This window comes from [Scytonema hofmanni] UTEX 2349 (assembly GCF_000582685.1).
GTDB classification, from domain to species: Bacteria; Cyanobacteriota; Cyanobacteriia; order Cyanobacteriales; family Nostocaceae; genus Hassallia; species Hassallia hofmanni.
In genome coordinates, this window is the sequence record NZ_KK073769.1 from 429023 (window position 1) to 486693 (window position 57671).

Below are 57671 nucleotides of genomic sequence, written 5' to 3' on the forward strand. Positions count from 1 at the left end.
ACTCTATGGCTACTTATCAATAAGAGCAAACAGTCTTTTTTGTTAAATCCATAGACTAAATTTATCGATATGCCGATTTAAAACGAGGAACTGCTTCATACATTCAGTAACGATTGGAAACACCAAAGGTTACGCAGTATACCCATCCCTAAAAAAGATGGTTCTACCATAATGTTAAAAATACTTACTATGGCAGACAGAGCGTGGCAATGCCTCTATCGGGAGCCGTGTGGCACTTTCATGGCACGCACGGTTCTAACACAGAGGTGCGCGAGATAATACTTGCCATCGACTCTAACAGAGCTATCTACAGATTTCCGCTAAATTTACCGTATAATACTTGAAGCGTGTTCAAAATCACTATTATACAACCCTGTACATATTCAAAATGACGCTGGAACAGTTGCGAATTTTTTTAGCCGTGGCGGAAATGCTGCATTTTAGTCGTGCAGCAGAAGCACTTTATATTACTCAACCAGCAGTAAGTGCTGCTATTCAAACTTTAGAGACAGAATATGGTCTGAGGTTATTTCATCGCATTGGTCGTCATATTGAAATCACAGATGCTGGTAAATTATTACAAGGTGAGGCGCAAAAAATTCTTGACCATGTACAGTTAACAGAACGTGGGTTGAAGGAATTAAATAATCTGCAACGGGGAGAGTTGAAGATAGGTGCAAGTCTCACAGTTGGTAACTATTGGCTACCCGAAAAAATTAGCCAGTTTAAGCAGTTATATCCAGGCATTTTTATAAATTGTCAGTTGGGAAATGCGGAAGAAATTTCTGAAGGAACTGCTGTAGGTATGTATGATTTGGGTTTGGTGACAGGAGATATTAAACCATCATTACAGCACTCTTTAGAGCAAGACGAAGTAGGAAGCGATCGCCTGCAAATTGTTGTGGGTAAATCTCACCCTTGGTATCAAAGTACTGAGATTTATTTAGATGAATTATTGACCACAAGTTGGGTGATGCGTGAATCTGGTTCTGGTGCACAACAGATGTTTGAGCAAGCCTTACAAAGTTGGGGAATTGAACCTAGCAACCTGGATGTTGTACTTAACCTCAACACTAGTGAAATGGTGAAAGCAGTTGTAGAAAGTGGTGTTGGTGCAGCTGCACTTCCTTCCTCAATGGTGAAAAAAGAATTACAACTAGGAACATTACAGGCTGTGCAAATTACCAACCCGCAAAAACAATCTAAAAAAGAATTAGAAATTCTCCAGCCAATTTGGAAACTAAAACACCGTCAACGTTTTCATACACGAGTCATGATAGCTTTTGAAAATATGCTTATGCAAGAGAATGTACAAGCGGCTTAGGCACTTACAATTCAGAAGGCAGAAGGCAGGAGGCAGAAGGCAGAAGGGAACCCACCCTTAAAAGGGTGAGATTGAAACAAGGACGTTTTATACCGGAAGTGCAAGCAGTCTCGGTATAATTATTTATTTTTACTGAGCTTTAAACTCAGAACTAAAGTTTTTATTATACTTTCTTACCTTCTGCCGTCTGCCATCTGCCCTCTGCCTTTTCTTGTAAAGGGGAAAGGAAAAAAGGGGTGCGTTCGTGTTGAAGTTATTTAAAAAAGCTTTAAACTTTTTAGATGATTCTTTCCCCCTGTAGGGGTTTGAAGCTACCGAAATTGTAGTCCGGTCTATATAGCTCCGGGGTTACAATCCACGAACAATTCTTCCCCCCTTCCCCTTTCCCCCTCTTCATGAAACATTAATGAGTAGACAGGGTGTCGGGTAAGTGGGTACTACGTTTAACTGCCCTCGTGACCGACATCAGTGTTATCACTTGAGTGCTGCCATTTCCAGTGGCGAATTTCGGGCATATCTTCGCCATGCTCGTTGATGTAAAGCTTGTGTTCAATCAACTTGTCGTGCATCATTTGCTTCACATAAGCGGCTGCATACCCTAGTTGTGGCACTCTGTCAATGACATCATCGACCAAACTAAAGCGGTCTAATTGGTTAAGGACGACCATATCAAATGGTGTGGTAGTCGTTCCCTCCTCTTTATAACCGCGAACATGAATGTTATGGTGGTTAGTGCGCCGATAAGTGAGGCGATGAATTAACCAGGGATAGGCATGAAAGGCAAAAATTACAGGTTTGTCAGTTGTAAAGAGACTGTCGAAGTCTTTATCACTCAACCCGTGCGGATGCTCGCTTTGTGGTTGTAGTGTCATCAAGTCTACCACGTTAACCACGCGCACCTTTAAGTCGGGGAAGTTCTGGCGGAGAATATCTACTGCCGCTAAAGTTTCCAGCGTCGGGACATCTCCCGCACAAGCCATCACTACATCTGGTTCAAAGCCTTTGTCATTGCTTGCCCATTCCCAAATGCCGATGCCTTTGGTGCAATGCTTAATTGCAGTTTCCATATCAAGATACTGCAACGCGGGTTGTTTGCCGACAACGATGACGTTGACATAGTTGCGGCTTCGTAAACAGTGGTCTGTGACAGACAGCAGGGTGTTAGCATCGGGTGGTAAATAAACCCGAATCACTTCAGATTTTTTGTTGACTACATGATCGATAAAACCTGGGTCTTGGTGAGAAAAACCGTTGTGGTCTTGTCGCCAAACGTGAGAAGTTAGTAGGTAGTTGAGAGAAGCGATCTTTCGGCGCCAAGGAATATGACGAGTAGTTTTCAACCATTTGGCATGTTGGTTGAACATCGAGTCAATTATGTGGATAAATGCTTCATAGCAAGAAAAGAAGCCGTGACGACCGGTGAGGAGGTATCCTTCTAACCAACCTTGACAAGTATGTTCGCTGAGGATTTCCATCACTCGTCCATCGGAGGACAGCTTTTCGTCTTCTGGGAGTATTTCGGCATCCCAAGCTCTTGTTGTAACTTCAAATACAGTACCCAATCGATTCGATTCAGTTTCGTCTGGTCCAACGATGCGAAAGTTGCGCTGTTCAGCATTGAGTTTTATCACATCCCGCAGTAATTGACCCATTACCTTGGTAGCTTCGGCAATAACTGCCCCCGGTTTGTCAACTTCAACGGCGTAATTTTTAAAGTCAGGCATTTTGAGGTCGCGTAGCAAAACACCACCGTTAGCGTGGGGGTTGTCTCCCATGCGACGCTGACCTTTGGGGGCGAGTTCGGCTAATTCGGGAATTAGTGTACCATTACTATCGAAGAGTTCTTCTGGTTTGTAACTTTGCATCCACTCTTCGAGGAGTTTGAGGTGCGCTGGTTTGGATGCGATTTCTCCAAAAGGAACTTGATGCGATCGCCAAAAATCTTCTGTCTTTTTGCCGTCAACCTCTTTTGGTCCAGTCCAACCTTTAGGAGTTCTCAGGATAATCATCGGAAAAGGCGATCGCTCCGTATTGCCATTACTCCGAGCATTTTCTTGAATCTCTTTGATTTCCCGAATTACAGTATCCAGCGTTGCTGCCATCAATTGATGTACAATTTCTGGGTCGGAACCTTCGACAAAGTAAGGCTTATAGCCGTAACCCACAAATAAACTTTCTAACTCCTCATGGCTGATTCGTGCCAACACTGTTGGGTTAGCAATTTTGTAACCGTTCAGGTGTAAAATCGGCAATACAGCACCATCATGCACTGGATTGAGAAACTTGTTCGAGTGCCAACTAGCTGCTAAAGGTCCGGTTTCTGCTTCACCATCACCAACAACGCAAGCAACAATCAAGTCAGGATTATCAAAAGCTGCACCGTAAGCGTGAGATAAAGCATAGCCCAGTTCACCACCTTCATGAATCGATCCCGGAGTTTCTGGTGCAACGTGACTGGGAATACCACCAGGAAAAGAAAACTGTTTGAAGAGTTTCTTCATCCCTTCCGCATCTGGGGAAATATTCGGATAATATTCGCTGTAAGTTCCTTCGAGATAAGTGTTAGCGACCAACCCAGGACCCCCGTGACCCGGACCTGCAATATATATGGCGTTCAGGTCATTCTTTTTTATCACCCGGTTGAGGTGAGCGTAAATAAAGTTAAGACCCGGAGTTGTCCCCCAATGACCGAGAAGTCTGGGTTTGACGTGTTCTTGCTTCAGCGGTTCTTTGAGTAGTGGATTGTCTAGTAAATAGATTTGTCCAACTGAAAGATAGTTAGCTGCACGCCAATAAGCGTTTATTTTATGCAGTTCTTCATCTGTTAAAGGCTTTGATTGGGTCGGGGTTGCTAATATCATGCCGAACTCCATTAAATAAGGGTTTTGACGAACTTACAAGTATGCAACTTTAGTTGACTTGAAAATAATGATCATCTTACTTATGACCAGTCTTTTTGATATTTGCAAAAATTGCAGTTATAGCCTTACTGCTAGTTGTTATTTGGTTGAATCTCAAAGAAATATCCAGAAATCAAGGTTATGACCTTTAAGATAGGTTATCAAACAAGAGAACAAATTGGCTATTATTTAATAATAATTTTATTTCATTGCTAAAAGTTAAATATTGTTGAATCTACACATAAAAATTACTTATTTATAGTCTAAGTATATCTTTTAGGAGAGGTTATTTTTCCTGAAAGCACACAATCAGCTAAATAGACATTACCGTACATCAGAGTATCTTTTATTGCCAAGTTTAAGATTCATCGTTTAAGCCTATTCTTGATGCAGCTTTAGTCGAGTTCGACATGATTTGATTAACTTCATGAGATTCTAAATTCTTATCCCGTGCCAAAAACTCATCAAGTAACTGAAAGAAACTCTCATTCAGCAAAAATTAATCTTACATAAAGTTAGATGTATTACTATTCATAAAGCAAACTCTAAACTTCACAACCACAATGACCTATTTAGAAGCAGCAGCGCAATTCTACAGCGAAGTAGCGCAAACACCCCAAGTTGGACTTTGTTGTGTCCAAAGTTCATCCTTGCAGTTGCCAGGATTGCATATTCCCTTGGAAATGCAGGAAATGAACTATGGTTGCGGTACCACCGTTCACGTTGCTGAACTCGCAAACCAACCTACAGTATTGTATGTTGGCGTTGGTGGTGGTTTAGAAGCTTTACAATTTGCTTATTTTTCTCGTCGTCAGAGTGCTGTCATTGCAGTCGATCCGGTTGCAGCGATGCGTGAAGCTGCTAGACGCAATTTAGAAATTGCCGCAAAAGAAAATTCTTGGTTTGATACCAGCTTTGTAGAAATTCGCGAAGGCGATGCTTTCAATTTACCAGTTGATGATGCTTCTGTCGATGTAGTGGCGCAAAATTGCCTTTTTAATATCTTTGAACCAGAAGATTTAACTCGTGCTTTAAAAGAAGCATATCGAGTATTAAAACCAGGTGGACGATTGCAAATGAGTGACCCCATCGCTACTTCTCCAATTCCGCTTCATTTACAACAAGACGAACGATTACGAGCGATGTGTTTATCAGGCGCACTCACTTATGAAGAGTATACTCAGCGTATCATCCAAGCTGGTTTTGGTCAAGTTGAAATTCGCGCTCGTCGTCCTTATCGTCTTCTAGATTCTCAAACTTACAAGTTGCCAGATAATTTACTTTTAGAAAGTCTCGATTCTGTTTCTTTTAAAGTTATCATTCCCGAAGATGGTGCTTGTATTTTTACAGGTAAAACAGCAATTTACGCGGGTACAAAAGAGATTTTTGACGACTCAGCCGGACATATTCTGCAACGTGGAGTTCCGGCAGCAGTGTGCGATAAAACAGCCGCAAAACTTGGCGGATTAATGCCGAAAGAGATAATCATTACTGACTCTACATGGTACTATGACGGCGGCGGTTGTTGTTAAAGTATGTGTCAAAAAATGGCTTAATTTTCGCCATGTTAATATATTAGCCAATGCAAACCAAATCAACTACAACACCTTTCAAACAGAAACTAAATTATCCCTTGAAAAAAAAGGGGATTAGTGTATTACAAATTAACTTGGGTAAGCGCTGCAATCTCGCTTGTACGCACTGTCATGTCGAAGCTGGACCAAAACGTACAGAAGAACTTACCCCGGAAATTTGCGAACAGTTAGTAGAGTTAATTCATCAATTTCCGGAAATTAAAATTGTTGACTTGACAGGTGGCGCCCCAGAGATGAATTATGGATTTAAGCCACTGGTAGAAGCTGCAAAAGCAACGGGTAAACAGGTAATTGTCCGGTCGAATTTGACAATTGTTTTTGAAGATGGTTTTGGTGATTTACCAGAATATTTTGCGAAACATCAAGTGAGAGTTGTTGCTTCTCTACCTTGCTATTTAGCAGATAATGTTGATAAAATGCGGGGTCTTGGTGTTTTTGATGATTCAATTCGTGCTGTGCAGTGGCTGAACAAAGTTGGTTATGGAAAAGAACCAAATTTAATTTTGGATTTGGTGTATAATCCGCAATTACCTACAAACGAAAGTTTTTCTCTAACTCCCGAACAAAGCAAGCTGGAAAAGGATTATAAAATGTTCTTGCAAGAACATTTTGAAATTGTGTTTAACAACCTATTCACAATCACAAACATCCCAGTAGGTCGAACTAAAATACATTTAGAACGTAAGAAGCTTTACGCACCCTATTTGCAGTTTTTAGAGTCGCATTTTAATGGTAGTACAATTGAAAATTTGATGTGTCGTGATGAACTTTCAATTGACTATTTAGGTAATGTCTATGATTGTGACTTTAACCAAATGATGAATCTACCTGCGAAAACTCGCAATGACGAAACCTTGACAGTTGCTAAGTTGCTAAAAGCTGGGAGTTTAGACTTAATTGATGAGGTACAAACTGCTGCTTATTGCTATGGTTGTACCGCTGGATGTGGTTCCAGTTGTGGTGGTGCTTTGTTATGAGAGCAACTTCGTTACAAAAACTGTAACAGGCGCATTGCTTTTGGTCAGATAAGTTTAATATGAGATGAGTTAAGTTCCTCACACCACACCGAAGCTGCGAAAGTCAATATTTCGCAGCTTTTTCTTTCATATTGTACAGTGACAGATTATTTGTCATCGGGAACAGATTAATGTCGTCATACCGAATTAAGTGGAGTTGTGCCATTACCGTTAGTTGACGTATTGGCGATCGCAGCTTGAGTAGGTTGAGTGGCAAGAACCGCTACAACTGGAGCAACTTTTGAACTAGATTTTTTATTTCTTTTTCCATTAGAGCCGCCAGCCTTGGAATACTCTATACTGTTTCTGCCGTAGACAGTTGCAACTCCACTTAGCATTCGTTCAGACATTTCGGAGAGAGCTTTATCCATCTGGATTATTGTTTTACGCGATTCTTCAAGATTGGACACAAGCGTGTTATGAGCTTCTAACGTCGCACGAGTAGTGTTGATAAGGTGGTTGTAGGCTTCAATAGTTAATCCATGTCCTAAATCCAGATTTTCACCAACGGATTTAAACAAAGCGAGACGAAGTTGGGCTTTGTCAACAGCAGCAGAACTACGAGTTCTTAAAGACATGAGATATCCTTTTTTTTAATAATTCCTTTTTCAACATAATGGAGTATGCTTTTGCCTGAGATGGGTAGTTTTATGGATTTATTTAATTAAAATTCAACGAAATAATTACGAGTTTATCTGTATTTTTACTCATTTTTCATATCGATTTGTTGTTTGAGAATAAGTGCAATCAACAAATGCGAACGCCAAATCAGCAAATGCGAACGCCAAATCAACAAATGCGAACGCTATATCAACAAATGCGAACGCTATATCAGCAAATGCGATCGCTAAATCAACAAATGCGATCGCTATATCAATAAATGCGATCGCTATATCAATAAATGCGATCGCTATATCAATAAATGCGATCGCTATATCAATAAATGCGATCGCCAAATCAACAAATGCGAACGCCAAATCAACAAATGCGAACGCCAAATCAACAAATGCGAACGCCAAATCAACAAATGCGAACGCCAAATCGATAAATGCGTTTGATCGCTCCTCTTCTCACCTGAAACTGCCACTTGCACCCCTACAAAAGCTTTACCAATTGCCAATCCCTTCAGGGGAAAATTCTTTTTACATAAGAATAAGCAAGTATTTTTTCATCCACGCTTACTAAAGGAACATCATAGATTCTCGCTGTTGAAACGATAATTCTATCGGCTGGATCTTTATGAAAATTTCCTGGAAGCGAGTAGCAATCAATGGCAATTTGGGGAGTGATTGACAGAAGAACTACCCCCTCTTGTGCCAAAGCAATATTAAACCATTCTTCAACGGGACAGGGAAGAATTAGCTTATTTTGGGTAACAAGTCTGCTAATCTCTAACAAACTTATCGAGCAAACACCTAAACCATGAGGTCTTTCACTATTTATGGACTCATTTCATTGTGCCTATCTGTCAGTCTAGAATCATTGTGATTCCACCAAACCCAAATATGAGTATCAAGAATGATCACAAATCATTCACCTCAAAATTCTGATTTATTTCCCAATCATCAGGAGAAATAACGGGTTCATTCGGGTCCGCCAAATAAGCATAAGGTTGCATTTCTCTAAGAGGATTAACGGCAAATTTGGCTTGATGTTCAGAAGAATAGCTAATTGTAGAAAACTTTTCAGCGATACTTTCTCTCAAGATAGAAGAAGCTAGTTCTTCGACGGAAATTTGTTGTAAAGTTGCTGCTTTAATTAGAGATTCTTGAATTTCTTGAGTGATGTAAATGTTGGTGCCAATCATTTTTTACTCTTGCTACTTTTTTATATGATACCAAACATCCTCAGCAAACATTTGAGCTATTCATCAACGTTTGAGAGAATCTTAAAAGCTTCAGTAGCTAGTTTTTTGTTGAATGTAGATGTAGGGGGATGCGATCTTTGTCGGGAATGCATCACTTGTGATGAAATTCTATACTTTTCTGGAATCTGGGGCGTTGGTGTTGAATTTATCTCATGATAAAGTTGCGTATCACGCTCTTACCCATGAATGAACAGCGTCAGCAAGCCTATCTCAACCTCATTCGCAGCCTGTTAGATTCCCCCAGTGGAGAAGAAGCCGGAATTTTAGCAGCAAACCAAGAATTACTTGATGCTGGCTTTGTGCAGAAGGTAGAAGAAGTAGCACAGATGTATTCCCAACGCGGGGATGAGAATACAGCGAATTGGTTGCAATATTTAGCAAGTTATCTTCAAAAAGCGTTGAATTTAGATAATGAAGTAGATTTGCAATCTCTCAGTGAGGAGGAGATACAAGAAGTATACCGCCAATTCTTAATGGAAGTACTACAAGCAACCCCATTAGACAGTAAGGGTAATTCCCAGGAAGTTTACTGCTTGCTGGCAAAGAATAAAGACAAACTCGACGGAGTGCTAGCAGAAATATTGCGCGGTTGGGGGACAAATAGACTGGGGAAAGCGAAAGCAGATGAGGCGCAATACTTAGCAGTAGTCATTGGCAATTTCAGTAATCTAATTCAGCAATTCCCCTTGGGTAGCAAAGCCAACAATATGGAAATTGCTATTACTGGCTATGAAGTCACGTTGAAAGTCTTCACCAGAGAAGCTTTGCCTCTAGATTGGGCAATGACGCAAAATAATCTTGCTGCTGCCTACATCGATAGAATTAAAGGAGACAGGGCAGATAACATCGAGCAGGCGATCGCTACTTCTACTGCGGCTTTAACTGTCTTCACCAGAGAAGCTTTGCGTAAAGAATGGGCAGAAACGCAACATAATCTCGCTACTGCCTACAATAATAGAATTAAAGGAGACAGCGCAGATAACATCGAAAAAGCGATTGCTGCTTATACCGCAGCTTTAACTGTCAGAACCCAACAAGCTTTGCCTAAAGAATGGGCAGAAACGCAACATAATCTTGGAGTTGCCTACAGCGATAGAATTAAAGGAGACAGGGCAGATAACATCGAAAATGCCATCGCTGCTAATACCTCGGCTTTAACTGTCAGAACCCAACAAGATTTGCCTAAAGAATGGGCAAATACGCAAAATAATCTTGCTACTGCCTACAATAATAGAATTAAAGGAGACAGCGCAGATAACATCGAAAATGCGATCGCTGCTTATACTGCGGCTTTAACTGTCAGAACCAAGGAAGCTTTGCCTAAAGAATGGGCAGCAACGCAAAATAATCTCGGACTTGCCTACATCGATAGAATTAAAGGAGACAAGGCAGATAACATCGAAAAAGCGATCGCTACTTCTACTGCGGCTTTAACTGTCTTCACCAGAGAAGCTTTGCCCCAACAATGGGCACAAACGCAACATAATCTTGCTACTGCCTACAATAATAGAATTAAAGGAGACAGCGCAGATAACATCGAAAATGCGATCGCTGCTTATACTGCGGCTTTAACTGTCAGAACCCAACAAGCTTTGCCTAAAGAATGGGCTGCAACGCAAAATAATCTTGGAGTTGCCTACAAGGATAGAATCAAAGGAGACAGGGCAGATAACATCGAAAATGCGATTTATGCTTATGAGGCGGCTTTAACTGTCTACACCAGAGAAGCTTTGCCTCTAGATTGGGCAGATACGCAAAATAATCTCGGACTTGCCTACAGGGGTAGAATCAAAGGACACAGGGCAGATAACATCGAAAATGCGATTGCTGCTTATGAGGCGGCTTTAACCGTCAAAACCAAAGAAGCTTTGCCTCAACAATGGGCAGGAACGCAACATAATCTGGCAAATGCCTACAGGGAGAGAATTAAAGGAGACGGGGCAGATAATATTGAACAGGCGATCGCTGCTTCTACTGCGGCTTTAACTGTCAGAACCAGAGAAGCTTTGCCTAAAGAATGGGCAGATACGCAAAATAATCTGGCAGTTGCCTACTGGGAGAGAATTAAAGGAGACAGGGCAGATAACATCGAAAATGCGATCGCAGTTTATAATGCTGCTTTAACTGTCTACACCAGAGAAGCTTTGCCTCTAGATTGGGCAATGACGCAAAATAATCTCGGACTTGCCTACATCGATAGAATTAAAGGAGACAAGGCAGATAACATCGAGCAGGCGATCGCTGCTTTTACTGCTGCTTTAACTGTCTACACCAAAGAAACTTTGCCTGAAGACCATGCAGAAACTTTGTTTTCATTGGGAAGAAGTTACCAAGATGCAAATCAGTTTTATTTAGCATACAGTAAATTTAAATCTGCCATTGTCACTATAGAATCTTTGCGAGAAGAAATCGTTTCTGGAGAGGAAAGCAAACGCAAACAAGCGGAACAATTTAACAAAGTTTATAGCCGTATGGTAGAAGTTTGCTTGCAATTAAATAAGATTACCGAAGCAATTGAATATGTTGAACGTAGTAAAACCCGCAGTTTAGTTGAACAAATCCTTGAACGTGACTCTAAAACCATCTTCCCTCCAGAAGTAGTCACTCAACTAGAAACATACAGGGATGAAATAGCCGTAGGACAATATCAAATCCAAAATGGCAAAGCTGAAAATCCCAAAGTCCTTGCACAACATCTCCAACAGTTGCGAAACCAGCGTAATGAATTACAAAACCAATACTTACCCGTTGGTTATGGTTTCAAACTTGATTCCTTCCAACCTACTTTGGATGACCGTACAGCCATTATCGAGTGGTATCTTATCAAAGATAAAATTCTGGCGTTTATTGTCACAAAAAGAGAAGAATTAAGTGTTTGGCAATCCAAACCAGAAGACTGGGAAGCTTTGTTTGATTGGTTAAATCAATATTTGCATAATTACTCCGGTCAAAAAGACCAATGGCAAAATAACTTAGGGGAAGAACTCAAGAAATTAGCTTCGATTCTGCACATTGATGAAATATTAACCCTGATACCAAAGTACTGCGATAAACTCATCCTAATTCCCCATCGATTCCTGCATTTATTTCCCCTTCATGCAATTCCAATAAATCAAAATTCTGAAAATTCGTCTTGTCTTCTGGATTTATTTGCTGGTGGTGTTAGCTATGCACCCAGTTGTCAACTACTGCAACAGGTACAACAGCGCAAACGTCCTGATTTTCAATCTCTATTTGCAATTCAAAACCCTACAGAAGACCTGAATTACACCGATTTAGAAGTACAAGTTATTCAACGCTACTTTAATACTTCCAATGTCCTGAAAAAAACAGCAGCGACACTCACAGCAATTAATAATACTGACTTAAATACTTACCATTGCGCCCACTTTAGCTGTCACGGATATTTTAACTTAACAAATCCCGGTAAATCAGCTCTAATTTTGGCGAATGCACCCGTAGCTGACACAGTTCCACAACCAAATACAGAACGTTATCTTAATTTACGGGCAGGTGAAACCCACGATTTAGAAAAATGCCTTACCTTAGATAAAATCTTCAGTCTCAAATTAGAAAAATGTCGCCTCGTTACCCTTTCCGCTTGCGAAACTGGATTGATTGATTTTAAAAATGCCAGTGATGAATATATTGGTTTACCTAGCGGTTTTCTGTTAGCTGGTAGTCAAGCTGTAGTTAGTAGTTTGTGGACTGTTAGCGATTTATCTACAGCATTTTTGATGATGAAATTTTATGAAAACCTGCAAACAATAAATAGTGTCTCCATAGCACTCAATCAAGCACAGCAGTGGTTACGAAATTTAACAACAGAGGAATTTGAAGCACTATTAGTTAAATATCAGCCACAAATTGAAGAAATTTTTGCTCAAATTTCAGAAGATTGGCGTCCAGTAGCAAAAGCGAAGTTAAAAAAAGCCTGCAAGCGCAAACCCTACCCTTTTGCAGCACCATTTTACTGGGCAGGATTTACAGCTACAGGGCTTTAGGATTCAGGTTTGGCAGTTTCACAAAATTGCTTCTTCCCAATTTTGGCAACATAAATTAACACTGGAGTTGCCAAAGCTGCGGGAATATTACCACTTGCTGCTAGGGTGGCGATCGCAGTTGTCAATACTCCCGTCATCAACTCGTCAAATTCTTCCTGACAGATGATTTGGCTGAGTTTTTGGGCTAATTTCTCTAAATAATTTGAATCTCCCCCTCCCCTCAAGCTAACTTCTGCTTCGGTTGTCTCAACAGCAATTAACTGTGCTGCTGCTTCCAGATTTCCTTTACACTCTTCTATGGCATCCAAAGCTGCTAAAGCTTCTGGACTATCCGCCAACTGGCTGCGAAAGTGACTAATTTCTTCTGGTGTAACGGTAATCATTTAATAGTTTTAACCAGTAAATAAATATATGAAGCATTAAATAATTATACATTTAATGCCTAATCTAGAGATATGGCGATCGCCCTTACACGACATCAACAGTAAGAATAATTCTGCTGTGCGATCGCAGCAATTGTTTGGGCAATCAGAAAAATTAATCAAGAGACTTGGTGTATTTCACCCTTTTTTCTCGTAGTTTACAAACCCTTCTGATACTTTGCCATTTCCGTAAACAGCATCCTACATCTATGACAATACCCATCCTCCCACAGTGCAGGCTTTTTGAAAGGTGCTTCACAATTTGGACACTTCGCTGAAACTTGGAACGAATTACATCATCAATATTATTGTATTGACCCAATCGCGATCGCCTGTAATGCACCGAAGCCGCTGGCTCTAAATACAAAGCGTGTCAGACTTATTATATGCATCATGATATCGAATTGTTATAAGGTGCTTTAGTTTTAATTTTAGTGGCAGCATCTGGGTAAGATATTACTTGCGACAGTATTATAAGACCAGGTTTACCCAGCAAGTGAAGCTATTCGTTTACCACACTCCGGAATTGACTCCAGGGGATAAAGCGCCAGACTGCGCGATCGCCGTTGATGTTTTGCGAGCAACTAGCACAATGGCGACTGTCTTAGCGGCTGGAGGTGAGGCTATTCAAGTCTTCAGCGATTTAGAAAAACTTATGCAAGTGAGCGAATCTTGGCTCCCCGAAAAACGGCTACGAGCTGGAGAACGCGGTGGGGGCAAAGTTCCTGGTTTTGATCTGGGTAACTCCCCTCTCGACTGTACACCAGAATTAGTCCAAGGGCGACGCTTGTTTATTAGTACCACAAATGGTACTCGTGCTCTACAAAGAGTAGAAGATGCTGCAACTGTCATCGCCGCAGCTTTTATTAATCGGGCAGCGGTGGTGCGATATCTGATAGAAAAACAACCAGAAACAGTGTGGATTGTTGGTTCAGGTTGGGAAGGCAGTTTTTCTTTAGAGGATACAGCTTGTGCAGGGGCGATCGCGCACAGTGTTGTACAACAAACCAACTTACCTCTAGAGGAATTAGCTGGTAATGATGAAGTAGTTAGTGCGATCGCTCTTTATTCTCAATGGCAAGATAACTTATTAGGACTTTTCCACGCTTGCAGTCACGGTCAGCGATTGTTACGTCTTGATTGTCACGAAGACCTAAAATATTGCTCGCAAACCGATATTTTAGATGTTTTGCCCATGCAACGAGAACCAGGAGTTTTGAAAAGTTGAACAAGGGACTGGGGACTGGGGACTGGGGACTGGGAAGAATTGAGACGCTCTTGCAACAAAACAAGCGAGTGGTCTCAATCTCACTTCCCTTATTTCCCTAATCCCCAGTCCCTAATCCCTAGTCCCTCCTTCATCCTTCAGGTGACGCACGTAACCAGCCTGTTAAGTTTTCTTGCTGGATTGGCGAAGGATTAGCAACAGGTTTTACTTGATACCGCGTGGGACGTGGTGAAGCTAGGGTGACAGAATAAGTACGCAGTTCGTCTTGGTGGAAAACTGTAACTTCGATGGTGTCGTTGGGTTGATAATCTTTTAAGCGTTCGCTTAACCCAGTTGCTATCACCTTCATTTTATCAATTGCCAACAACTCATCACCTGCATCAATTCCCGCTATTTGTGCAGGTGAACTCGCTTCGACAAACTTAATTATCTCTCTTCCATTTTCAGCACTTGCTTTCACACCGAAATAAGGTTCTTCTTCGTTTTCTGCAACTAACTCCAAGCCAAAAGGTTGCAAATACTCGTTGAAAGGCAAATCTTCAGTATCATCAATGTAGCGCTTAAAGAAATCAGTTAAATCCATTTCTGCTACAGACTCAATTACTGACTGCAACTGTTGGGGAGTAAAGCCGATTTCATTGTAGCCAAATTGCTGCCACATTTTCAGCATGACATCATCAAAAGAGCGTTGATTGCCATACTTTGAACGGATCAGCAAATCTAGCAACAGAGATACCATTTCCCCTTTTAAATAGTAGGAAATTTGAGAATTGCCGCTATTGGCATCCTGACGATAAAGTTTAATCCAAGCATCAAAACTCGACTCGGAAAGCGGCTGCACTTTGCGCCCAGGTGTCTTTTCATACCGACTAATTTCTTTGCTCAAGCTAGTTAAAAATGTTTGAGCATCGTAAATGCCTGCTCGCAAAGGAATCAGCAAATCATAATAACTTGTCGTTCCTTCAGAAAACCATAAAGACGGTGTATAATTTTCCTGGTCATAATCAAAAACTTCCAGTGCTTTGGGACGAATGCGCTTGACATTCCACAAGTGAAAGAACTCGTGTGCTACCAATTGCATAAAGCGATCGTACTTATCTTGAGCGCGAAATCCAAAGCGCTGGTAAATTAACGAGCAACAGTTTTTATGCTCCAAACCACCGTAAGCTTGAGAAAATAAATGTAGTATAAATAGATATTTTTCATAAGGCAAACCGCCAAACATCTGCGCTTCCACTTGGATAATTTTCGCGATATCAGAAATTATCCGTTTTGCTTGCAAATTACCTTGTCCCCAAATTGCCAATTCATGGGGTTTTCCTAATACCTCAAAGTGATGTAATTGATGGCAACCAATTTCAAAGGGATTGTCTACAAGCGTGTCAAAATCCGCAGCTAAAAAAGTATTGGCTTGTTGATGTGGTGGTAATGCCGTAGCAATCTGCCATTCTGGGCGTGGTGGTATGATAGAAACGCGAATTGGTTGCTTTTCCCAACCTGGGATTCTAAAAAATAGAGCCGCACCGTTAAAATAGCCGTGAGTTGGATCTAAATGATTTGTCCGCACTGATAGTTCATTTGCAAAAATGCGGTAACTCACGGTCAATTTGGAAACACCAATTGTCTCTACTTGCCAGTGATTTTTACTGATTTTCCCCCAAGGCAAAGGTTCCCCGTCCGAAAAAGCGGCAAAATCCTGTAACTGTTTGGCGTATTCCCGCACCAAGTAAGAACCTGGAGTCCACACAGGTAGTTTCAAATCCAAAATCGGTAACGGGTAATTTGCTAAATGCAAAGTCACCTCAAACAAATGCGTTTCTGGTTGAGGCATTGCCACCTGATAATGAATTGTTGGCATGGCTTCTTGGATGCCAGTGTTGGTGAGAGGTGCTGTTGCTTCTGTCATCTGTAATTAAAGTTAAGAGGTAGGAGCGAGGAATTTAGAGTTAAATTTAACTTATAACTCATAATTGATAACTAATTGGAAGCATCAAGAGATAGAATAATCAAAATATTTTCTGCTGCTATTGTATAATTATTTACAAATGCCAGCAATGAGCTATTTGCGATTTCCTTAATAATGACTTTTCAGACGAAAACAACTTATAGCCAAACCTAATTCGACAATGCAAATAGCAATACCCTGTCTATTCATACGCGGTGGCACTTCACGGGGTCCCTATTTCCTCAAGACGGATTTGCCAGCAGACGAGGTAACACGGGACAAAGTACTTCTGGCAGTGATGGGTTCACCTGATGAACGCCAGATTGACGGGATTGGGGGTGCAACAACCCTCACTAGCAAAATCGCTGTCTTGTCTGCATCCAACCATCCTTGGGCAGATGTAGATTTTCTCTTCGCTCAAGTAAGCGTTGCTCAAGCTAAAGTCGATTTGCAACCGTCCTGTGGTAATATGCTTGCAGGCGTTGGTCCTGCAGCCATCGAGATGGGTCTGATAGCGGCTGTGGACGGCAAGACGGTGGTTAAAATTCACGCTGTTAATACAGGCGCACTGATTGAGGCTGTAGTCCACACCCCTGGCGGTCGGGTTACTTATGATGGCGACACAGCGATTGATGGTGTACCTGGGACAGCAGCGCCGATTTTGCTGAACTTCATGGAAATTGTAGGCTCTAAAACTGGCAAGCTATTCCCAACGGGTCATCGGCGCGAGGAGATTGAGGGAATTGATGTTACCTGCATTGATGTCGCCATTCCTATAGCGATCGCACGCGCTGATGCTTTGGGGAAAACTGGCTATGAAACAAAGGTAGAACTTGACGCTGACACAGCGTTCTTCGAGCGGATCGAAAGAATTCGCCGCATTGCTGGCGAACGCATGGGACTGGGCAACGTCGCGGGCAGTGTTATCCCGAAATTCGCTATCATTGCACCACCGCGCTACGGGGGCAACGTCACCTCTCGCTATTTTGTGCCGGATTCTTGCCATAGCGCCTATGCAGTGACAGGTGCAATCTGCGTTGGCTGTTGTAGCCTCATAAAAGGTTCTGTCGCAGATGGTGTGGCGACTGTGACAGGTTCTCTAGAGGAAACCGTTGTGATTGAGCATCCTTCAGGGAAGATTTCGGTTTCTCTAGTCACTAAAACGAATGATTCCTCCATAATTGTCGAACGCGCTGGCGTAGTCCGAACGGCGCGTCTGCTATTTTCCGGCTACGTCCACGTCCCAGCTAGCCTGTGGAATTAAATTAATGCAAAGCATCCGGTCTGGGGTAGTTAACTTTGGTAGCTTTAGATAAATCCAACGGATAAATTATGTCAAATGAAAATAAATACAAGGAACTCAAACGAGAGTTAGGTTGGTTTGGTGCAGGCATAATGGGGCTGGCGTCAGTAATCGGAGTAGGCATTTTTGTCAGCATTGGCATTGCTGCTGGGATATCTGGTTTTGCCGTGATTGGGGCTTTAGTTGTGGCTGGACTGTTGGGAGCTTGCAATAGCCTTAACCTTGCCCAACTTGCGGTTAGCCATCCTGTTAGTGGTGGAGTATATGAATACGGCTATAAATACTTGACACCTTGGCTTGGTTTTTCTGGAGGCTGGGTGTATTTTTTCAGCAAAATTGCTGTAGCAGCAACGGCTGCTCTCGGTTTTGCTGGTTATTTACTCAATACCACAGGTTTGACTGGGAGTGGTCTTTTAGTGCCTGTAGCCGAAGTTGCTGTATTCAGCGTGACTTTAATTACTCTCGGTGGTATACGCCGTTCTAAAGTATCGACTATCGTAGTTGTCTCAGTCACAATCCTGTCGCTACTTTTGTTGATTGTTGTTGGTTCATTCGTCGGCTTTTCAAATGGGTTTGAGAATCTCAACCTAAGAGGAACAAGCTCTAGTAACTGGACAAGCAACTTTCTTCAGTCCGTTGCGTTAATGTTTGTTTCTTACAATGGTGCTGCTCGCATATCTATGGTAGGTGAAGAGATCGTAGACCCTCAAAAAAATATACCAAGAGCGGTTATTTTCACAGTAGTTAGCACAATGCTGCTTTACATAGGAGTAGCTGTGGTCAGCTTGGGTTCAATTGGAGCAGAAGCTTTTAGTGAGGCAACGAGAGTGCAAGCAGCACCTTTACAAGTGGTAGCCGATAGCTTTGGCATTTCTGGTTTTGGAAGTATCTTGGCTGCTGGTGCTATCACTTCAATGCTGAGTATACTCCTGACTACAATTTTGGGTGTATCTCGTTTACTTTTAGCAATGGGTCGTCGTGGAGATATGCCTAGTTTTTTAACACAATTGAACAGTTCCCAAACAACACCTTATTGGGCAGTAATTGTTGTGGGCATCGCGATCGCACTTTTAATTTTAATCGGTGATGTAAAATCAACTTGGTCATTAGGTGCATTTGGTGCTATGTATCGAAGTGTCATCGTCAGTTTAGCAGCGCTACGGCTGAGTGATGAGCAACGGCTGTATCCACTATGGTTGACCTGGTTGTCTCTGTTATCTTCTTTGTTTCTGGCTTTTTGGGTAGAATGGCAATTTTGGTTAATTGGTTTGGGATTGATTGGAGTTGGGCTTGTGTGGCATTTTACAGTCCATCAGATTAACCCAACTGATAACGAGGCAGGTAATACAGGACACGGCAAAACCAATAAAGCGATATAGCGGCTAAGTCTGGACTTGGTATTGATCCAGCATCTTAGATTTGATCAAAAGATCGCGATCGCTGACCTTGATAAGAGGGTTAGCAATACGGGACTTGCGCCCTCAGAATTCAAGGTAAATGTGCTACAATAATTTAACCAGCCCCTGTAATTTGGCATTTCCGCCCCATAAAGACTTTACAGAAGGGAGGGTCACAACAACAGACATTTTAAATGTCTAATGAAGAGATACTGGTTTTTTTCCCTTTGAGTATTAAGTATAGCGAGAATTTTGTCTGCGACGTTGCTTGTGTCTTGCAATTGCTTTACGCTTTTCTTTCTCTATGGGTGTCTCAAAGTGACGCTTCTTTCGCATATCTTGGAAAATTCCAGCTTTAGAAACTTCCCGCTTAAATCTTCGCAAAGCTGATTCAATTCCTTCGTTTTCTCCTAAGACTACTTGCGTCATCTTATTCCTCCTATATGTCAATCAATAGTTGCAATTTATAGCACAAATAAAATATTCCAGCAGAGTCAAGTATTTCTCTTCATCTACTGGATACTCTAATCCTTATATCTACTACTATAACACAATGCTGTATATAGACATCTTTTGTCAAATTTGTCTAAAAATGAAAAACACCTCGACCCTTAGTTGGATGAAAGCCGCTTGCTGTATGATTTGAGAGCATGTAGTAAACTTCGCATTTAAGGCTTTATTTTGAGACGAAAAAGCGATCGCATTCAACCAATACTTGACTAAATACTACCTTCGATTCGGTGAATCTACTCTCTCACTTTTCTGGCTTCCACTCATAATCATAAAATAGTTTTTACAAAATTAGGATCGTTTAAATAGAGTCCACTGATGACCAAAATCACACATCCTATACTCTTTCATAAATTTTATATTTCCAGGACTTACGCACGAATAATTGAATAACGAACCGCACTCTTACACAGAGGTAACAGAGGAATAAGAGGAGGAAGGGAGTTTTTGCGTAAGTCCTAATATCTTAAAAGATGTTTGGAAGTCCTTAAGCGAGTCTTGGTGCATTAACCAAACTCAAAGTTGGTAAAATAATTTAATTTTTGCGATAAAAATCATATTTTCAATTTATCAAATTCTGCTAAAATTGCTTCAGCTTCTTGGCAAAGTTCCTCATGAAATTGACCATTGCTTGCTAGCAAACCACCCCACTGATTAATATCACCTGTATTATATTGCAATGGCGTACCGTCGAAGTGGGTGTACTTCCCACCAGCTTCTGTGAGAATTAATTCTGGGGCAGCTATATCCCAATCTTTGGGTGCAGATTTACCAGAAAGGGAAATATAAACATCTGCGTTTTGTTCAACGATGGTAGCAATTTTACAACCTACACTACCGACAGCTTTCTGATTAGCAAAGGGCAGTTTTTCCAGCAGATAATCTAATCTTTGATTGCGGTGACTGCGACTGACAACTACAGTTAAATCTTCGATGTTTTCTGGTGATGAAACCTGTATTTTTTGACTTTGACCTTGGCGTGTTTCGACAAATGCACCACCACCTTTTATTGCATAATACAATTTTTCGGCTTCCGGCACAGCTACCACCGCCAAAATTGGGCGTTTTTCTTTCACCAAAGCGATGTGAATCGCATACTCACCAGTTTTTTGGATAAAATCTCGCGTCCCATCTAAAGGATCAATTATCCATACTAATTCTTGACTCAGCGCTGCTTCATCTTTATAAGTTTCTTCGCTAATATAACCAAAATCTTCATTACCCAAACTCCCTTGTAGCTTCTCTAAAATGTATTGACTTACAGCTACATCTGCAACAGTTACAGGCTCATTTTGCTTATATTCCACTTCTAAATCGAAATCTTTTACAGTTCCGTGGTAATAAGATTGTAATATATCTGCTGCCCCCCAACCAACAGAACAAGCGATCGCTAATATTTCTTGTATGTCTTTCATTTATTTTCTTTTATAAATCATCACGATTTTTAATTTAATGGGACTTAGTACAGCTTTGCACAAGTTAGTAGCCTTTTTTAACGCAAAGGAACGCGGAGGGAAGCGCAGAGTGACGCAGAGTTTTTGTGATAAATTTTCGTCATGAATTTATGCAATATTTTACTTAGCACTGTGAATTCATCCAGCGACGTGTTCCAAAAAATTTACATGAATAAGCAGCGATATTAGCCGCCTGTGTAAGTGTATCAGGAAAACTTTCTCGTAAAATATAATTACAGAAAGCACCGTGAAATATATCTCCGGCTCCTAGTGTATCAAGAGGTTGAATCTTTGGTACAACTATAGTGTCAGTTTTCCCATCCCAGAGGTATTCTATTGGTTTTTCTCCGTGGGTAATGGCAATGTAGGGAATATTAATTTTATTAAGATATGCAAAAACTTCTTGACTTGTGTGGCAACCAGGAGGATAAAAATTAGCTGAACAAATCGCGTAATCCACAAAAGGTAAAACTTCCTCAAAACCAGGTTTCCAGCTACCACCGTCAATTACAACTGGGATATTCTGAGATTTCGCAATTTGGGCGATCGCTTTACCAACTTTCATTTGATGTCCATCAATCAGCACAATATCGACGTTTTGTAAAATATCTGGCGGAATAGATTCGCAGTTTGCTTGAGCTTTCACAGCATTAATCGAAACTACAGCGCGATCGCCTGTAGATTGGGTGACAATAATTGAAGAGACGGGTGGTGATTCGGTAGTGTTGCAATCAAGGTCAGCGATCGCTACTTTGAATGCTTCTAAATCCCCTTTGATTAACTGCGTCATTGGGTGAGAACCCAGCACTCCCAATACTGTAGCTTGATTACCTAAATAACTGAAAGTCACTGCCGCATTAGTTGCAGGTCCACCGGCTGCTACAGTATAATCAGCAGCAACAATTTTCTGATTATTCTTTGGGGCAGATTCGGCAAGGTAAATTAAATCCAAAGTTACTAAACCGACAAATAAGCCACGATAGGATTTTGGATTTGTCATCAGCGCTCTTCCATCACTTTCGCCAGATAAAATTTTAAACCCTATTTTTAGGTTAGTCCGCAGAATATCGCAGACGAGCGTTTGTGTAGCTTCGACTTTTAGTGGCTTTTAGAGACTTGTATCATGTCCGGGCAATTAGGCAAACAGACCCGGAACCCCACCCCGCTAAAGCTGCGCTTTAGCTCCCCTCCCCGCTTGCGGGGAGGGGTTGGGGGTGGGGTTCTTTTATTACGGGTAATTTGGCGGACATGATATTAACGGGAAAGGTCAGATTGTGCGATCGCTCCAAGGGAATTATTGCGATCGGCAAGTTAAGATTAGCTCTTTTCACTACACCAGGACTTACGCTGGAACAATACCAAAAAATATTATATATTGGTATTATACAGGAGGAGATTCTATGCAAAAAAATACAAGTGTTACCTTGGGTGAACATTTTGAAGCGTTTATCACCAGTCAGATTGACAGCGGTCGTTTTGCCAGTGCCAGTGAAGCGATTCGAGCGGGACTGCGCCTTTTAGAAGAGCGAGAAATAAAGCTTGCCGCTTTGCAACGGGCATTAACAGAAGGGGAAATCAGCGGATTTGCTGACTATTCTCTCTCAGGATTGCTTGCAGAACTTGACCGTGAATAGGCTCATGTCAGCATTTCGCCTTTATGTTTGCCCTTGTCTACCTGCCAGCGCTTTGTGCCAGTTGCGTAAGTCCTGCACTTGCTAAAATCGCAAGTTTCTTGTATTATAAATAGATAACTCATCCAAAAATCGAAAAATATTTTGATCGCGCAGAGCGCGAGAGAATAAAGAAGGGTAAACAGAAGAAGGGCAGAGTGCTAAAGGGCAAAAGTGTAAAGGGCTACTAAGTCCTCGCGACCACGCCCGCACACACCACCCGAAAACCGAGATCGAGGAAGTCGTAGGCCGGGTCGTAGTAGGAGCGAGAAGCAGAACGGCAGAGTACAGGAAAGCCATACCAAGAACCACCGCGCAGCAGCGGGGAACGATTATAATTCTCACTTACCCAAGCCCTTCCGTTGGCAGGCGCTTCATTATAATTTTGATGCCACTCATCCTGACACCATTCCCATACATTACCATGCATATCAAATAAACCAAAGGGGTTTGCGGAAAAAATTCCCACATCTGTTGTTTGCTGACGATATTCACCCTTTATCCCTGAGCCATAAGTGTTGTTCCCGTTATAGTTTGCCAAATCGGTTGAAATCGTTTCACCAAAATAAAACGGGGTAGTTGTTCCGGCTCTACAAGCATATTCCCATTCTGCCTCACTGGGCAAGCGATAGTTTTTCCCAGTTTTGTTAAATAGTCTGGCACAAAACTCAATTGCATGATTCCAAGAAACGCACTCAACAGGTCGATTAGCACCTTTGAATTTTGATGGATCTAGCTTTAAATCAATTTTAACTTTTTTTAGAACGGCAACGGCTGCCCATTGAGCTTGCGTGACGGGAAATTTACCCATGAAAAAGGGTTGAACTGTGACGGTGTGCTGTGGACTTTCACGATCACGTCGTTCTAGCTCATTCTCTGGTGAACCCATAAGAAACTGACCACCGGGAATCGCAACCATCTCCAGAACTACACCATTACCCAAGTCTTCTGTAAAAAACTCGGTTCGTCCGCGACTGCGATTAATTTTATAGGGTTTTCCCAAACCAAACAGTCCTGATTTTACTACGGTGGCAGTGTCGAACTCAAACGGCTGAGTTTGAATTCTTGGGGGAGATTGTGGTTGAGAAATAGGTGTAGATGATTCCCTTTCTCGTGGTTTTTGTAATTCTGCTTGCTGTCTTTGATATTTGGCTCTTTCTTCCTCTTGGTGTAATCTTTCTGCTTTTTTTTGCTCACGCTCATATTCGGCTTGTTTTGGGTCAAGCACTCGTTGTTTAATTGGTGCTATATCTTCATCCCTAAGATTCAGCAATATCTGTAAGCGTTGCAATCCATTGCGGTTTTTTTCACTAATCGGGAATTGCTGTTGTATTATCCCAGATAAAGCTTGCTGATAGCGTTGCAATTTTTCCTGTCGCTGCCGATAGGGTTCGAGAACTTCAAACTCAATTGCATTAGCATCTTCATCTGATAATTCCAAATTATTCCGCATTTCGTTTAGATAAAAGCGATTGCCAAGAGAAATCTCTCCTTCATCCTCAAGGGCAATATTATTAAATTCTTTACGATATTTTACTTTTGGGTCATCTTTAGGTGACTTTGCGAGTAAAATCTTATGACCTTCCTCTACAGGGTAAAACTTAGGAGTCATTGCCGGAGCCGCTTCTTGCACCTTGCTGCTAGTATACTCATGGAGTTCATCAACCGAAATCCAGCCATCCCCATCTTTATCAGCGGCGCCTTTTTCAATCCCTTCTACTAAATAGCGAGTGTAAATAGATAGTTCTGAACCTTCTTGCTCAAAAGAGTACTGCGTAGAAGTCGAAGAAGTGAGAATTGCCCTTCCCTTACCGCCTAGCTGCTCTTGCACATTTACGCTACCATCATCTTTGACGGACATTCCTTGAGCGATCGCACCACTAAAACAACAATCCAGGATAATTACAATTCTTTGAGAACGGCTATCGTTCATATTATCGTGCAGAACACTAGCAGCGACGGCTGAAGGTGTTACTAACTTATTATTTAGTTTTTTAGTCGTGCAAGTTGACAGATAAAGCTTACCTCTTTCATCTTTAATTCCATGCCCAGAAAAGTAAAATAGCAGCAAGTCATCTTTCTGGCGATTGTGAAATAAGTTAAAGATCGCATCTTCTATATCCTGCCGTTGAGGATCTCTCAGTACAGTGATATCTGATAAAGCAAAGTTCCCCATGTCTGGGTTTACTAAAACTCGCTGCATTGCCTCAACATCTTTGACAGCACTTGGTAGGGGGTTTAAACCAAGCTCATATTCACTAACCCCGATCAGTAGTGCTATCTTCGCCATCTTTGCTATCTGATATATTTTTGGTATTGTTCAGAAAATCCTGCGCTTGCTGCATAGCGAATTCAAATTCTTTGCGACTACCCGCTTCTAAGTTGAGTTCTCTACCATCAGGAGTTTTAAGTGCCAGTTTAATTGGTTTGTTGCCGAAGCGATCGCTCAAAAAGCCAAACAAAGCTTTTATATTGACTGGGTTAACTTCAGCAGTTAAAACCCCCCACAAAAAGCCCCCCAAAGCCTTTGCACTTCGCGGGGTTCCTGTAGCTGCCACTAAATCTGCTTCTTCTACCCCATCCACCTCTCTTACCTGGGGTAGCAAATTTTCTACTTCTGCTTGCAACTCCTGGTCATCTAAATCGGGATCTGATAGGGAAATTGTCACTTGAACATTAGATGTGGTTGCCATAATAATTTCAGTATCTTCTTTAAATAAATTGTATAGGTTATTCTAGTATATCTAAGTTCGACTTTATCGAAGATAGCTAAGGTCACTTTCAATACGGTTCGGATAAGATTTTTTGATGAAAATTATAGATCACAAAGACGCGATAAATCGCCGTCTCTACAAAGGACTTTTTATTGTAAAGACGGCGATTTATCGCGTCTCTTGCCTTAACCGAACCGTATTGAGGTCACTCTCACAGAGCGATCGCAGAACTTTTCGGTCTTTTGAATCAAGTACAGATTTATCTGCGTCCATCTGCGTAGCCTGCGGCAAGCCGCTTCGCGTCTACATCTGCGGTTCCTTAATTCCTTGATATATTGCACCCAACTGATAACCGCTATAGTTAGTGGATAATTGTAGACTGTTGAGTGTTGACTAACAACCAAAAAAATGAAGAATGCAAACCGATCCTAAACCAGGAACACTTTACATAGTCGGGACACCAATTGGCAATCTGGAAGATATGACTTTCCGGGCGGTGCGAATTTTGCAAACTGTAGATATAATTGCCGCAGAAGACACACGCCATACAGGTAAACTGTTACAACATTTTCAAGTTAAAACACCACAGATAAGTTACCACGAGCATAATCGTCAAAGTCGCATCCCGGAATTATTAGAGCATTTAAAGAACGGGAAAGCGATCGCTCTGGTGACAGATGCAGGTATTCCCCTAATTTCCGATCCAGGATATGAATTGGTGAAAGCTTGTATTGATGCGCTTTTACCAATAGTACCAATTCCTGGTGCGACTGCTGCAATTACAGCTTTGAGTGCAGCCGGATTGCCTACAGATAGATTTGTCTTTGAAGGCTTTTTACCCACAAAAGCGCAACAACGGCAAGAACATTTAGAGTCTCTACAGACAGAATCTCGCACTATGATTTTCTACGAATCGCCGCACCGATTGCGAGAGACTTTACAAAAGTTAGCAGAAATATTTGGAAGCGATCGCCAAATTGTCTTGGCACGGGAGTTAACAAAATTACATGAAGAATTTTGGCGGGGAAGAATTGGGGAAGCGATCGCAACTTATCAAAATCGCGAACCAATTGGCGAGTATACCTTAGTATTAGCAGGAATTCCACCCGACAAACCGCAACTGAGCGAAGCCGAACTAAAAGCAGAATTAATCGCAATTATGAGTCAGGGAATATCGCGATCGCAAGCAAGCCGTGAGTTAGCAAAAGTTACATCCTTACCCCGACGCCATCTTTATCAACTCGCTCTTGCCATCAAAACATTTGACCAAGAGCCTGATATCATAAAAGAAGACATAATCGGTGGAGATGAATTACCAATTCAGGATTAAAATAGATTTTCTCCAACATCCGACAAAGGCTGATTGTCAGTGAGTAGTAGTTTTACTACCATTAAGTGCATAAAACCAACTTGGGCACAATAAATTGTGTCTAATCATCATTATGAAAAAAGCAGTTTCAATGCAATTGAGGCTACTATTACAATGGAAATTATTCATAATGAGGAACAAGTCAGAATGACCCAAGTGGTTTTAGGAGACAACGAAGGCATAGATTCGGCTCTACGTCGCTTTAAACGCCAGGTTTCCAAAGCTGGAATCTTAGCCGACGTGAAGTATCATCGCCACTTTGAAACACCCATAGAAAAACGCAAACGTAAAGCAGTAGCAGCTAGACGAAAACGCCGTTTTAAATAAACCTATTTTGTAGTGGCTTGCTTAATGACATAATGTTAAAGAAGCCACAGCCATTCAATATCATTATTAAACAAAGTTTCGCGATCGCACCCCTTCTTGGGGTGTGATATCATCTCCGGAAAATTACTTATGATGTAAAGACGTTCCGGCGGAACGTCTCTACGACGGTTGCGACGTTTTTATTACTGTTAATTAAACGGACATGATATGAGTCCGTTGCTATAATAATATACAATAAATTTTAGCCTCTCCTAGTTTGTAGTGAGCGGTTTACCGCTCGTCTAGTCGGGATTTTAACGGCTAAAGCCGTTACTACATTAAAGAGCGTCTAATTATCAATAACTTAAGATTGAGAATTGCTGATAGTATAGCTATTACAGCGATTCATCGCCTTTTCTACTCCTTGCTTTAGGCTGAGTTCTACACACTCTACTACGAATTGGAGAACCTCAGACATCAATTTAGTTTCGCTGGCAGAAAATCGCCCTAGAACGTGGGATACAGTATTAGAATCATCGCTACTATCAGCATTTTTTGGTTTACCAATGCCGATTCGCAAACGGGGAAAGTTTTGAGTACCAAGATGAGCGATCGCGCTTTTCATTCCATTATGTCCCCCAGCGGAACCAGATAAACGCAAGCGAGTTTTTCCTAAAGGTAAATCCATATCATCATAAATCACCAGCACCGACTCAGACGGCAATTTGTACCAACTTGTCACAGCTTGCATTGACTGTCCTGAGAGATTCATATAAGTAAGTGGCTTCAGTAATCGGATTTTCTCTCTATTTGGTGCAATTCCTTCGCCAAATTCACCTTGAAACTTGCGATTTTCCGTTAAAGGAATCTTCCAAGAACGAGATAGCGCATCCAAAGCTGCAAAGCCAATATTATGGCGTGTTTTATCGTACTTAGGTTCTGGATTCCCCAAACCGACAATTAGCTGGGGAATTACCATCGTCACAACTTCTGTCATTTGCCCTTAGCTTTGATGTGAAGAACTAGCAGTATCCTTCTGTGTTGAAGACGCTTCAATTTGCTTTGGTTCAAGTTCAGCAGTAGTTTTCACAGCTTCTTCCAATTTTTCAGCTTCTCGCTTAAACTCGTTTTGAAACTCCGACGAAGCTTCTTGAAAGCCACGAATAGCTTTACCCATACTACGTCCAATTTCTGGCAGCTTCTTAGGACCAAAGATTAACAGCGCTACTACCATAATTAGACCCATTTCTGGCAAACCAATACCAAATATATTCATGATTTTTCATCCTTTAAACGTTGGTGGATGGTGGATAGTGGATAGTGGATAGTGGATAGTGGATGGTGGATGGTGGGTAGTGGATAGTGGTAAATCTTAACAACCAACGACTATCAACTAACAACCAACAACCAACAACTAACAACCCTCCAGTTAATTATAAAAAAACCCGGACAAGCCGGGGAGTGCGATCGCTTGCAAGAACGCAAGATGAAGCTATATCGCATTACTTAGCTGCCTAAACTCCGCCAATCTACGTTTACATCCTGAATGAGTAGTGAGGAATTGTAAACTTGAAGAATAATCAGCAAAAACACGAAAAATAACAGCATAAAAACAGCCATCACAGGAGTCGTACCCCAACCAGGGGCTACTTTACCATACTCAGAGTTCAATGGTCTGAGTATATCTCCCAACCTAGTTTGTTGTGCCATAATTCACCTTTAAATTAGAGTTGCACTCGTCTTTTTTTAATCTTCTGTAATATTCTATAAGAATAGCACTCATAATTTATTTTTTGATTATGGAACCCGCAACAGTTCTTATCATTTCTGTATGTGCAGGGGTGATCGCCATCACCGTAGCATCGATTTATACTTCTTTTGGTCCTCCAAGCAAGCAATTAAACGATCCTTTTGATGACCACGAAGATTAAAATCTTAATTGTAGTAAGCGCTTCAGCGCTGAAGCGCCGACTACGAAGATATCAAAATTCAGAAATAACTTTGAAACTGGAAATTTTCCAAGGCTTTATGCTATGAGATGAAGATTCAGTGGTGGACAAATGACGTTCCAACAAATCCACTGAATCTGCCAAACTTAACTTCAAATCGCTTGTTAAAGCCAACTCAGCGGTTTCTCCGTGACATTCATAACACCGGAGAATCCATTGTTGGTTATCTTCGCCTTGCTTAAATGCCATTAAAATTAAGTTATCGGCTGATAAATTCAAGAAACTCATGCTTTCAACCGCGCTGAGTTGTGAATTTGCAACTTTGGCTGGGTTTAATATAACTTGCAATGGGGTATTCAATTCATACCCACGCCTTACCGTATGAGCAGATTCCCAACTACCAGCGTGGGGATATAAGGCATAGGTAAATTCATGAAAGCCTTGATCAGCTTCTGGGTCAGGCCATTTAGGACTGCGTAATAGTGTGAGACGTAATTGCTGCGGTTGACTGTCGTAACCATATTTACAATCATTCAGCAAACTAACACCGTAAATAGATTTATCTTGTTCCTCAGTTAAATCAGCCCAACGTAAAGCCGGGACTTCCCATTTTGCTTTTTCGGCTGGGGTTTCGCGTTTAGTTGGACGCCGAATTGCACCACAAGGAATTTCAAAGGTAGCTATTGCAGCTTCGACATTCAGCCCAAAAGCTGCTTTCACCAAAACTTGACTTTCTTGCCAATTAGCAGTGGTGGCAATTTTCAGCATGGGTGAACCAGCTTCTAAGATATAATCTTGACGAAATTCTGATTTTCCTAATTGACGCACCACCCGCAGGCGATTTTGGACTACGCCTTGTTCTAACCATTGAATTGATTTAAGCTGCGTTGGTGGTAAAGGATGCTCGGCATAATTTGGATCGATATTCCAAGCATCCCAATATTGTCCACTATCTTGGAAAGCTTGTAGTTGATTACCACCTGTTTGAGAAAGAACTTCTCGATGATTAACTTTGTCAAAAATACTCGATAAATCACCATTTTCTTCATCAACAATGACTCTTAAAAAATCATTTTCTAAAGTAAAGATGCGATTAATCGCGTCTCTACTTTTTGGGTCAAAATGTTCTTGCTTTCGCAAACCCGTTTTGCTATCATCATGATGTGCACTGCTATGGTCATTTTTAGGGTTAAGAGGACAGAGCCAGAAAATGCGATAGCCAAGAGAGGGGATATCCCCAGCAACAAAAATAAGCTCAGACGGTTCCCTAAGTTGACAAGGCAAGGCAACCCCAGCCAAGTTGTATATAGAAGCTTCGGGAAAAGAATCAGGTAAATCAACAACAACAACCTCAGAACGCTGCCAATTCAGGGAGTTAAAGACGAAAATGGGTAAACTGTCAGGGTGTGGTGGTTCTGGTAGAGTAATGTGAGATGCGATCGCACTCAATGAATTTTGCAATATTTCCGAGCCAACTTGTTCCACCTCCTGCCAAGTTGGAAGTGCATCCGTATAAACTTCAGTAATGGAAGAACCGGGCAAAATATCGTGAAACTGGTTAAATAACACCTTTTTCCAAGCCGCTTCTATTTCTCCCTTCGGATAGGTAGCTTTACAGATGATTGTCGCCAAAGCCGCAAAAAGTTCAGCTTCGTACAATAATCCTTCACAACGACGATTCCAACGTTTTTGATCAGCGTGAGTAGTATAGCATCCGCGATGGAATTCTAGATAAAGTTCGTCATTCCATGTGGGGAAAGAATTGTCTCCTTGTCTCCTTGTCTCCTTGTCCCCTTGTCCCCTTGTCCCCTTGTCTCCTTCTCTCCTTGTCTCCTTAATCTGCTGCAAATACTTCTCGGCGGTGGTGAATTCTAACTTCGGGAAGAAAGGCGACTTTGAAAAGCGTCGGGCAGTTTCTAACATATCACGAGTGGGACCGCCACCGTGATCGCCTACACCAGGAAGCCAGAGAGAATCTTGTAAACCAGTTTGACTTTGCCATTCACAAGCATATGATGCCATTTTTACCGGATCGATGCCTTCCCCGATCAGCGCAGACATATAACTAAATACTTCACTACCATCAGGCGATCGCCACCAAAAAGCGCCATAATCAAACTTAGTAGTATCATTCCAGCGCAACTTCTGAGTCACAAAAAACTCAATTCCAGCCAAAGCTAAAAATTGCGGTAAAGTTGCACAGAAACCAAAAGTATCCGGAACCCATACAATAGTCGAAACCTTGCCAAACCTTTCCAACACATATCGCTGACCATATAATAACTGACGAGCGATCGCTTCACCCGAAATCAAATTAAGTTCCGGTTCAACCCAAAAACCCCCCAAAACCTCCCAACATCCAGCCGCAACAGCTTTTTGAATTGCTGCAAACAAATCAGGACGATATTCTTCAACCCAAGCATAAAGCGCTGGAGTCGAATAACAAAAAATCAACTCCGGAAAATCCTCCTGCAACTTCAAAACCGACTCAAAAGTACTTTGTGCAGCCTGCCAAGTTTCACTCACCCGCCATAACCATGCTAAATCAAGGTGAGCATGACCCAACAAATAGATTTTAGATATTAGATTCTCAATTTTCGATTCAACAAGATTTTGACGCATCGCCAAAAGTCTTCTCTCCAACTCTTCCTCTGCGTCCTCTGCGTCTCTGCGGTTCGTTATCTTTGCCAAAACATCCAACTTATCCGGTGCAAACCTTTCTAAAAAACACAACAACACAGCCAACTCATCAGCCAGAAAACCCGGATCTAAGCCATTATTAGATTCATACACCAAAAGCGATCGCATCAACCCCCCATCACAATGTCCCGGACTTGTCAACCGTACAGCAACAATAAACTCCTCCCCTGGTGTCACCCCATCACTCAGTAACACCCTCGGCGAACAATCAAACAAATCACCCTCAAGCGCCAACTTGCCATTAACATAAACCTTAGCGGAATCCGCCCACCAAGTCAGCGCCAACCGCAAACACAACCCAGCCAAAGGAAAAGAATGTAAATTCTCAGGAACTATCAACTTTTGCGCCAACCATAGCACTTTTCGCCCTCCAGTCCAAGCAACGTGTCCTTTTTCATTCAAATCAACAGGTGTCCAAAAAGACAATTCCGATAGCGTAATATCTGAAACAGCCAAATCAGCTTTCTTATATAACCAGGTAGATTGAACATTTACTTGACAACAAGAGCGTAGTAGCTCAATTGCTTCCAAAATCAATTTAGTAGGAGGGGTCATATTTTCGCTAAAATGATGGCACTTACTATAATTAACAACTTGTCGTTTTTATTGCTTGACCTAAGTCCAATAAATAACGACGCGCTCAATAAAAGTTCATAACTATGCCTTCTGCTTCCTCCAATCGTTATCAAAGCAGACTATTCAACTTTGTTCATCGGCAATCGCGGCATTTAGGCGATCGCTTGGATAGCACTTTTCGCCATCTGCAAGTCGCGACAAAATGGTCATTACAAGCACTCTTTTATCCAGTAGTTTTACTGGTGCAAAAAGCACTCGAATCATCTGATAAACAACTCCACGCCCAAGCGCCACAAAACAGGCTAAAGTTACAAACAAATAATATCCATTCTCAACCAGATGTTGATACACCGATTCAACGAGTGTTACAAGCGCTAGAAGACAAGGAGACACGGAGTCAAGGAGACAAGGAGAGTGTAAATAAAAGCTTCTTAGGATTTAAATGGTTTAAATTTTTTCCAAATAAACCCAGCGCATCTAGTCTAAATTCATCTTCAACGGGTCACGCCATTCCTGCCCGACTTGCACAGGGGGAGTCGGGCAGGAATGGCGCTCCAGGACTCTTTACTGGGGACTGGGGACTAGGAAGAGTTTTCTTTAAAACCTGGTTGGGGTCTGAATCCCGTTCCAAGTATCCTGTGTCCCCAGTCCCTAATCCCCAGTCCCCAGTCCCTTTTTCCACAGTGCGGGGAATAGCCAGCCACTTGGAAAATCACAATTTGGTACTCGTCACCGCCGAGAATGAAATTCTCGATATTTTAACACGCGAACAACAAGAAGAATTACAAGATAGGATTATTGGCGAAATTGCAGATTACTGGCATTATTGGCGGTTGGCGACAGAAAAACAACATACACAACTGTTACCAGAAATTGAGAGATTGTTGCAAAAATTAACAGGTAATGCGAACATTACACCTGCCTTACCCGAAGCAATGCAAACACAAGCTTTAGTCAATGCTGAGGAAGTGTTAGCATTTCTTGATGCATCTATGGCGAAGTTAGAATCAAACGCTTTAACGCCTTTGTCTAGCGCCACATTACAGGTACAACAACGCAGCCTGGAAATTATTAAAGTTGTCCAAACTCAGTTAAACATATTTATTTACGGCAAAGAATTAACAGTTCGTGGTGAAGATATTCAAAGCGATCGCTTGCGAATTCAGGCAATAATTGAAGCTGCGGTAAATTACTTTTTTGGAGAACGCACTGGTAAAAAACTTGACGCATCCCCACCGAAAAGTAATGTTTTCCAAGCTAACCAGCGCGATCGCTACTTGCCAAACCAAGATTTAGTTGCAGATCCTTGGCTGAGTTGGGATGATTTATTTGGCGATTTTGAACCGATTGATCAAGAAACTAGACCAACAAAAAATCAGGCTTTACCTGGTAGCCAATCACCAGGATATCTACAAAACTGGCTTAATAGTTACCAAAATATCCCGAAAAAACCAGCTTCAAAATTAGTAAAACGACAAAAACCAACTACTGACTTAACTCGAACTGAAAAAGCATCGGGAAAACTGCTGAATCGAAAATCAACTGAATCGAAGATTTCCCACGTTAGAACTAGTAAAGGGGAACTTGCTCAAAAGCAGCGATCGCAAACAACTGAAATTGAGGCTAAACCCGATTGGATAGAAACCAAAGCAACATCAGTCGAGTATGAAAAGCATCCTTTAGAGAGAATTTTAGCATGGCTTGATGCCGCGTTGCTTTGCTTGGAGGAGAAGTTTGTGAGACTTTTTCAGTTGTTGCAGCAGTTTTGGCTAGGGAAATAGAATCACATCTGACAATCCTAGTTTACAAAAAAGTGTATTTTGTCAATACGCCTAAAGATAGAAATAAACTTGTCTAAGAATGATAAGCGATCGCTCTTTTATGATGCGTTATCTAATCCCAAGAGACGTAGCAGCGCTACGTCTCTACATTCATTTTCGGGCGTTGCTGAATCGGGTATGAAAATAATTTTATATAATATTAAAATCCCTGTAGAGACGTTCCGGCGGAATCGGGGTATGAAAATAATTTTATATAATATTAAAATCCTTGTAGAGACGTTCCGGCGGAACGTCTTTACAAGGATTCATACATCAATTCAGCAATGCCCATTTTCGGGTCTAATGGCAAAATTATCTTTCCAGTCAAATTTAACGCAGGGATTCAAAAATTATTGATGTTGTCATCAAACAAAATAGGTTGACACTCTTCGTCCTAAAGGATCGAAGATTCTTAAGACTTCACAGCCTTAATATCCTGCTATACAGGTTCCCAGGCTCACCACGTTTGCCCGAAGGGCGTAGTGATATCTCCTCAAGGTTGTTCCGGGCGTTTACTTTCCCGCAGTCCACGGGTAGGTTTTATTTAAATGAGTTGTACTCTCATGTAACTATTTTAGTACAAAGCTGTGCTAAAAGCACAGGGTTTTAAACCCATTTTTTCGATAATTCCCAGCCTACCAAACCAATCTTCGGCAAAGGGCAGCAGCATTGCGAAAATATTCAAAGCCCCAAAACTGATTGATAGAACGTAGGCGATCGCCTTATTCTGAAGCATTTTATCAGGATATATGGTCATGGAAGGTTGTTAGCGTTGTTCTTTTCTCAAAAAACCTCCAATTCTTACTCACTTCGTCTTAATCTTGTTTCTAAAGCGGAGGCACCAAAAGTCAAACCCATGACTAAAACATAGTAAATCAAACCTGCAAATAATAACGGTTCAAAATAGATATATTTATTTGCGCCGATAATTTGAGCGCTGCGTAAAATTTCCACCACACCAATGGTTGACACCAACGCGGAATCTTTTAATAGTCCGATAGTTTCATTCACCAAAGCTGGTAAAATGTTCTTTAAAGCTTGGGGTAAAATTACATCCCACATCATCAACCAGTAAGAAACACCCATCGACATTGCCGCTTCACTTTGTCCTTTGTCAACTGCTTGAATTCCTCCCCGGATAGTTTCTGACATATATGCCCCAGAATTGAGTGTAAAAGTTAGCACACCTGCTTGCAATGCAGAAATATCATAACCTGTAAGTTGAGGCGTTGCGTAGTAAACCAAAGCCAATTGTAAAAGCAGTGGAGTGCCTCTAAATACAGAGGTGTAGGCATTAGCAAATAAAGTTAGCGGCTTGATGTCGGTAATTTTAAATAAAGATAATACAGTCCCCCAAATTAAACCTAAAAATACTGACAAGAAAGTGAACAAAAGAGTTAATGGTATTCCTTGAAGAATAAAAGGAATGTCGGGAAGAATTCTGCTAAAGTCGAGATTTAATCCGGTTTTGGGTGCGGGTGCAGATGAGGATGCGGTAGTATTTTGGGAAAACCACTTGGTTGCTAATTGTTGTATTTCACCTTTATCCTTCATTTGCTGAAGAACTTTGTTGAAAGGTTCAACTAAAGAAGAATTTTTCGGGAAAGCGATCGCCGATCCACTTGCTTCTTCTGAGGGAATCAAGTTAAATTCTAAATCTGGATTAGCTTGCGCGAATCCCTTCGCCACGGTATCCTCAACAATAGCCGCATCAATTCGCCGCGATTTAATCTCCTGAATCGCTTCCGGCACTTTGTTGAGTTGTTTTAACTGGATACCTGTAACTTTTTGGGCAATTTTCTTCGCATTTGTTTCCTGAATTGTACCCAATTGGACACCGACTGTTTTACCGGCAAGGTCTTGGGGTTGCTTCAAGTTGCTACCTTTGGGCGCAACAATGGTATCTTTAGCTTGGTAATAGATAATCGAGAAATCGGCATTTTTCTTGCGTTCTGGAGTCGGAGTCATCCCTGCCATCACAAAATCAGCCCGATTTGCTTGGAGTGCCGGAATTAAGCCGTTAAAATCCGACTCCATCACCTTGAGCTTAAATCCGAGTTCTTTGGCAATAGTATTGGCAATATCAACATCAAAGCCAATAATTTTGCGATCGCCTCCTTTGGTATCGTAATACTCGTAAGGGGGATAATCAGGTGAGGTAATCAACGTCAGCGTATCTTTCCCCACAGAGGAAGCTTGTAGAGGATTGCTGTAACTCGTAACGATGCTAATTGCCACCATTGCCGCAAACAGCACCGTAAGCACCTTAAATAGCAAAGCTTTGCGTTTCTTCATTTTTTGGTAGATTCCATTTTAACCGAAATCAGGGTAACTCTTTTTAGGTGGTAATGGGAAAACAAGAGGGGAAAAGGTTAAAGGGGAAAGGGGAAAGGGGAAAGGGAAAAAGAATTAATTCTTCCTGTCCCCCATTCCCCTTCACATAAAAAAAGCCCTCTTGCCAGTTACCTAACTAGAGAGCAGAAGTGTTCTGTGAGGAGCAAACTGGACGTTTGCTTAACATAAGTTTAGCGAGAGAATGAGATTCGCGAGTATTATTTTTTTGCGATCGCTTTGCCAACTTTGATTTGCAAGTCAGCTATATTCAGTCGATCTTACGTGAAGCTGGCTTTTCTTCATGATTTTAGGAACAATTATGAATTTAGTATAAAGCTTGACTAAATTATACTGCCAAACGACAGATTTCTGCGTATGGGTAAATTAGCAAACATCTATCTAACTAACGGGAGCAAATTTACTCTGTTCAAGAAATCTTTAGCCATAGGGCATTTCCATGCTGAAAATTAAACGTGCAATTGCATTAGTTTGGCAAAGTTCTTCTCGCTGGACTTTAATTCATGTTACTTTAATCACGATTCAGAGTATATTGCCTCTAGCGTTACTTTATATTATTAAACTCATTGTCGATAACATTGCCATTAGTCTTCGTACTGGCGATAAAACGCAGATATTTAGTCATATTCTATTCCTGTTATTCAATGCAGCACTGGTGATGTTGTTGATAAATTTCAATGCTGTAATTTCTGAACTAGCATCAACAACGCTATCGGAACGGGTTACAGATCACCTGCAAGTAACCCTGTATAAAAAAGCAATCGAGATTGATTTAGAGTCTTACGAAAGTCCCCAACATCAGGACATTTTGGAACGCGCTAAGTGGGAAGCTCCTTACCGACCGACCCAAATGCTAAATAGCTTGACATCTGTAGGGCAAAGTGCTATTTCGCTATTAGCGATCGCTGTTTTGCTCATCTCTCTCCATTGGGCACTCATCAGTGTTTTATTATTTGCCTCCATTCCAACCATGATCGTTCGCTTTCGGCAATCCAAAGTTCTTTACAAGTGGCGTCGTCATCAGACTGAGATGGAACGAAAAGCCAACTATTTGGGACATTTATTGCTAGGAGATCACCCTGCGAAGGAAATTCGATTATTTAATTTAGGTAATTTGCTTATTAATCGATTTTATAGCATCAGGCAGCAACTGTTTAAAGAGAAACTTGCAATTACTACTCGGCAAGCCATCACCCGACTGATTACACAGGGATTTACTGGAATTGCGATATTAACTACCTATGGCTTTATTATTCATCAAACAATTTATGGTAAATTTCAACTAGGAGATTTGGTGCTGTACAGCCAAGCCTTTCAGCGAGCTCAGGGTGCATTAGGAAGCCTAATTTCTGGACTAGGGCAAGTACATGAACATAACTTATTTCTTGCTGATTTATTTGAGTTTCTAGTCTTAAACCCGACTATAAGTGACCCTCTACATCCTAAATTAGTGCCTCGTCCCATGCAACAGGGTATTGTATTGCAGAATGTGAGCTTTCAATATCAAAACTCACCACGCCAAGCGATCAAACAGGTTAATCTTACTATTGCGCCGGGAGAAATCATTGCTTTAGTTGGAGAAAATGGGTCTGGTAAAACCACATTAGTGAAACTGCTTTCTCGTCTTTATGACGTGACTCAAGGCAGTATTACTATCGATGGTATTAATTTACAGCACTTTTCGGTGAAGGATTTGCATCGCCAGATCAGTGTGATTTTTCAGGATTATACTCGCTATCAGTTCACGGCGGAGGACAATATCTGGTTTGGTAATATTGACCTGCCTCCAACCGCTGAACGAATTACTCAAGCGGCTCGACAGTCTGGTGCCGATGCCGTAATCCAGAGTTTGCCAAAAGGGTACCAAAACTTGCTAGGGAAATGGTTTAGGGAGGGAGAAGAACTGAGTGGAGGGCAATGGCAGAAAATCGCTCTGGCTCGTGCCTTCCTGCGGGATGCTCAGTTGGTGGTGCTCGATGAGCCGACGAGTGCGATGGATGCCAAAGCAGAGGCAGAGGTGTTTCAGCAGTTTCGCGATCTGATGCGCGATCGCTCTGCACTTCTTATTACCCATCGTCTTTCAACCGTCAAAATGGCGGATCGGATTTATGTCATGCATCAAGGGGAGATTGTGGAAAGTGGCACCCACGATCAGTTGATGGCACTACAAGGCACCTATGCCCATTTGTTTGAAATCCAAGCGAGAAATTATCAATGACGATCCTATCTGTCGAAGTTACGGTTCTGCTTGCCTGTGTACGGTTTTATTTGGGTACGATAACGAAAAGCGAAGTGACTTGTTTACTCACCTCAGATATAAACTGGACAACTCTACTCCAAACTGCGATCCACAATGGCGTCATGCCGGTATTGTATCAAAGCCTGAAAGCGATGGAGGAGGATCTGGTGCCGCGAGCGGTGATGGTGCAACTACAAACGTGCAACCGGATGAATGGACTGCATAATTTTTCTCAAACCAAGGAATTACTGAAGATTCTAGCGGAGTTTGAGAAAGCTGGAATTGATGCGATCGCTTTTAAAGGACCGACTCTCGCAGCATCTGTTTATGGTAATGTGACGCTACGCCAATTTAATGATCTAGACATCTTAGTCAGGCAAAAGGACTTTTGGCAGGCGAAAGCCGTTTTGGTCGCCCAGGGTTATCAATCTAGTATCCCAGAAGCAGTCGAAATTGAAATATTCAATCGCTATCTTCAAATCTCTTTGTCACAGAGTACCCCTGAAGTGACGATGTTAAATCAGCGATTTCAACCCTCTTTACTACACAGCAACCCAGAAAGAAGTATCGATTTACACTGGGGGATTCCGCCCAGACGAATTTGGAAGAGCGAGCGGTTTGAACGGTTCTGGGAAAATCTATATCTGATCGATCTGATGGGTCAGTCAATTAAAACCTTCTCTTTAGAAACAACCTTAGTAATTCAATGCATGAATGTTGCTAAAGAACCCTGGAAGCGATCGTTTAAGCAAATCTGCGATGTCGGTCAAATCATTCGAGCTAATCCTGATTTGAATTGGCAATCAGCCCTGGAACTGTCTTCTGAGTTACGCAGTCAGCGATTATTCTTAATAGGACTCGGTGTTACCCGTAAACTTCTACATGTTCCCTTACCCCAGTTCATGCTAGAGATGCTTATGAGGAATCAGCCAAGCGACGAGAGTGTTTTTGAGAGCGATCCCTTAGGGGAAAGTTTGTGTTTACGCGCTCCTTCAGGTAGACTCCAAGTCTGGTGGTGGGAATACACAGATCAACTCAAAACTCTGGATCAATGGTGGGATGGGCTATTTATCACCGCACACTATCTGCAATTACTTCTCAAAATTGGGCTGTCACCGAGTGAACGCGATCGCGAATTATTGCCGCTCCCCAGTGGATTATTTTTTCTCTACTATATAATTCATCCCATCCGATTGCTAATCAAGTATTTGCCCTGGGGTAAATCATTCGTAATGGGTAACAAACCTTAGAAAAGCAGAAAAATAATTATGGATCAGTTGTTAAACCTAGATATCGACTCAGCTCTGACTCAATTCAAGTTAGCCAATGCTTGGCAAATTCGGGGTGAATTTGACAAGGCTTTTGTGCGTTATCAAGAGACATTACGACTCCGACCTGACTATATGCCAGCCTATCAGCAGTTAGGGTATTTGATGCTCAGACAACAGCGGATGGAGGAGGCTCTAGAGTATTTAGATCGAGCCTTAGCAATCGATTTTGAGAGAACCGATCTTTCTTTCTATTACCAATGCCTGGGTTGGTCGAAATCTGAGGATAAATCAGACCATGTTTCATTTTTGATCGAACCATCAACTGCGAACTCACATGGCAAAATCAATCTTGGCAACCAAAGAATATTTGAATCTCATCGTAGTGGTTGGAACTTTGCTATCCACGCACTGAGGCATCTACATCATCCCCACGGTATTTTGTTTGATGGCTTTTTAGAAAATCAATTTGTCTATCAAAATAATCAAGGCAGAAAGCGATCGGCTCGAATCTTGGCAAAAATGCAAGCAGATGGAGTCTTTCAATTTTTGGCAACATCAGTAGAAAGGGGGATTATTCCCTATCAAAAACCTTGGATAGGATTTTTACATAATCCTCCGTCAATGCCACACTGGTTTGAATATTCCCAATCACCGCAAAAGATATTTGAACAGGAAGTGTGGCAATCCAGCTTACCACACTGTGTAGGATTGTTTGCCCTCTCTCACTATGCTGCGGATTGGATCAAAGAAACAACTGGCAAACCTGTTTCAGTGTTATCCCATCCCACCGAGATTCCCGATCGACAATTTGATTTCCCAGCATTTCTGGCTAATCCCCATAAAAAAGTCGTGCAGATTGGCTGGTGGTTGCGGAAGTTGCACTCTATTTATCAATTACCGCTGGCTCAAAATAATCCCCTTGGCTATGAAAAAATTAGGATAGGTTTCTTACTTGAGTCATCAGAAATAGGCTTTACAGAACTTATGGAACTAGAAAAAAGCATTTACAAAATCGAAATTGATGATGCTTATATTGAGAATACTTCTGTGCTTCAATATCTTCCTGATGGCGAGTATGATGACTTATTGTCAAAGAATATTGCCTTTGTGGATTTGTATGATTCGAGTGCTAACAATGCCATCATCGAATGCATTGCGCGTGCGACTCCACTGCTTGTAAATCCTCTACCTGCGGTGAAAGAATATCTTGGTGATGACTATCCCATGTATTTCCATACACTGGCAGAAGCTGCCGATAAAGCGTTGGATACTTCGTTGATTCTAGAAACACATCAGTACCTGAAATCTTGCCAAACCAGACAGAAACTATCGGCAGCATATTTTCTAGATAGTTTTTGCAACAGCGAAGTCTATCGCTCAATCTAAATATAATTTTTCACTTGCAACAATGGCTTGGAAAATATAGCCACAGGATATTTATACATAATAAATATTATGTATAAAGTGTCAAAAAATCATATTACTGCCTATGATTCAGCCTGTAAAGTTTGCTAAAAAAAGCTGTTTGTTACTTAACTTAAATTACTGATATCGGTCTACTAAGTTCTAATACATTTGAGAATATATTATGAAAGTTGCTATCATTACGCCTTATTTTAAAGAATCGATTGAGAAGATTAGTCGTTGTCATCATAGTGTTTTAAATCAAACCTATCGCTCGACACACTTTCTGGTTTCTGATGGTTTTCCAAACCCCGAACTTGATGAGTGGAATTGCGAGCATATTAAACTGTCAATGTCGCATAAAGATAATGGAAATACACCCAGAGCTATTGGTGCTATATCTGCATTAAATCAAGGTTTTGATGCGATCGCTTTTCTGGATGCAGACAATTGGCTCGATCCGCAGCATATTGAGTTAGTATTAAACGTGCAACAACAAGAAAATTATGATGTTGTTTTTGCCAATCGATTTATCGTCTTATTAGATGGGTATATTTCTCCAGTCGAAGAAATGGAAGATATTCGCAATAATCATGTTGATACTAGCTGTTTTGTTATATTCTCTTCAGCTTCGTTCCTATTACCTATGTGGGCAATGATGCCTCAATATACCTCACCTATGTGCGATCGCATTATGTTTTACTTGGTTAAAAATCATGATTTGAAATATGGATGGACAAATAGAAAGACTGTTTACTTTGAGTCTCTATACTCAGTTCATTATCAAAAGGCGAATCAGCCAATACCTCAGGATATTAACGATCCTGACTTAAAAATTATTCTGAGAAACTGGTCAGTAGAAGATTTTTTTAAAAGAATGCGGATGAAACTCCATGTTATCAATTTTATGAGATATTTTCGAGGTCAAAATTAGCGGCAATAGAAAATGTCACTATTCAATTTAAATGCATACTAGCTTACACAATAAATTGTCCCGCTCATGACTTCTAATTTCCCTCTTATCAGTGTTGTTATTCCTGTCTATAACCGCGAACGTTACTTATCTGAGGCGATCGAAAGTGTTCTAGGTCAAACCTATCCAGCGATCGAACTAATTGTAGTTGATGATGGATCGAGCGATCGCTCTGCCGAAATCGCCCAAAGCTATCCAGTAATCTATCACTTCCAACCCAATGGCGGAATAGGTTCTGCACGAAATGCTGGGATTGCACTGGCAAAAGGTGAATTCTTTGCCTTTCTCGATTCTGACGATATTTGGGTAACAGACAAGCTCGCGAAACAGATGGCAGTTTTTGAGGTTGATCCAAACCTGGAGGCTGTATTTGGTTATGCTCAACAGTTTTATAGCCCAGAGGTAAATGAGGAATTCAGAAAGCGCATTCTTTGCCCAGAACAAGCGATCGCTGCCCATATTGCCACTGCTATGTTGATCAAGCGAGCTGCATTCTTGCAGATTGGACTATTTGATACTAAGTTAAAAACAGGCATTGATATTAGTTGGTATATCTGCGCGATGGAACATCAACTTCAGCAAGTTACGCTCCCCCATGTAGTCTATCATCGGCGCTTGCATGAAACAAATAGTGGCATCATTGAACGGCACAATGCCAACGAACGTATACATATTCTCAAAGCCAAGCTTGATCGAGAAAGAGCAAAATTATCCAATCCAATTTAGAAATCTTAAAATGTTTCAGTTCTTTCAGGTTCGCCATCTACCAACGCAGAAAGTAGTTTTATTAACAGGATCTGCTGGAGCGCTCGGAATGTCTTTACAGCATGAGCTTGGTAAAGACTATCACTTTCGCTGTCTAGATAACCGTAAAGTTCCCCATTCCCCAGATTTTCGCCGAGTGAATATTACCAACTTCAAAGCTGTTCTCAAGGCTATGGGTGGTGTAGAGGCAGTAATTCATTTGGCAGCAAATCCCAGTGTTGATCAACCTTGGCAAGATGTCTATACTAGTGGTATCAATGGAACTTATAACGTATTTGAAGCAGCTCGCCAGTTGGGAGTTAAGAAAATCATTTATGCCAGTACTAACCATGTTTCAGGTTGGCGCGAGGTGTTGAAAGAACCCCACATTACCCCTGAGCAAACTATCCGTCCAGACTCTATCTATGCCGTTGGCAAAGCTTTTGGAGAAGCGCTAGGGCAGTACTTCTGCGATCGCTATGAAATGTCGATTATATGTCTGCGGATTGGTTGGTTTAAAACTGAACCTAAATTATATGTTCCTAACGATCCTTTATTAGCAACTTGGTGCAGTCCACGAGATTTAGCTCAATTGGTCAAGCGATCGCTAGAGCATGAAAATTTAGGCTTTCAAATTTTCTATGCAATTTCAAAAAATACCCGCCGCTATTGGGACATTAGTAATGCTCAAGCGATACTTGGCTACGAACCTGAAGACAATGCCGAAAATCTTCTTAACGATTTTGGTGAGATTTACGATCAATAGATGCCTTGAGAATTTTGAGTAGTCGAGAAGATGAAGTTGAAACCATGTTCCAAGATATATTAGAACCATGCAAGCGATGCGTTGCTAGAACTTCAGAAAGCATTGCGATCTCTACTTGACTATCTCTGGCACGGCAGAGCCATTCTGTATCTTCACTGGGGACAAATTCTGGAGAAAAAACACCAATCTGGTTAAATACTGTTTTGCGAATGACTAAGGTACTGGGAATCATTCCAGGTTGTTCTCCCAGCAATTTGTCATGTCTAAACCCAGGTGGAAGTTCAACCTCCGACTCGAAAAATTGGTAAACCTTAGTTGCTAATATCCCAATCTGGGGATGCTGATTTAGATATTCAACTTGGAGACTAAGTTTCTCGGGTTTCCATACATCGTCGGCATCTAATAGGGCGATCAATTCACCCTCAGCCGAGGCAATTCCAACATTGCGGGCAGTAGCTGCACCCTGATTGGGCTGATATAAATAACGAACAGATGGGTAAGTTTTAGCAATCTTGGCGCTATCATCTGTTGAACCATCATCCACAATAATTACTTCGAGCGGATGATAGGTTTGAGCAAATACACTGTCGAGTGCTTCTGCCAAAAACTTAGCAGAGTTATAAACTGGGATAATTACAGTTACTAGAGGTAATTTATTCATTATCTATCATGTTGTTTCTAAATGCTAGATTTATGTAACTTTCGTCTCAAGAGTAATCTTTCATATTTGAATAATAGGAGGAATTTATTTTACGGTCTTCAGCAAGTTATTGCGAAGCAGCAAAGTATAGAAGTCATCAACCAAGAGTTCGCCTCCATAATTATTGATGTGATGATCGTCCCGAAAGACAACCCTCCCGGATAGGACGGTCGAACAGTTTTTGAGTTCTTTGGGGCACAATCGGTCAAATGGGTCAAAAAGATAAAAGTTACTGTTTGACTTGGACAGTGTTTTTAGTGCATCAGTTACCTCGGTTACACCTTGTCTGAGTTTTACCCGATCTGCCGAAAGATAGCATTCATTAGATAGAAATGGTCTAAACCATTGTTTGTAGCAATTTTCAGTTGTGAAGCTCTCTGGCATAAGTTGAAATCTTGGCAATGGCAGGATCGCAACAACACTTGCACCTCTGCCATTGGTGGTCTTGATGAATCTATCAAGCTTTTCAACCCAGTCAGGTAGGAGCCGAAGATATCTTTGCCTTTGCTTTGGTGAATAACCGGGAAACCAACCGAATACATTCCCTAAATCATTTCCCAGAACAATAATATCTCCCGACTTCACATTTGCCAGGACATATTGGATCGTCTTCTCTTGGTTGAGTAGATCCTTTTGCTTCCAATCATTCTTTGGTAACCAATCATATACTTCTACTGGCAATGTTGGAAAAGTCATTTGCGTCGTGGCTATAACTGTTTGCTGAAAATTTCCTCTTGACTGCATTTTTCCAATTAACCCTGATAGATGAAGAGCATGACTATTCCCTAAATACCAAATTCGCTGCTGCCCACTAACACGCTCACCCCTAGGGAAAGAACATCTCGATTTTGCAATGTCAGTAGTAGAGACAGACATTCCTTTGCCTTGATAAAATGAACACTCATAAAGTTTAATGCCTTGGACAGTCAAATTCTCAGTTTCAACAGAATGCCTACTCCCTAAGAATATTGGGTTACTCAGCGAATTAGATAGTAGCAGCAGGAGTACTGAAGCACTTGCACAGGCACCGATGCCATAGCCAATCGTCTGCCAACGCAGCACAGACCAGTCAGAACGACGCAGCGGTGTCTCTACATACCGATAAGAAAATACAGCCAGCAATAGCATCAAGGCAACTTGAAATGGGACAGACCACCAGTGAATGCCAATAGTCCAGCGACTCAGTGAGAGAACGCTCCAGTGCCAGAGATAAAGCGAGTATGAAATCAATCCGATGTAAACAACTTGCGGATGGGTAAATAGTAAATATCCAGCAGTTCCAGCGCGAAGGCAAGCAATTAAAACTGATGTGAAAATTACCACAGCAATGGTCGCTTTAGCCGCAAATTGGAGCGGGAGAAACAAAACTCCAACAATGCCAGCAGTTACTACTAAAGGAGGGATGCGCTCCAGCCGATCAAGCAAGCCACTGGGATGCTTCAGACCGAGAAACAATAGGCAACCAGCACCCATCTCCCAAAAACGAGTGGGCATCAAAAAGTAAGCAGCAGGTTGATTTGTTCGATAAATGTAGACAAAAGCAATTAAGGAAGCGATCGATAGTGCCCCTGTCACACACAACAAATTTCTGGCTCCTTTGCTAGCCTGACGACCAAAACCGGTGAACCATACTAGAAGCGGAAACAGGAAGTAGAACTGTTCTTCTACTCCCAAAGACCAAGTGTGTGTGAAAACATTTAGTTGTGTGGAGTCAGCAAAATAATTTGTGGACTGATTCAGCAGATAGAGATTGGAACAACCAAACAGAGCTGCGATTCCAGTAGTTATCGAAACACCTGGAGTGGGATTAAAGAGGCAGATCAAAATACTGGTAATAACTACAAACATCACCAATGCTGGAACCAAGCGTTTCATACGTCTGGCATAGAAACCCATCAGAAAGTCGAAAAAATTCTTGCTGGAACGACCTGCTAACGAAGAAGTGATGACAAATCCAGAGATAACGAAAAAGATGTCTACGCCTAAATATCCGCTGGGCAGAATATCTCTGTTGAAGTGGTTGATGATGACTGCAATCACCGCAAAGGCTCTGATACCATCGATTTCTGGTCTATAGGAAGACTGATTTGCTCCAGAAGTGGATGTCATTTGCACATGAGCAGGGAGCATTTTAGGGGCAAAGCGAGTTAAAACATCAATTATTTTTTGATAGAGATATCGCATTTTCAACATGGAGATATGGATACAGGCTGAACCTACTATTGTTTCCAATTAGTGGGTTGACACTCAGGAATGTCAAATTTGTGAAAGCATATCCAAAATCACATTGGGAATTTATATGACATTTCATAAATTCGATATTAAGAGGATGTTTGAAAAGTCCTCTTCTCGGTATCAAATATTTTTTTACCCCACCCTAACCCTCCCCTCAGGGCTGTTTCATTCGTAATGGTATGTATTTTGTCAATATGATTGGCGATAAATATCAGGGCAAAAGTCATAAATTGGTGACAATTTTGATGCCTAAGATTGAATGCCAAGCTTGTTTTTTATCTCCTGAACCCTTGAAGAGTGCGAGCCTTTTAGGGAATGAAACAGCCCTGCTTTATAAGGGGGGATTAAGGGGGGTAAGAATGTAATTAAAGTCACAGCGAAATACTTTTCAAACATCCTCTAATATTTTTCGCAATCATAGACACTGATAACAATACTAATTAAAGGATTTTATTTCATGGCTTATTTGTTAATTCAATATTTAGAATCGAACTAGCGAACACTTTTGTGTAACCAATACATTTCCCAGGGCTTATCCCGATTAAATGCATTTTTAATCTGTCGATATCCCTGAGATTGTAGTAACTGAGAAATAGCTAATTTCAGTAGACCGAAAGCTTTTGAAAGTTGATGAGATAATAAGGGTTTCAGGCGATGCTTTTAGACTTTCCATCACGACCACAAGCGATCGCTGTATTCGTCCATCCAAAACAGAGGTGCTTGAAAGGTAGATTAGAAGCTGATTTGATTAGATGGCGTTTCCGATGTGAAATGAACGGCTGATAAAGCTTCTGGAAAACTTTTCGGTCTACTGAATTTAGAACGTTCATTTTATGTTTTCTTGAAACGTCTAGATTTGCGAAAGTAACCGCAAAATTACATCGGGAATTTGAGCCACATCAGTACCAAGTTCCAACACATAGCAGGGAACCTGTTTGACTAAACTCGACATAATTTGAAAAGCCGATTGTCCACTGCCTGCCAATTGAAATATTGTGCTGGGTGCGAGTGCCCTTAATGCTGCACCTGCGGTCGTTGGACGCAAATGAGTATCTAATTTCCCAGTTACTTGAGGAATCAATACGGCTTTAATCGGAAAGCCGCGCACAATCTTTTCGGGATGATGCTGATGCAGAAACAACATGGCTTTTTCTACCCCCAAGCGATCAAGATTATTCACCAGGGGAGCTAAGTTTGGAAATCGCTCTAAATCTGCCTGTCCTTTCAGTTTTGCCGTATTGTACAGACTGTAAACATAAGGCTTGGGATCATTGGAAACTAAACAATAATCATCGCTGGCATAGACGAGTGGACTATCAATGCAAGCCAGTGCGGTGGACGATTTGCCTGATCCCCCTTTCCCCGCCAGCAAAACGCCTCCAGAAGGTGTTCCCACCGCTCCCGCATGAACATATTGATGCTGACGATCGCTTGTCCACCAATTCAAAATTGTTTGCAGAGGTGAACCCTTTTCCCAGTAAGGAATATCTTGGGCATCTTCAATCCAGTAACAGGCGAGATTTTGCTGACGATCCAGCACACTGAGAATATTCGGACCAATATGAAAATTCGTGCGAATGCGATCGCCATCGTAAGCTTTAATTTCCTTACGAGGTCCGAGATAATCCCAGCAGTGCATCTGAATCAGTTGCACTAGGCTGTCAATCAGGAGCGGTAATCCCGTGCCAGTAGACGCGTTATCCCAAAGGCAAATGGTGAGGTCAGGGTTTGCCGTTGATTGTGTCTCCAAATGGGATAACGCTGGTGTAATCTGCGGAATAAGACCCAAACCCGCAAAGCGCAAACAAAGGGTGTAGCCCCCAACCTTATAGAAATAATCGACTGCACCTGTAACCTGCGCTGCTCTTTGAAAGCCCTGATAAACCAGGTGAAAGAAGGCAAGGCGATCTGCTTCAGCAGACGCTGCGCGATCGCATTCTTCGATTGACAAATTGGGGTTAGACTGTGGAGGTAAGGCTAGATTAGTCACTTATTCTAATGCTGATTTTTTCGGGATCAAAAGATTCTTCAATATCTGTTTGCCTGGAAAGGAGCGATGTTTAAGCCCAAATAGTTTGGTCTCTAAATGGTTGAGGGGGCAAATGCTGGAAGCGAGTATTGCTCGAACCAAAGACCGCTTATCTCCAGCCAACACCTGATAGTTCAGCCATTCCGTCTGAGCGATCGGCATTTGGTAGAGCGCAGGCAACACCCAACTTGGTACCGAAAGCTGCAACACCTGGTGCAACAGGATCAGCATGTTCCGCACTGGCAAAATCATTTGATATCGCTGTGCTTGAGTGATGAGTCGCATCCAGTCAAGATCATCCCCCGACTTCTGAATCAGCATTAATGCATCGGCTATCCCATAAATCTGACGCGATGGACTTTTAAAAAATGTCCTGGCACATCCATCCAAAAGCTGATCGGTCGGGTTAAGCATCCAGCCTGGTTGGTTGTTACAACTGGGAATCGCATACTGCCAAACTTGCTCATCGATATAGTCTTGAGGAATTGCCCAGAAAAGATGCCCCTGTAAATAAAGCGAGTTTTCCCGATTATCCTGTAAGTGGATAAATTGGTGTGTTAAACCACTAGAAGAAAGCTGCCAATTTAGACAAGTTAATTCTTGAATTGCCCCCTCTAACTCAGCGGAGCGAACCAACAGATGAAAGTTAGAAATCGGACGATAAGTTTCGTCTTGGCAACAAAAGAGGGCAGCATCGCCAAGCACAACCGTTTCGATTCCCGCATTCTTTAAATGGGATAACAGTGTTTTTAGTTGTTTGAGCCGCAGTTGATTGGCATACCAAGTGTGCCGATAGATACCCTTAAGCCTCGCCATATGAGGATCTTCGACACCATGAGCCAATAGATTTTGGTAAAGTTGCGGCAGTAACACATGGGACTCGGCATCTAAGACTTCGATATCGACTGAGGACTGCCATTGCTCCCATGCGGTCAGTGCAGCTTGTCCCTGCAAAAGTGCCGCTTGGAGCAATAGTTTCTGCCTTTGGGTTAGTTTGTAGCTGCTAACAAGGGGAATGCGATCGCTCATCGTGACTTAGTACAGTATTGCATCAATTCGTAGGGTTTTGAAACGCGCTCGTCGCGCACTAGGTAAGGAGAGAGTGACGCAGAATTTTTGTCATAAATTTTCGTCATGAATTTATGCAATATTGTACTTAGGCTGTTTTTGCGTTGGGCCATCCGGCTTCCACATCGACTTCATGAATTGGATCGAGCAGAAGTAAATCTTCCATGTCAGTGAACTTCTCCAACATGGGTTTCTGAAAGCGTGGCTTGTTAGTTATTTCAGCAATTTCTTTAATGTTGTTATCTGTATTTACAGATTCCATCGTTGAGTCAGCGATAATGAGTTCCTCACGCTGCAAATTTTCTAAAAATTCCTCAATAGCGGTAGCAATTTCCTCGGCACTACCGTCATATGCTTGTGTCATTTCCTGAATTAGGCTGTGAGAGTCAATCCGACGCTCAATTTTACTCCAAACGTCTGCTCCTGTTTTCAATAAGCTGTAGTAGTAACCTTTTTCTAGATGTACAATGACCACTTCTCCATCGATCATTTCACAAACAACTTGAGGATTATTGACCTGAAATACTTGGTTCTGTTGCATACAGATGACTTAACGTTTCCTTTGGTACTAAGTGTGTTGCGTTAAAATCTTTTTCGCCCTTGCAATCGTTATTCCAAGGTGAATGAGCACTGATTTTTCTACGTATATCAATCACTACTGAGTTAAATTAATGCAACAGGAAAGAAGAATACATGTTTCATCAAAACTTTACATAATCAATCCCAAAAACCGGGTTTCTGCTGAATTTTGCCCTAAGGGAGATCCAAAAAATAAAATATCATGCCGGCATAACAAGCGATCCGCTTGGATCAACCAGCCATTTCAATACACGGCTGGATATTTTATTACTTGTAAGTGCCTAAAACTTATGCAATCAAATATGAGGTGGGGTTTTTCAGGCATTAAAGTTTGATTTTTCCACAATAGCGATCGCTTGATTTGCATATGATGGAAATGCGATCGCTACTAAAGAGTGAGGAATTCGTAGTCAGCGCTTCCCCAGTCCCCAGTCATCAAAGGAACCTAAAAAATGACAATGACGCTTATCCAGGGCAACTTTAAAATCTTAAAAACTGCTCCTGATGGCGATTCTATCCGCTTTTATCCGCACAATACTGAATTGTGGAAGACATTGGAGACACCAGTCAGTCCCAACCGAGCAGGAGGTGCCCAGCTGCGTTTGGATGCGATCGATGCTTTGGAAACACATTATCGCCCGAAAATGGGTAGTATAGGCATACAGCACCAACCAGCGGAATTTGCTGATGCTGCTGCTAGCGAACTGTTAAAATTTTTAGGATTTCAAAACGTTACCCGTGGTTCCAATCAAGTAATTACTGCCGCAGAACCCGAAGAAGTACCTGGTTTTATCCTTACCCGTTTTGCAGACACCTATGGCAGAGCTGTAGCTTTTGTTTTTAAAGGCAATTTGGAACAAGAAGATGGCAGCAGCATCTATTTAGAAAAACCTTTATTAAAAAAGAGCGCAAATTCTCATCTCTTAGGTAAAGGGTTAGTTTACCCTACCTTTTACTCTAAGTTATATCCTGATATCCGCAAGCAATTAATTGCTGTCACCGAAAAAGCTCGTAGTGATAAAAAGGGTTTATGGGCATCAGATAAAACTCATAAAGGTTTTGTCTTGGAAGGGTTAGAAACTATCACCGACAAAGTTGTTCTTTTACCCAAACTGTTTCGTCGGTTGCTTGATTATCTCGCTATTAATGATGGTAGTGTAGCTCTAGACGGATTTATGAACTTTCTGGAATCTAAGAAAGATAAAGTGATAATTCTCCCAGATGGTCATGTTACAGGATTTGATTTTGTGGTGAAAGTCGATGGTCAAAATATCAAACTAACTGTTCAACCTGAAGATTTAGTTTTTATGGAGAAATAGCTTACCTAAATGTCGTTAGGGCTGAAGCCCTTTGTTTTGAGTGCTGAAGTCCTCACTACGTAAGAGAGTCTTTTGCTTTTACAGGACTTACGCAGCAATAACGGAAAAACGAACCGCACCAGATCGCAGAGGAAACAGAGCAATAAGGGTTTGAGAAGTATTTTGCGTAAGTCCTGTTAATGTCTGCTTCTTAATCGAAAGATACTCAAACCCTCTTTTGAAGGAGGGTTTTATTTGCTGTTGTAATTTACTAATTATTAATCAAAAGTATCAATAATACAGTGAGAGATATGGGCATCGAATCTACTTAAAGCGTTCCATGTGCGAAATCCAATAATGCCGTTGGGTTGCTGATAGCGCGATACCTGAAAAGCTTGTATTGCTTCAGTTGTTTTCGCACCAAAGATGCCATCGACTTCACCAGAATAATATTTACCATTTTTCAGTGCGTGCTGAACTGCTTTCACCAGAGAACCGCTACTTCCTTGACTTAACTCTGGCAGACTAGTAACACCTTCACAGAGATATGCCCAGGTGTTTTTTCCGACAATACCATCTGTTTTGAGGAAGGCAAGACACTGAAAATATTTGACAGCATCTTGGGTTTGTTCTTCAAAGTGACTTGTGACAAGAACCTGTAGAGGATAATCTGATAAACTATCCAGTTCTGCAAGCCGCTGGTTTAATGCTTTTTGCATTTCTTTGACAAATGGACTAGTTGCACCCAATCGCAAGGTTGGTCGATTGGTAGGACATTTAATTGCAGTAGACATCCTCTTTAATTCTCTTTAAGTATTTGTTGGTTACAGAATAAATTCAAACAACTCTACACGGATTACGGAATCCGATAAGTATTATTTGGAAAATAAGGAAAGAGCAAAAAATGAGGTGATATTTATGGTGATTAATAGCCATAAATATCACACCTTTCTTTTTATACCAGTATTTTCGTAACTTTGGACACAAAAAAACTCTCTTGTTATTTACTTAACAAGAGAGCAACGGTATGGTGTGGCAATCGTGTGTGGGGGAGTGAGGGAGTGGGGGACAAGGGGAATTTCATGAGGGGAAAAGGTTAAAGGGTAAAGGGTAAAGTAAGAAAAGTTTTTCCCTTTTCCCCTTCCCCTTTCCCCCTTTCCCCTTCCTGCTGCCCAATGCCCAATGCCCAATGCCCAAAACAATTAACTGCCTTGAGAAGGAGTGTCTCCAGGTCCTGCTGTGACAATCACCAGTTTGTCAGGATTAATTAGGTCTTTGATTGCTTGTTGCACTTGAGTCATGGTTACAGCTTGAATGCTATTAGGAAATTCTCGAATTTCTGTAGGTGAGAGCCCGTAAACGGAATTGTCTAAAATGATGGTGGCAACATCGCTGGGATTTGCCAAATCTACGGGATAGCTGTTGGTAATTGAGCGTTTTGCTGAGTTTAATTCAGCTTCAGTCACTCCTTGATCTCGTACTTGTTTGAGTAAAGCAACCGCGCTTGCGATCGCTTTATTTGCGTCTTGGGGAGAGGTTTGCATCTGAATTAAGAATGGACCTGGATTAACTCCAGCAGCAAAAGCACTGTAAATACCGTAAGTTAAACCTTGGCGATCGCGTACTTCCGTACCCAAGCGACTAGATAATGTATCACCACCCAAAATTTGATTCAGTATCAACGCTGCATAAAAACGGGGGTCTTTACGGGAAATACCGTTATAGCCGATATAAGTAACTGCCTCTGCCTTACCGGGAATTACTTGGTTTAAACGTGTCAAACTTTGCGGTAAAGGTACTGAGGTAACATTCAAAATCGGTGCTTTCCCTTTTGCTTGCCATTTGCCGAAAGCTTGATTTAGTAAAGCTTTCACCTTCGCGGAATCGAAATCACCCACTATCGCTAACGTTGTTGTATCTGGTCGATAGTGTGCTTGATAAAAGCGAAGCAAATCATCGCGAGTAATATTCTTCAAACTTTCTTCTGTAGGAAAGCTGTGGAATGGATGATTTTCGGGGTAAATTGCTTGCTGAAAAACTCTTCGTCCCAGTCCACGGGGGTCATCTAGTTGTGCTTTCAACCCCGTTAATGACCGGCGCCGACTTAGTTCTAATTGGTCTGGGGGGAAAGTAGCATTTTGGACTACATCTGCCAGAGTTTCTATCAATAATGGCAGATTCGCGGACAAACCTTGACCACCAATAGCGACACCCTCACGACCAGCACCAAAAGCTAAACTAACTCCTCTATCTTCTAACGATTTGGCTAGCGTGAGAGCATTTTTGCTTTTCGTGCCATTCATTAAGTTACCAGCAGTCAAAGTCGCTAGCCCAGCTTTTTGAATGTTGTCAAATTCAGCACCAGCGTCAATTTGTCCGGTGAGGTTGATCGAGGGAAAACTGCGATCGCTTAACAAAAGAACCCGCATCCCATTCGCTAGGGTAAACTGTTCTGGTAGCGATTGTTTGCTAGCAGTGGTCGCTGAAGTGGCAGGGGGAAGATATTTTGCCAATTCTGCCGGATCTACTGGTTTACCTGGGTTGAAGTTCTCTGAGGTGCGAGCAGAACCAGCATTAGAAGTTCCTGGTTTACCATCAGGCTGGGTCGGTTCAAAAAAGCCGATGGTTTGTTTAGCCGGATTCAGGTAAGTTTTTGCTGCTTTCTGCACATCAGCTGGTGTAACTTTGGCGATCGCTGCCAAATATTTCTCAATAAAACGATAATCACCGGCGACGGTTTGATTATATCCCAGTTGATTTGCCTGACTGGTGATATCCTGATTATTCAATATAAAAGAAGCTTGTAATTGCGTCTTTGCTCTATTCAATTCTTCGTTAGTAACTGGCTCCTGTTGCAGTTTCGTCAACGATTGTTGCAGCACCAAAGCAATTTTTGATAATTTTTGACCGGGTGCGGCTGTAGCATTAATTTCATACCAACCTGGTTCAATTAATTCTGCTGCACTCGCACTTACTGAACTCGCGAGTCCGGATTCTACCAAATTTTGGTAAAGTCGGGAACTACGTCCGCCTGTAAGAATACCATCCATCAAATCAATCGCCGCAACATCGGGATGCTTGACATCTGGTAAAGGATAGACAACTTGCAGCAGTGCAGCGCTTCCCGGTTCTTTGAGAACGATTGGCTCTTTTTTCGCCGGAGTATTAGAAGGTATAGATACAGAGCCTTTGATTGGAACCGTCTTAACTCGTTTGGGAACCTTGCCGAAAGTTTCCTTGATAACTTTCAACGTTGGTGCGCTGGAAAAATCGCCTGTAACTACCAATGTGGCATTGTCTGGACTGTAGAAGGTTTGGTAATAATTCCGCACCTGTTCCAGTGTGAATTTCTCGACATCGGCTTTTGTGCCTCCCACAGGTAAGCCATAAGTTCGATTCGGGAAAGCAGCCCGCAAAACCGAGCGACTGAGACGATAGCTAGGTGAATTTTCGTATCCCTGGAGTTCAGAAATGACTACGCGCTTTTCACTCGTCAGTTGGTCGGGTTCGATTAAAGCACCTTCCATGCGATCGGCTTCTAAGGTTAGCAGTGCTTCAAGTTTGTCTCGCTGCACTGTACCATAGTAAGCAGTTTCGTCATAGCTGGTGAAAGCGTTAAATTGACTACCCAAAGCACTAAACAGTCGTCCAAATTGTACTGGACGAGTGGAAGTGCCTTTAAACATTAAATGTTCCAACTGGTGGGAGATACCACTTTCCCCCGTTCCCTCGTTACGTGAACCAACTTTATACCAAACCTGCACGCTGACCACTGGTGCAGTATGGATTTCTTTGGTTAGCACAGTTAAACCGTTGTCTAATACAGTTTTTGTCACCCCTTGGGTTAGTGCTGAACCCGATACAGGTACAACTGTAGTTGGCGTTGCCGCGTTGGTAAAATTGTCTGAAAACAAATCGAGACTGAGAAAAAGGCTGAGGAACAAGCCTATAAGAATGTATGGACGCAGTTTAGAAAGGAAAGGCATTGTTAGTAATTGAAATTCAAAACTGAAAATTTACGCATTATAAATCCATCTTGGCAAGTATTTGGCGATGTTGGGGCAATGGGGGGACAGGGAGATGGGGGGACAAGGAGACAAGGAGACAGGGAGATGGGGAGATGGGGAGATGGGGGGACAGGGAGAAATTTTTGACTATTGACTATTGACTCTTGACTATTGACTAACGGGAAATTGCCTTAGCGATCTAAAATGACACTGTTCATAAGCACACAAGAAGTTGAGTATATGGCGCGTCAACACTCGATATTGTCATTGATTCTGGTAATTCTGGCAACATTCCTGATTAGTTGTGGTGGTCCGACTGTCGCTACAGCACCTCCAACCTATACTACGTCTCAGTTAGAGAAAATTCAGGAATATCTTCCTGAAGTTCTTTCTGTACGCGATCGCTCACAAGAATTGCAAAAGCTGATTGAAACAAATGACTGGATCGATGTGGGGAATTTTATCCACGGTCCGATGACTTCCTTAAAGCAGAACATGAGTTATATTACTTCCAACCTGCTATCTAAAGACCAACCTCAAGCACGTAAGATAACGCGAGATTTACTTAACCACCTGGTAAAAATAAATCAAGCTGCAGCTAATCGCAATTCTCAACTAGCTTTAAGCAACAAGCAAGCTGCTTTTGCTGACATTGACAATTTCCTACAATTGTTACCGCAAACCAGCAACTAGGCTTTTTTAAGAGGAGAAAAGGGCAAAGGGGAAAGGGCAAAGGGAAAAAATTATTACCAATAGACATCTGGTAAAAAACAATGTAGAGACGCGAAATTTCGCGTCTCTACAAGGGTTGTGGACAACCCATAGTTAATTTTCACTTTTATGTCTAATGCCCAATGCCCAATGCCCAATGCCCAATGCCCAATGCCCAATGCCCAATGCCCAATGCCCAATGCCCAATGCCCAATGCCCAATGCCCAATGCCCAAAAAGCAATGAATCATGTAGTCATTATCGGTTGTGGTATTGTTGGGGCGGCGATCGCCTATGAACTCAGTCAAGTTAAAGACCTCAAAATCACTGTCATCGACAAACAACCACCCGCGCAAGCCTCTACAGGTGCGGCATTAGGCGTTTTGATGGGTGCCATTAGCCACAAAATTAAGGGTAATGCGTGGCGAATGCGATCTTCTAGTCTTCAACGTTATGAAACTTTAATTCCGGAACTAGAAGCGATCGCAAATCGCAAAATCCTTTTTAATCGTCAAGGAATTCTTAAGCTTTGTTTGCAAGAAGATAATTTAGCAGATTGGCAAAAGCTTGCGGAAATTCGCTCTTCTCAAAACTGGAAGCTGGAAGTTTGGGACGTAGCGAAATTAAGGTCAATGTGTCCCCAAGTAAGTAATGATAATATTACTGGTGCTATTTATTCTCCCCAAGACCGCCAACTTGACCCAACAGCTTTAACTTTAGCTTTGGTTGATGCATCTCAACGCAACGGCGTTACTTTTAAATTTGGTGTTACTGTCAACGGAAGCCCAATTTCCGCGAATTCATGCAATGAACTTGAGACGACAGAGGGTAAAATTACTGCTGATTGGTTTGTAATCGCTGCTGGATTGGGTTCATCACTTTTGACGGCACAATTAAGCCAGATGATTGATATTCGCCCTGTTTTGGGGCAAGCTTTGCAAGTAAGCTTAGGACATCCTTTAGGAAATTCAGACTTTCAACCGGTGATTACAGGTGATGATATTCACATAGTAAGAGTAGGTAACGGCGATTATTGGATTGGTGCAACAGTGGAGTTTCCCAATGATAGCGATGAAATACCACCTGATGAAGAACTGTTGAAGCAAGCTTTAACTCAAGCGATCGCCTTTTGTCCAGAATTAGCATCAGCCACAATTAATCGTACCTGGTCGGGATTGCGTCCTCGTCCCGAAAAGCGACCCGCACCAATTATAGGCAAACTACCAG

General features: G+C 41.7%; 52 protein-coding genes (1 of these 52 cut by a window edge). 26 read left to right on the forward strand and 26 right to left on the reverse strand.

The features are described from left to right. Window positions 1-388 precede the first annotated feature (388 nt). Entirely contained in the window at window positions 389-1324 is a 936-nt protein-coding gene (locus tag TOL9009_RS0131935) for a LysR family transcriptional regulator (RefSeq protein ID WP_029637460.1), read from the forward strand. Between the two features lie 443 nt (window positions 1325-1767). On the opposite strand, the gene TOL9009_RS0131940 is transcribed toward TOL9009_RS0131935, so the two are convergent. Then, window positions 1768-4185, reverse strand: coding sequence for a phosphoketolase family protein (locus tag TOL9009_RS0131940; protein ID WP_029637461.1), 2418 nt, complete (start codon window positions 4183-4185; stop codon window positions 1768-1770). A gap of 397 nt (window positions 4186-4582) precedes the next feature. After that, the gene (locus TOL9009_RS48040) at window positions 4583-4720 is read right to left on the reverse strand and encodes a hypothetical protein (RefSeq protein ID WP_186227737.1); all 138 of its coding nucleotides are present in this window, start codon (window positions 4718-4720) and stop codon (window positions 4583-4585) included. A gap of 67 nt (window positions 4721-4787) precedes the next feature. Here TOL9009_RS48040 and arsM point away from each other — a divergent pair, with 67 nt between their 5' ends. Both arsM and arsS read left to right on the forward strand, forming a co-directional pair. Then, window positions 4788-5756 (forward strand): arsenosugar biosynthesis arsenite methyltransferase ArsM, encoded by a 969-nt coding sequence (arsM, locus tag TOL9009_RS0131945; protein WP_029637462.1) that lies wholly within the window; start codon window positions 4788-4790, stop codon window positions 5754-5756. A 50-nt stretch (window positions 5757-5806) separates the two neighbouring features. Beyond that, a complete protein-coding gene (arsS, locus tag TOL9009_RS0131950; protein WP_029637463.1) occupies window positions 5807-6796 on the forward strand; it encodes an arsenosugar biosynthesis radical SAM (seleno)protein ArsS in 990 nt (329 codons plus the stop codon). 176 nt (window positions 6797-6972) lie between these two features. On the opposite strand, the gene TOL9009_RS0131955 is transcribed toward arsS, so the two are convergent. Further along, the gene (locus TOL9009_RS0131955) at window positions 6973-7413 is read right to left on the reverse strand and encodes a hypothetical protein (RefSeq protein ID WP_029637464.1); all 441 of its coding nucleotides are present in this window, start codon (window positions 7411-7413) and stop codon (window positions 6973-6975) included. Between the two features lie 163 nt (window positions 7414-7576). On the opposite strand from TOL9009_RS0131955, the gene TOL9009_RS48045 reads away from it, so the two are divergent. Next, a complete protein-coding gene (locus TOL9009_RS48045; protein WP_186227790.1) occupies window positions 7577-8020 on the forward strand; it encodes a hypothetical protein in 444 nt (147 codons plus the stop codon). Here the strand turns inward: TOL9009_RS48045 and TOL9009_RS41170 are convergent. Together TOL9009_RS41170 and TOL9009_RS0131970 are read right to left on the reverse strand one after the other, a co-directional pair. After that, a complete protein-coding gene (locus TOL9009_RS41170; RefSeq protein WP_242055102.1) occupies window positions 7961-8233 on the reverse strand; it encodes a type II toxin-antitoxin system VapC family toxin in 273 nt (90 codons plus the stop codon). The two genes, TOL9009_RS48045 and TOL9009_RS41170, sit on opposite strands and share 60 nt — an antisense overlap. Window positions 8234-8357: 124 nt before the next feature. Next, window positions 8358-8642: a hypothetical protein gene (locus tag TOL9009_RS0131970; RefSeq protein WP_029637466.1), complete on the reverse strand. Its 285-nt coding sequence runs from the start codon at window positions 8640-8642 to the stop codon at window positions 8358-8360. Between the two features lie 212 nt (window positions 8643-8854). On the opposite strand from TOL9009_RS0131970, the gene TOL9009_RS0131975 reads away from it, so the two are divergent. Beyond that, complete coding sequence (locus tag TOL9009_RS0131975) at window positions 8855-12706, forward strand: CHAT domain-containing protein (RefSeq protein ID WP_242055100.1); 3852 nt, start codon at window positions 8855-8857, stop codon at window positions 12704-12706. Here TOL9009_RS0131975 and TOL9009_RS0131980 read toward each other — a convergent pair. Further along, window positions 12703-13089: a hypothetical protein gene (locus TOL9009_RS0131980; protein ID WP_029637468.1), complete on the reverse strand. Its 387-nt coding sequence runs from the start codon at window positions 13087-13089 to the stop codon at window positions 12703-12705. The two genes, TOL9009_RS0131975 and TOL9009_RS0131980, sit on opposite strands and share 4 nt — an antisense overlap. A 55-nt stretch (window positions 13090-13144) precedes the next feature. Between TOL9009_RS0131980 and TOL9009_RS48050 the strand changes: the two genes are divergently transcribed. Together TOL9009_RS48050 and TOL9009_RS0131985 are read left to right on the forward strand one after the other, a co-directional pair. Further along, a complete protein-coding gene (locus TOL9009_RS48050) occupies window positions 13145-13285 on the forward strand; it encodes a hypothetical protein (RefSeq protein WP_186227738.1) in 141 nt (46 codons plus the stop codon). Window positions 13286-13624: 339 nt separating this feature from the next. Continuing rightward, window positions 13625-14356 (forward strand): 2-phosphosulfolactate phosphatase family protein, encoded by a 732-nt coding sequence (locus tag TOL9009_RS0131985; RefSeq protein ID WP_029637469.1) that lies wholly within the window; start codon window positions 13625-13627, stop codon window positions 14354-14356. Window positions 14357-14486: 130 nt separating this feature from the next. Here the strand turns inward: TOL9009_RS0131985 and TOL9009_RS0131990 are convergent, their stop codons facing one another. Beyond that, window positions 14487-16262 carry a M61 family metallopeptidase gene (locus tag TOL9009_RS0131990; protein WP_029637470.1) on the reverse strand — a complete coding sequence of 592 codons (1776 nt, stop codon included), beginning with the start codon at window positions 16260-16262 and terminating at the stop codon, window positions 14487-14489. Window positions 16263-16482: 220 nt separating this feature from the next. On the opposite strand from TOL9009_RS0131990, the gene TOL9009_RS0131995 reads away from it, so the two are divergent. Beyond that, on the forward strand, window positions 16483-17565 hold the full coding sequence (locus TOL9009_RS0131995; protein ID WP_038298154.1) for a 4-oxalomesaconate tautomerase: 1083 nt from the start codon (window positions 16483-16485) through the stop codon (window positions 17563-17565). A 68-nt stretch (window positions 17566-17633) separates the two neighbouring features. Further along, complete coding sequence (locus TOL9009_RS41175; RefSeq protein ID WP_051503171.1) at window positions 17634-18983, forward strand: APC family permease; 1350 nt, start codon at window positions 17634-17636, stop codon at window positions 18981-18983. Between the two features lie 252 nt (window positions 18984-19235). Here TOL9009_RS41175 and rpsU (TOL9009_RS0132005) read toward each other — a convergent pair whose 3' ends face one another. The 3 genes from rpsU (TOL9009_RS0132005) to TOL9009_RS0132015 form a co-directional block, all read right to left on the reverse strand. Continuing rightward, on the reverse strand, window positions 19236-19430 hold the full coding sequence (rpsU, locus tag TOL9009_RS0132005; RefSeq protein WP_029637472.1) for a 30S ribosomal protein S21: 195 nt from the start codon (window positions 19428-19430) through the stop codon (window positions 19236-19238). Window positions 19431-20065: 635 nt separating this feature from the next. Further along, window positions 20066-20926 carry a 3'(2'),5'-bisphosphate nucleotidase CysQ family protein gene (locus TOL9009_RS0132010; protein ID WP_029637473.1) on the reverse strand — a complete coding sequence of 287 codons (861 nt, stop codon included), beginning with the start codon at window positions 20924-20926 and terminating at the stop codon, window positions 20066-20068. 163 nt (window positions 20927-21089) lie between these two features. Continuing rightward, window positions 21090-21965 (reverse strand): sugar kinase, encoded by an 876-nt coding sequence (locus TOL9009_RS0132015; RefSeq protein ID WP_029637474.1) that lies wholly within the window; start codon window positions 21963-21965, stop codon window positions 21090-21092. Window positions 21966-22365: 400 nt separating this feature from the next. On the opposite strand from TOL9009_RS0132015, the gene TOL9009_RS0132020 reads away from it, so the two are divergent. Beyond that, a complete protein-coding gene (locus tag TOL9009_RS0132020; protein WP_029637475.1) occupies window positions 22366-22599 on the forward strand; it encodes a type II toxin-antitoxin system ParD family antitoxin in 234 nt (77 codons plus the stop codon). Window positions 22600-22822: 223 nt separating this feature from the next. Here TOL9009_RS0132020 and TOL9009_RS0132025 read toward each other — a convergent pair whose 3' ends face one another. Next, a complete protein-coding gene (locus TOL9009_RS0132025) occupies window positions 22823-24925 on the reverse strand; it encodes a caspase, EACC1-associated type (protein WP_029637476.1) in 2103 nt (700 codons plus the stop codon). Further along, the gene (locus tag TOL9009_RS0132030) at window positions 24894-25328 is read right to left on the reverse strand and encodes an ACT domain-containing protein (protein WP_029637477.1); all 435 of its coding nucleotides are present in this window, start codon (window positions 25326-25328) and stop codon (window positions 24894-24896) included. The genes TOL9009_RS0132025 and TOL9009_RS0132030 overlap by 32 nt, the downstream gene beginning before the upstream one ends. A gap of 115 nt (window positions 25329-25443) precedes the next feature. Here TOL9009_RS0132030 and TOL9009_RS46475 point away from each other — a divergent pair, with 115 nt between their 5' ends. From TOL9009_RS46475 to rpsU (TOL9009_RS0132040), 3 genes are all read left to right on the forward strand, one after another. Then, window positions 25444-25680: a hypothetical protein gene (locus tag TOL9009_RS46475; RefSeq protein WP_144238427.1), complete on the forward strand. Its 237-nt coding sequence runs from the start codon at window positions 25444-25446 to the stop codon at window positions 25678-25680. Between the two features lie 84 nt (window positions 25681-25764). Beyond that, window positions 25765-26679 (forward strand): 16S rRNA (cytidine(1402)-2'-O)-methyltransferase, encoded by a 915-nt coding sequence (gene rsmI, locus TOL9009_RS41180; protein WP_084763424.1) that lies wholly within the window; start codon window positions 25765-25767, stop codon window positions 26677-26679. A gap of 186 nt (window positions 26680-26865) precedes the next feature. Beyond that, a complete protein-coding gene (gene rpsU, locus TOL9009_RS0132040; RefSeq protein WP_029637478.1) occupies window positions 26866-27045 on the forward strand; it encodes a 30S ribosomal protein S21 in 180 nt (59 codons plus the stop codon). Window positions 27046-27388: 343 nt separating this feature from the next. Here the strand turns inward: rpsU (TOL9009_RS0132040) and pth are convergent, their stop codons facing one another. Both pth and TOL9009_RS0132050 read right to left on the reverse strand, forming a co-directional pair. Further along, complete coding sequence (pth, locus tag TOL9009_RS0132045) at window positions 27389-28021, reverse strand: aminoacyl-tRNA hydrolase (protein ID WP_029637479.1); 633 nt, start codon at window positions 28019-28021, stop codon at window positions 27389-27391. A 6-nt stretch (window positions 28022-28027) separates the two neighbouring features. Further along, window positions 28028-28300, reverse strand: coding sequence for a TatA/E family twin arginine-targeting protein translocase (locus TOL9009_RS0132050; protein WP_029637480.1), 273 nt, complete (start codon window positions 28298-28300; stop codon window positions 28028-28030). 86 nt (window positions 28301-28386) lie between these two features. Here TOL9009_RS0132050 and TOL9009_RS48055 point away from each other — a divergent pair, with 86 nt between their 5' ends. Beyond that, complete coding sequence (locus TOL9009_RS48055; protein WP_186227739.1) at window positions 28387-28542, forward strand: hypothetical protein; 156 nt, start codon at window positions 28387-28389, stop codon at window positions 28540-28542. On the opposite strand, the gene psbH is transcribed toward TOL9009_RS48055, so the two are convergent. Continuing rightward, on the reverse strand, window positions 28531-28734 hold the full coding sequence (psbH, locus tag TOL9009_RS0132055; protein WP_029637481.1) for a photosystem II reaction center phosphoprotein PsbH: 204 nt from the start codon (window positions 28732-28734) through the stop codon (window positions 28531-28533). The two genes, TOL9009_RS48055 and psbH, sit on opposite strands and share 12 nt — an antisense overlap. Window positions 28735-28823: 89 nt before the next feature. On the opposite strand from psbH, the gene psbN reads away from it, so the two are divergent. After that, window positions 28824-28955 carry a photosystem II reaction center protein PsbN gene (gene psbN, locus TOL9009_RS41185; protein ID WP_038298158.1) on the forward strand — a complete coding sequence of 44 codons (132 nt, stop codon included), beginning with the start codon at window positions 28824-28826 and terminating at the stop codon, window positions 28953-28955. A 51-nt stretch (window positions 28956-29006) separates the two neighbouring features. Here psbN and TOL9009_RS0132065 read toward each other — a convergent pair whose 3' ends face one another. Then, the gene (locus tag TOL9009_RS0132065) at window positions 29007-32228 is read right to left on the reverse strand and encodes an alpha-mannosidase (protein WP_029637482.1); all 3222 of its coding nucleotides are present in this window, start codon (window positions 32226-32228) and stop codon (window positions 29007-29009) included. Between the two features lie 104 nt (window positions 32229-32332). Between TOL9009_RS0132065 and TOL9009_RS0132070 the strand changes: the two genes are divergently transcribed. Then, a complete protein-coding gene (locus TOL9009_RS0132070; protein ID WP_029637483.1) occupies window positions 32333-34030 on the forward strand; it encodes a hypothetical protein in 1698 nt (565 codons plus the stop codon). Window positions 34031-34643: 613 nt separating this feature from the next. On the opposite strand, the gene TOL9009_RS41190 is transcribed toward TOL9009_RS0132070, so the two are convergent. Both TOL9009_RS41190 and TOL9009_RS0132080 read right to left on the reverse strand, forming a co-directional pair. Beyond that, window positions 34644-34826: a hypothetical protein gene (locus tag TOL9009_RS41190; RefSeq protein ID WP_038298160.1), complete on the reverse strand. Its 183-nt coding sequence runs from the start codon at window positions 34824-34826 to the stop codon at window positions 34644-34646. A 44-nt stretch (window positions 34827-34870) separates the two neighbouring features. Then, window positions 34871-36364, reverse strand: a complete 1494-nt coding sequence (locus TOL9009_RS0132080) for an ABC transporter permease subunit (RefSeq protein ID WP_029637484.1) — start codon at window positions 36362-36364, stop codon at window positions 34871-34873. Window positions 36365-36860: 496 nt separating this feature from the next. On the opposite strand from TOL9009_RS0132080, the gene TOL9009_RS0132085 reads away from it, so the two are divergent. From TOL9009_RS0132085 to TOL9009_RS0132110, 6 genes are all read left to right on the forward strand, one after another. Then, a complete protein-coding gene (locus TOL9009_RS0132085; protein WP_029637485.1) occupies window positions 36861-38639 on the forward strand; it encodes an ABC transporter ATP-binding protein in 1779 nt (592 codons plus the stop codon). Continuing rightward, on the forward strand, window positions 38636-39910 hold the full coding sequence (locus tag TOL9009_RS0132090) for a nucleotidyltransferase domain-containing protein (protein ID WP_029637486.1): 1275 nt from the start codon (window positions 38636-38638) through the stop codon (window positions 39908-39910). Before TOL9009_RS0132085 ends, TOL9009_RS0132090 begins: the two co-directional genes overlap by 4 nt. 18 nt (window positions 39911-39928) lie before the next feature. Further along, window positions 39929-41317, forward strand: a complete 1389-nt coding sequence (locus tag TOL9009_RS0132095) for a tetratricopeptide repeat protein (RefSeq protein ID WP_029637487.1) — start codon at window positions 39929-39931, stop codon at window positions 41315-41317. Between the two features lie 202 nt (window positions 41318-41519). Beyond that, window positions 41520-42269: a glycosyltransferase family 2 protein gene (locus TOL9009_RS41195; RefSeq protein ID WP_051503172.1), complete on the forward strand. Its 750-nt coding sequence runs from the start codon at window positions 41520-41522 to the stop codon at window positions 42267-42269. Between the two features lie 66 nt (window positions 42270-42335). Then, the gene (locus tag TOL9009_RS0132105; protein WP_029637488.1) at window positions 42336-43034 is read left to right on the forward strand and encodes a glycosyltransferase family 2 protein; all 699 of its coding nucleotides are present in this window, start codon (window positions 42336-42338) and stop codon (window positions 43032-43034) included. Window positions 43035-43044: 10 nt separating this feature from the next. Beyond that, window positions 43045-43818, forward strand: coding sequence for an NAD-dependent epimerase/dehydratase family protein (locus TOL9009_RS0132110; protein WP_029637489.1), 774 nt, complete (start codon window positions 43045-43047; stop codon window positions 43816-43818). On the opposite strand, the gene TOL9009_RS0132115 is transcribed toward TOL9009_RS0132110, so the two are convergent. The 6 genes from TOL9009_RS0132115 to TOL9009_RS0132140 all read right to left on the reverse strand — a co-directional run bounded on the left by TOL9009_RS0132115 (window position 43787) and on the right by TOL9009_RS0132140 (window position 50391). Continuing rightward, on the reverse strand, window positions 43787-44479 hold the full coding sequence (locus TOL9009_RS0132115; RefSeq protein ID WP_029637490.1) for a glycosyltransferase family 2 protein: 693 nt from the start codon (window positions 44477-44479) through the stop codon (window positions 43787-43789). The two genes, TOL9009_RS0132110 and TOL9009_RS0132115, sit on opposite strands and share 32 nt — an antisense overlap. An 84-nt stretch (window positions 44480-44563) precedes the next feature. Continuing rightward, window positions 44564-46702, reverse strand: a complete 2139-nt coding sequence (locus TOL9009_RS0132120; protein WP_242055098.1) for an acyltransferase family protein — start codon at window positions 46700-46702, stop codon at window positions 44564-44566. Between the two features lie 698 nt (window positions 46703-47400). Continuing rightward, entirely contained in the window at window positions 47401-47583 is a 183-nt protein-coding gene (locus tag TOL9009_RS46485; protein WP_144238429.1) for a hypothetical protein, read from the reverse strand. Between the two features lie 20 nt (window positions 47584-47603). Then, window positions 47604-48743: a phosphoenolpyruvate carboxykinase (ATP) gene (locus tag TOL9009_RS0132130; protein ID WP_029637493.1), complete on the reverse strand. Its 1140-nt coding sequence runs from the start codon at window positions 48741-48743 to the stop codon at window positions 47604-47606. After that, a complete protein-coding gene (locus tag TOL9009_RS0132135) occupies window positions 48744-49811 on the reverse strand; it encodes a nucleotidyltransferase family protein (protein ID WP_029637494.1) in 1068 nt (355 codons plus the stop codon). It lies immediately after the preceding gene. Window positions 49812-49938: 127 nt separating this feature from the next. After that, entirely contained in the window at window positions 49939-50391 is a 453-nt protein-coding gene (locus TOL9009_RS0132140) for a PqqD family protein (protein ID WP_029637495.1), read from the reverse strand. A gap of 490 nt (window positions 50392-50881) precedes the next feature. On the opposite strand from TOL9009_RS0132140, the gene TOL9009_RS0132145 reads away from it, so the two are divergent. After that, the gene (locus TOL9009_RS0132145; RefSeq protein ID WP_029637496.1) at window positions 50882-51748 is read left to right on the forward strand and encodes a thermonuclease family protein; all 867 of its coding nucleotides are present in this window, start codon (window positions 50882-50884) and stop codon (window positions 51746-51748) included. A 257-nt stretch (window positions 51749-52005) separates the two neighbouring features. Here TOL9009_RS0132145 and TOL9009_RS0132150 read toward each other — a convergent pair whose 3' ends face one another. After that, on the reverse strand, window positions 52006-52521 hold the full coding sequence (locus TOL9009_RS0132150; protein ID WP_029637497.1) for a peptidoglycan-binding domain-containing protein: 516 nt from the start codon (window positions 52519-52521) through the stop codon (window positions 52006-52008). A gap of 408 nt (window positions 52522-52929) precedes the next feature. Further along, window positions 52930-55713, reverse strand: a complete 2784-nt coding sequence (locus tag TOL9009_RS0132155) for a M16 family metallopeptidase (protein WP_051503173.1) — start codon at window positions 55711-55713, stop codon at window positions 52930-52932. 9 nt (window positions 55714-55722) lie between these two features. Between TOL9009_RS0132155 and TOL9009_RS48060 the strand changes: the two genes are divergently transcribed. From TOL9009_RS48060 to TOL9009_RS0132170, 3 genes are all read left to right on the forward strand, one after another. After that, window positions 55723-55881: a hypothetical protein gene (locus TOL9009_RS48060; protein ID WP_186227741.1), complete on the forward strand. Its 159-nt coding sequence runs from the start codon at window positions 55723-55725 to the stop codon at window positions 55879-55881. A gap of 93 nt (window positions 55882-55974) precedes the next feature. Beyond that, on the forward strand, window positions 55975-56427 hold the full coding sequence (gene psbQ, locus TOL9009_RS0132165) for a photosystem II protein PsbQ (protein WP_029637499.1): 453 nt from the start codon (window positions 55975-55977) through the stop codon (window positions 56425-56427). Between the two features lie 259 nt (window positions 56428-56686). After that, window positions 56687-57671 carry the 5' portion of an NAD(P)/FAD-dependent oxidoreductase gene (locus tag TOL9009_RS0132170; RefSeq protein WP_029637500.1) on the forward strand. 107 nt of this gene lie beyond the right edge of the window, so the window shows 985 of its 1092 coding nt (coding positions 1-985); it begins with the start codon at window positions 56687-56689; its stop codon lies off the right edge, out of view.

What these genes read in the sequence shown, in the direction of transcription:
- TOL9009_RS0131935 (WP_029637460.1), top strand. Translation starts at nt 389, where the DNA reads ATGACGCTGGAACAGTTGCGAATTTTTTTAGCCGTGGCGGAAATGCTG.
- TOL9009_RS0131940 (WP_029637461.1), bottom strand. Translation starts at nt 4,185, where the DNA reads ATGATATTAGCAACCCCGACCCAATCAAAGCCTTTAACAGATGAAGAA.
- arsM (WP_029637462.1), top strand. Translation starts at nt 4,788, where the DNA reads ATGACCTATTTAGAAGCAGCAGCGCAATTCTACAGCGAAGTAGCGCAA.
- arsS (WP_029637463.1), top strand. Translation starts at nt 5,807, where the DNA reads ATGCAAACCAAATCAACTACAACACCTTTCAAACAGAAACTAAATTAT.
- TOL9009_RS0131955 (WP_029637464.1), bottom strand. Translation starts at nt 7,413, where the DNA reads ATGTCTTTAAGAACTCGTAGTTCTGCTGCTGTTGACAAAGCCCAACTT.
- TOL9009_RS0131970 (WP_029637466.1), bottom strand. Translation starts at nt 8,642, where the DNA reads ATGATTGGCACCAACATTTACATCACTCAAGAAATTCAAGAATCTCTA.
- TOL9009_RS0131975 (WP_242055100.1), top strand. Translation starts at nt 8,855, where the DNA reads ATGATAAAGTTGCGTATCACGCTCTTACCCATGAATGAACAGCGTCAG.
- TOL9009_RS0131980 (WP_029637468.1), bottom strand. Translation starts at nt 13,089, where the DNA reads ATGATTACCGTTACACCAGAAGAAATTAGTCACTTTCGCAGCCAGTTG.
- TOL9009_RS48050 (WP_186227738.1), top strand. Translation starts at nt 13,145, where the DNA reads ATGCCTAATCTAGAGATATGGCGATCGCCCTTACACGACATCAACAGT.
- TOL9009_RS0131990 (WP_029637470.1), bottom strand. Translation starts at nt 16,262, where the DNA reads ATGACAGAAGCAACAGCACCTCTCACCAACACTGGCATCCAAGAAGCC.
- TOL9009_RS0131995 (WP_038298154.1), top strand. Translation starts at nt 16,483, where the DNA reads ATGCAAATAGCAATACCCTGTCTATTCATACGCGGTGGCACTTCACGG.
- TOL9009_RS41175 (WP_051503171.1), top strand. Translation starts at nt 17,634, where the DNA reads ATGTCAAATGAAAATAAATACAAGGAACTCAAACGAGAGTTAGGTTGG.
- rpsU (WP_029637472.1), bottom strand. Translation starts at nt 19,430, where the DNA reads ATGACGCAAGTAGTCTTAGGAGAAAACGAAGGAATTGAATCAGCTTTG.
- TOL9009_RS0132010 (WP_029637473.1), bottom strand. Translation starts at nt 20,926, where the DNA reads ATGAAAGACATACAAGAAATATTAGCGATCGCTTGTTCTGTTGGTTGG.
- TOL9009_RS0132015 (WP_029637474.1), bottom strand. Translation starts at nt 21,965, where the DNA reads ATGACAAATCCAAAATCCTATCGTGGCTTATTTGTCGGTTTAGTAACT.
- TOL9009_RS0132020 (WP_029637475.1), top strand. Translation starts at nt 22,366, where the DNA reads ATGCAAAAAAATACAAGTGTTACCTTGGGTGAACATTTTGAAGCGTTT.
- TOL9009_RS0132025 (WP_029637476.1), bottom strand. Translation starts at nt 24,925, where the DNA reads ATGGCGAAGATAGCACTACTGATCGGGGTTAGTGAATATGAGCTTGGT.
- TOL9009_RS0132030 (WP_029637477.1), bottom strand. Translation starts at nt 25,328, where the DNA reads ATGGCAACCACATCTAATGTTCAAGTGACAATTTCCCTATCAGATCCC.
- TOL9009_RS46475 (WP_144238427.1), top strand. Translation starts at nt 25,444, where the DNA reads ATGAAAATTATAGATCACAAAGACGCGATAAATCGCCGTCTCTACAAA.
- rsmI (WP_084763424.1), top strand. Translation starts at nt 25,765, where the DNA reads ATGCAAACCGATCCTAAACCAGGAACACTTTACATAGTCGGGACACCA.
- rpsU (WP_029637478.1), top strand. Translation starts at nt 26,866, where the DNA reads ATGACCCAAGTGGTTTTAGGAGACAACGAAGGCATAGATTCGGCTCTA.
- pth (WP_029637479.1), bottom strand. Translation starts at nt 28,021, where the DNA reads ATGACAGAAGTTGTGACGATGGTAATTCCCCAGCTAATTGTCGGTTTG.
- TOL9009_RS0132050 (WP_029637480.1), bottom strand. Translation starts at nt 28,300, where the DNA reads ATGAATATATTTGGTATTGGTTTGCCAGAAATGGGTCTAATTATGGTA.
- psbH (WP_029637481.1), bottom strand. Translation starts at nt 28,734, where the DNA reads ATGGCACAACAAACTAGGTTGGGAGATATACTCAGACCATTGAACTCT.
- psbN (WP_038298158.1), top strand. Translation starts at nt 28,824, where the DNA reads ATGGAACCCGCAACAGTTCTTATCATTTCTGTATGTGCAGGGGTGATC.
- TOL9009_RS0132065 (WP_029637482.1), bottom strand. Translation starts at nt 32,228, where the DNA reads ATGACCCCTCCTACTAAATTGATTTTGGAAGCAATTGAGCTACTACGC.
- TOL9009_RS0132070 (WP_029637483.1), top strand. Translation starts at nt 32,333, where the DNA reads ATGCCTTCTGCTTCCTCCAATCGTTATCAAAGCAGACTATTCAACTTT.
- TOL9009_RS41190 (WP_038298160.1), bottom strand. Translation starts at nt 34,826, where the DNA reads ATGACCATATATCCTGATAAAATGCTTCAGAATAAGGCGATCGCCTAC.
- TOL9009_RS0132080 (WP_029637484.1), bottom strand. Translation starts at nt 36,364, where the DNA reads ATGAAGAAACGCAAAGCTTTGCTATTTAAGGTGCTTACGGTGCTGTTT.
- TOL9009_RS0132085 (WP_029637485.1), top strand. Translation starts at nt 36,861, where the DNA reads ATGCTGAAAATTAAACGTGCAATTGCATTAGTTTGGCAAAGTTCTTCT.
- TOL9009_RS0132090 (WP_029637486.1), top strand. Translation starts at nt 38,636, where the DNA reads ATGACGATCCTATCTGTCGAAGTTACGGTTCTGCTTGCCTGTGTACGG.
- TOL9009_RS0132095 (WP_029637487.1), top strand. Translation starts at nt 39,929, where the DNA reads ATGGATCAGTTGTTAAACCTAGATATCGACTCAGCTCTGACTCAATTC.
- TOL9009_RS41195 (WP_051503172.1), top strand. Translation starts at nt 41,520, where the DNA reads ATGAAAGTTGCTATCATTACGCCTTATTTTAAAGAATCGATTGAGAAG.
- TOL9009_RS0132105 (WP_029637488.1), top strand. Translation starts at nt 42,336, where the DNA reads ATGACTTCTAATTTCCCTCTTATCAGTGTTGTTATTCCTGTCTATAAC.
- TOL9009_RS0132110 (WP_029637489.1), top strand. Translation starts at nt 43,045, where the DNA reads ATGTTTCAGTTCTTTCAGGTTCGCCATCTACCAACGCAGAAAGTAGTT.
- TOL9009_RS0132115 (WP_029637490.1), bottom strand. Translation starts at nt 44,479, where the DNA reads ATGAATAAATTACCTCTAGTAACTGTAATTATCCCAGTTTATAACTCT.
- TOL9009_RS0132120 (WP_242055098.1), bottom strand. Translation starts at nt 46,702, where the DNA reads ATGCGATATCTCTATCAAAAAATAATTGATGTTTTAACTCGCTTTGCC.
- TOL9009_RS46485 (WP_144238429.1), bottom strand. Translation starts at nt 47,583, where the DNA reads ATGAACGTTCTAAATTCAGTAGACCGAAAAGTTTTCCAGAAGCTTTAT.
- TOL9009_RS0132135 (WP_029637494.1), bottom strand. Translation starts at nt 49,811, where the DNA reads ATGAGCGATCGCATTCCCCTTGTTAGCAGCTACAAACTAACCCAAAGG.
- TOL9009_RS0132140 (WP_029637495.1), bottom strand. Translation starts at nt 50,391, where the DNA reads ATGCAACAGAACCAAGTATTTCAGGTCAATAATCCTCAAGTTGTTTGT.
- TOL9009_RS0132145 (WP_029637496.1), top strand. Translation starts at nt 50,882, where the DNA reads ATGACAATGACGCTTATCCAGGGCAACTTTAAAATCTTAAAAACTGCT.
- TOL9009_RS0132150 (WP_029637497.1), bottom strand. Translation starts at nt 52,521, where the DNA reads ATGTCTACTGCAATTAAATGTCCTACCAATCGACCAACCTTGCGATTG.
- TOL9009_RS0132155 (WP_051503173.1), bottom strand. Translation starts at nt 55,713, where the DNA reads ATGCCTTTCCTTTCTAAACTGCGTCCATACATTCTTATAGGCTTGTTC.
- psbQ (WP_029637499.1), top strand. Translation starts at nt 55,975, where the DNA reads ATGGCGCGTCAACACTCGATATTGTCATTGATTCTGGTAATTCTGGCA.